Source organism: Sorangium sp. So ce185 (assembly GCF_051526825.1).
Classification (GTDB): Bacteria; Myxococcota_A; Polyangia; order Polyangiales; family Polyangiaceae; genus Sorangium; species Sorangium cellulosum_D.
This window is the reverse complement of the sequence record NZ_CP150316.1, coordinates 7,293,807-7,351,477: the sequence shown is the minus strand read 5'-3', so window position 1 is coordinate 7,351,477 and position 57,671 is coordinate 7,293,807. Positions and strand designations below refer to the sequence as shown.

Annotated in this window: 36 protein-coding genes (2 of these 36 cut by a window edge); 23 read left to right on the top strand and 13 right to left on the bottom strand. The window is 72.3% G+C overall.

Annotated features, from left to right (window positions below):
* The 13 genes from WMF26_RS26675 to WMF26_RS26615 all read left to right on the top strand — a co-directional run.
* Window positions 1–2,550 carry the 3' portion of a baseplate J/gp47 family protein gene (locus WMF26_RS26675; protein ID WP_437994971.1) on the top strand. Its footprint begins 1,665 nt before the window's first position, so only the last 2,550 of its 4,215 coding nucleotides appear in the window; the start codon falls outside the window, past its left edge; its stop codon occupies window positions 2,548–2,550.
* Between the two features lie 70 nt (window positions 2,551–2,620).
* Window positions 2,621–3,835, top strand: a complete 1,215-nt coding sequence (locus WMF26_RS26670) for a hypothetical protein (RefSeq protein ID WP_437994970.1) — start codon at window positions 2,621–2,623, stop codon at window positions 3,833–3,835.
* 65 nt (window positions 3,836–3,900) lie between these two features.
* Entirely contained in the window at window positions 3,901–5,892 is a 1,992-nt protein-coding gene (locus tag WMF26_RS26665) for a hypothetical protein (protein WP_437994969.1), read from the top strand.
* Window positions 5,893–5,896: 4 nt separating this feature from the next.
* Window positions 5,897–7,489 carry a hypothetical protein gene (locus WMF26_RS26660; protein WP_437994968.1) on the top strand — a complete coding sequence of 531 codons (1,593 nt, stop codon included), beginning with the start codon at window positions 5,897–5,899 and terminating at the stop codon, window positions 7,487–7,489.
* Window positions 7,486–8,961 (top strand): contractile injection system tape measure protein, encoded by a 1,476-nt coding sequence (locus tag WMF26_RS26655; RefSeq protein WP_437994967.1) that lies wholly within the window; start codon window positions 7,486–7,488, stop codon window positions 8,959–8,961. The genes WMF26_RS26660 and WMF26_RS26655 overlap by 4 nt, the downstream gene beginning before the upstream one ends.
* 78 nt (window positions 8,962–9,039) lie before the next feature.
* Entirely contained in the window at window positions 9,040–10,869 is a 1,830-nt protein-coding gene (locus WMF26_RS26650; protein ID WP_437994966.1) for an eCIS core domain-containing protein, read from the top strand.
* 111 nt (window positions 10,870–10,980) lie between these two features.
* The gene (locus WMF26_RS26645) at window positions 10,981–12,894 is read left to right on the top strand and encodes an eCIS core domain-containing protein (protein ID WP_437994965.1); all 1,914 of its coding nucleotides are present in this window, start codon (window positions 10,981–10,983) and stop codon (window positions 12,892–12,894) included.
* Window positions 12,895–13,179: 285 nt separating this feature from the next.
* The gene (locus tag WMF26_RS26640; RefSeq protein WP_437994964.1) at window positions 13,180–14,466 is read left to right on the top strand and encodes a hypothetical protein; all 1,287 of its coding nucleotides are present in this window, start codon (window positions 13,180–13,182) and stop codon (window positions 14,464–14,466) included.
* A gap of 98 nt (window positions 14,467–14,564) precedes the next feature.
* A complete protein-coding gene (locus tag WMF26_RS26635; RefSeq protein ID WP_437994963.1) occupies window positions 14,565–16,259 on the top strand; it encodes a peptidoglycan-binding domain-containing protein in 1,695 nt (564 codons plus the stop codon).
* Window positions 16,256–17,476: a hypothetical protein gene (locus WMF26_RS26630; RefSeq protein ID WP_437994962.1), complete on the top strand. Its 1,221-nt coding sequence runs from the start codon at window positions 16,256–16,258 to the stop codon at window positions 17,474–17,476. Before WMF26_RS26635 ends, WMF26_RS26630 begins: the two co-directional genes overlap by 4 nt.
* Window positions 17,477–17,516: 40 nt before the next feature.
* Window positions 17,517–18,872 carry a metallophosphoesterase gene (locus WMF26_RS26625; RefSeq protein ID WP_437994961.1) on the top strand — a complete coding sequence of 452 codons (1,356 nt, stop codon included), beginning with the start codon at window positions 17,517–17,519 and terminating at the stop codon, window positions 18,870–18,872.
* Window positions 18,872–20,563, top strand: a complete 1,692-nt coding sequence (locus WMF26_RS26620; RefSeq protein ID WP_437994960.1) for a hypothetical protein — start codon at window positions 18,872–18,874, stop codon at window positions 20,561–20,563. Before WMF26_RS26625 ends, WMF26_RS26620 begins: the two co-directional genes overlap by 1 nt.
* 2 nt (window positions 20,564–20,565) lie before the next feature.
* Window positions 20,566–21,141 (top strand): hypothetical protein, encoded by a 576-nt coding sequence (locus WMF26_RS26615; protein ID WP_437994959.1) that lies wholly within the window; start codon window positions 20,566–20,568, stop codon window positions 21,139–21,141.
* A 26-nt stretch (window positions 21,142–21,167) separates the two neighbouring features.
* Here the strand turns inward: WMF26_RS26615 and WMF26_RS26610 are convergent, their stop codons facing one another.
* Window positions 21,168–22,436 carry a hypothetical protein gene (locus WMF26_RS26610; protein ID WP_437994958.1) on the bottom strand — a complete coding sequence of 423 codons (1,269 nt, stop codon included), beginning with the start codon at window positions 22,434–22,436 and terminating at the stop codon, window positions 21,168–21,170.
* A 179-nt stretch (window positions 22,437–22,615) separates the two neighbouring features.
* On the opposite strand from WMF26_RS26610, the gene WMF26_RS26605 reads away from it, so the two are divergent.
* Both WMF26_RS26605 and WMF26_RS26600 read left to right on the top strand, forming a co-directional pair.
* Window positions 22,616–24,610, top strand: a complete 1,995-nt coding sequence (locus tag WMF26_RS26605) for a CHAT domain-containing protein (RefSeq protein ID WP_437994957.1) — start codon at window positions 22,616–22,618, stop codon at window positions 24,608–24,610.
* Window positions 24,611–24,632: 22 nt separating this feature from the next.
* Complete coding sequence (locus WMF26_RS26600) at window positions 24,633–26,306, top strand: hypothetical protein (protein WP_437994956.1); 1,674 nt, start codon at window positions 24,633–24,635, stop codon at window positions 26,304–26,306.
* 428 nt (window positions 26,307–26,734) lie between these two features.
* Here WMF26_RS26600 and WMF26_RS26595 read toward each other — a convergent pair whose 3' ends face one another.
* The gene (locus WMF26_RS26595; protein ID WP_061622704.1) at window positions 26,735–27,364 is read right to left on the bottom strand and encodes a response regulator transcription factor; all 630 of its coding nucleotides are present in this window, start codon (window positions 27,362–27,364) and stop codon (window positions 26,735–26,737) included.
* On the bottom strand, window positions 27,361–29,577 hold the full coding sequence (locus WMF26_RS26590; RefSeq protein ID WP_437994955.1) for an ATP-binding protein: 2,217 nt from the start codon (window positions 29,575–29,577) through the stop codon (window positions 27,361–27,363). Before WMF26_RS26590 ends, WMF26_RS26595 begins: the two co-directional genes overlap by 4 nt.
* Window positions 29,578–29,942: 365 nt before the next feature.
* Here WMF26_RS26590 and WMF26_RS26585 point away from each other — a divergent pair, with 365 nt between their 5' ends.
* Complete coding sequence (locus tag WMF26_RS26585) at window positions 29,943–35,705, top strand: MG2 domain-containing protein (RefSeq protein WP_437994954.1); 5,763 nt, start codon at window positions 29,943–29,945, stop codon at window positions 35,703–35,705.
* A 3-nt stretch (window positions 35,706–35,708) separates the two neighbouring features.
* Entirely contained in the window at window positions 35,709–38,228 is a 2,520-nt protein-coding gene (pbpC, locus tag WMF26_RS26580) for a penicillin-binding protein 1C (RefSeq protein ID WP_437994953.1), read from the top strand.
* 40 nt (window positions 38,229–38,268) lie between these two features.
* Here pbpC and WMF26_RS26575 read toward each other — a convergent pair whose 3' ends face one another.
* The gene (locus WMF26_RS26575) at window positions 38,269–39,510 is read right to left on the bottom strand and encodes a DUF1501 domain-containing protein (RefSeq protein WP_437994952.1); all 1,242 of its coding nucleotides are present in this window, start codon (window positions 39,508–39,510) and stop codon (window positions 38,269–38,271) included.
* A 41-nt stretch (window positions 39,511–39,551) separates the two neighbouring features.
* Window positions 39,552–41,897, bottom strand: a complete 2,346-nt coding sequence (locus tag WMF26_RS26570; RefSeq protein WP_437994951.1) for a DUF1588 domain-containing protein — start codon at window positions 41,895–41,897, stop codon at window positions 39,552–39,554.
* A 392-nt stretch (window positions 41,898–42,289) separates the two neighbouring features.
* Here WMF26_RS26570 and WMF26_RS26565 point away from each other — a divergent pair, with 392 nt between their 5' ends.
* The gene (locus WMF26_RS26565; RefSeq protein ID WP_020737266.1) at window positions 42,290–43,591 is read left to right on the top strand and encodes a sigma 54-interacting transcriptional regulator; all 1,302 of its coding nucleotides are present in this window, start codon (window positions 42,290–42,292) and stop codon (window positions 43,589–43,591) included.
* 420 nt (window positions 43,592–44,011) lie between these two features.
* On the opposite strand, the gene WMF26_RS26560 is transcribed toward WMF26_RS26565, so the two are convergent.
* From WMF26_RS26560 to WMF26_RS26550, 3 genes are read right to left on the bottom strand one after another with little or no spacing between them, the layout of a single operon-like run.
* The gene (locus tag WMF26_RS26560; RefSeq protein ID WP_437994950.1) at window positions 44,012–44,704 is read right to left on the bottom strand and encodes a hypothetical protein; all 693 of its coding nucleotides are present in this window, start codon (window positions 44,702–44,704) and stop codon (window positions 44,012–44,014) included.
* Window positions 44,705–44,763: 59 nt separating this feature from the next.
* Window positions 44,764–45,924, bottom strand: coding sequence for a GNAT family N-acetyltransferase (locus WMF26_RS26555; RefSeq protein WP_437994949.1), 1,161 nt, complete (start codon window positions 45,922–45,924; stop codon window positions 44,764–44,766).
* On the bottom strand, window positions 45,914–47,053 hold the full coding sequence (locus WMF26_RS26550) for a quinone-dependent dihydroorotate dehydrogenase (RefSeq protein ID WP_437994948.1): 1,140 nt from the start codon (window positions 47,051–47,053) through the stop codon (window positions 45,914–45,916). The genes WMF26_RS26555 and WMF26_RS26550 overlap by 11 nt, the downstream gene beginning before the upstream one ends.
* A gap of 242 nt (window positions 47,054–47,295) precedes the next feature.
* Here WMF26_RS26550 and WMF26_RS26545 point away from each other — a divergent pair, with 242 nt between their 5' ends.
* Window positions 47,296–48,591 carry a M18 family aminopeptidase gene (locus WMF26_RS26545; protein WP_438002447.1) on the top strand — a complete coding sequence of 432 codons (1,296 nt, stop codon included), beginning with the start codon at window positions 47,296–47,298 and terminating at the stop codon, window positions 48,589–48,591.
* Between the two features lie 121 nt (window positions 48,592–48,712).
* Here WMF26_RS26545 and WMF26_RS26540 read toward each other — a convergent pair whose 3' ends face one another.
* Window positions 48,713–49,771, bottom strand: coding sequence for an agmatinase family protein (locus tag WMF26_RS26540; RefSeq protein WP_437994947.1), 1,059 nt, complete (start codon window positions 49,769–49,771; stop codon window positions 48,713–48,715).
* A gap of 412 nt (window positions 49,772–50,183) precedes the next feature.
* Between WMF26_RS26540 and WMF26_RS26535 the strand changes: the two genes are divergently transcribed.
* A complete protein-coding gene (locus WMF26_RS26535) occupies window positions 50,184–51,128 on the top strand; it encodes a fatty acid desaturase family protein (RefSeq protein ID WP_061622340.1) in 945 nt (314 codons plus the stop codon).
* A 105-nt stretch (window positions 51,129–51,233) separates the two neighbouring features.
* Here WMF26_RS26535 and WMF26_RS26530 read toward each other — a convergent pair whose 3' ends face one another.
* Together WMF26_RS26530 and serC are read right to left on the bottom strand one after the other, a co-directional pair.
* Window positions 51,234–51,554 (bottom strand): KGG domain-containing protein, encoded by a 321-nt coding sequence (locus tag WMF26_RS26530; RefSeq protein WP_020737259.1) that lies wholly within the window; start codon window positions 51,552–51,554, stop codon window positions 51,234–51,236.
* Window positions 51,555–52,065: 511 nt separating this feature from the next.
* Window positions 52,066–53,151 carry a 3-phosphoserine/phosphohydroxythreonine transaminase gene (gene serC, locus WMF26_RS26525; RefSeq protein ID WP_437994946.1) on the bottom strand — a complete coding sequence of 362 codons (1,086 nt, stop codon included), beginning with the start codon at window positions 53,149–53,151 and terminating at the stop codon, window positions 52,066–52,068.
* Window positions 53,152–53,357: 206 nt separating this feature from the next.
* Here serC and WMF26_RS26520 point away from each other — a divergent pair, with 206 nt between their 5' ends.
* Together WMF26_RS26520 and WMF26_RS26515 are read left to right on the top strand one after the other, a co-directional pair.
* Entirely contained in the window at window positions 53,358–54,320 is a 963-nt protein-coding gene (locus WMF26_RS26520; RefSeq protein WP_437322440.1) for a ferritin-like domain-containing protein, read from the top strand.
* Between the two features lie 17 nt (window positions 54,321–54,337).
* Window positions 54,338–55,549 carry a 1-aminocyclopropane-1-carboxylate deaminase/D-cysteine desulfhydrase gene (locus tag WMF26_RS26515; protein WP_437994945.1) on the top strand — a complete coding sequence of 404 codons (1,212 nt, stop codon included), beginning with the start codon at window positions 54,338–54,340 and terminating at the stop codon, window positions 55,547–55,549.
* 97 nt (window positions 55,550–55,646) lie between these two features.
* On the opposite strand, the gene WMF26_RS26510 is transcribed toward WMF26_RS26515, so the two are convergent.
* Complete coding sequence (locus WMF26_RS26510) at window positions 55,647–56,279, bottom strand: hypothetical protein (RefSeq protein WP_437994944.1); 633 nt, start codon at window positions 56,277–56,279, stop codon at window positions 55,647–55,649.
* A 150-nt stretch (window positions 56,280–56,429) separates the two neighbouring features.
* On the opposite strand from WMF26_RS26510, the gene WMF26_RS26505 reads away from it, so the two are divergent.
* Complete coding sequence (locus tag WMF26_RS26505) at window positions 56,430–57,641, top strand: hypothetical protein (protein WP_437994943.1); 1,212 nt, start codon at window positions 56,430–56,432, stop codon at window positions 57,639–57,641.
* A 9-nt stretch (window positions 57,642–57,650) separates the two neighbouring features.
* Here WMF26_RS26505 and WMF26_RS26500 read toward each other — a convergent pair whose 3' ends face one another.
* Window positions 57,651–57,671 carry the 3' end of a rhomboid family intramembrane serine protease gene (locus WMF26_RS26500; protein WP_437322436.1) on the bottom strand. 861 nt of this gene lie beyond the right edge of the window, so the window shows 21 of its 882 coding nt (coding positions 862–882); the start codon falls outside the window, past its right edge; it ends in the stop codon at window positions 57,651–57,653.

Sequence of the window (57,671 nt, the reverse complement as noted above, 5' to 3'; positions counted from 1 at the left end):
CCGCCGGCGGAGAGGGAAGAGTGGTTCAACCTGTTACCGGCGGAGGACGCCACCGCGGTGTCCATCCGCCCGACGGTCACCGCGGGGGGCGCGCCCGCGTGGGCCACCTTCGGGGCGGCGCGGCCCTCCTCGAGCGCGGGCCCCGCTCCGCGGCCGGTCCTCGGCTGGGCCCTCTGCTCTCCGCTGCTGGTGCTCGGCGAAGGCCAGCGCGTCATCACCCTCACCCTGGGGTTCAGCGCGGCGCGCGCCCCGCTCGAGGACCTCTTCCTCAAGGGCGGAGAGCTCCCGCTGCTCTTCCAGCTCAGCACCGCCAAGGGCTGGATCGAGTGCTCCTCCGTCGGGGTGCAGATCGGTTCGTACAAGGATCTGACCGGCACGACGTCCGAGGGCGACCCGCTCGGCGCTCGATTCACGTTGACCCTCGCGCCCGGCGTCGACCCGATCGCGGCGCCGCCTGCGGGGCTCGCCGGGATGGACAGCCGGTGGCCCGTCTTGCGGCTGATGCTCCGGCCGATCTGGAGCGGGGCAGACCAGAAGTACGTGGTCCGCTACCGGGAGCTCCGCGACCTCCTGATGGTGTCCGCGCACGTCAAGGTGGAGGCCCGAGGGCTCAAGGCGATCAAGCTCCAGAACGACGAGACGACCCTGGACGCCACGAAGCCCTTCGAGCCGTTCGGCAGCGCGCCGGCCGTCGGATCGCGCCTCCTCATCGGACATCGCGAGGTCGCCGGCAAGAGGCTCGACAGCCTGGCCATGAGCTTCCAGTGGATGGGGGCGCCGGCGGACCTCGCGGCTCATTACGCCAACTATCCGTCGGCCCCCTTCGCCTTCACCGCCAGGGTCAGCTCGATCGATCGGCGCGGGGAGACGGAGCTCGCCAAAGCGGCGCCGCTCTTCGGCGCGAAGAGCTCCGATCCGACGTCGATCGCCGTCACCACCGCCCTGGCCGCGGCCGCGGCGCCCGACCCCCGGGCGCTCGTCGAGGGCTCGAGCGACGGGGATCTGTCGGCCTCGGGGCGCACCCTGCAATGGGAGCTGAACGCCCCGGATTTCCAGCACGGGAGCTACCCCGTGGTGGCCTCGAGCAAGGCGCTCGCCCTGTCGGTCGCCGTTGCCGGCAATCCGTCGACGGTCAACGCCGCGCAGTACCAGGTGAACCCGCCTTACACGCCGAAGCTGAAGAGCCTGACGCTCGACTACGCGTCTTCGCTGGAGCTCCGCTTCGACGGCGCGCCGCGCGCCGCGGGCGTGGATCGGGTGTTCCACGTTCATCCCTTCGGCGCCTGTGACGCGGAGAGAGCGCGATCGAGCGCCGGCCTTCCCTTCCTGCCCAGGTACGAGAACGACGGCGAGCTCTACCTCGGCCTGCGCGACCTCGCCCCGCCCCAGACCGTCTCCATCCTCTTCCAGATGGCGGAGGGCAGCGCCAACGTGGACGTGCCGCCGCCGACCGTCCGCTGGAGCTGCCTGAGCGGCGATCGCTGGATCCCGCTGGAGCACCATCGGATCTCGGACACGACGCGCGGCCTGATCAACTCCGGGGTCGTCGAGCTCGCCCTCGACCCGGTGGAGCCCAGCTCCTGCCTGCGCGGCGATCTCTACTGGATCCGCGCCGCCGTGGAGCGTGACACCCGGAGCCTCTGCGACACCGTCGCGGTCCACACCCAGGCGGTGACGGCCACCTTCGTCGACAACGACAACGCGCCGGATCACTTCGGCGCGCCGCTCCCCGCCGGGACCATCACCAAGCTCAGCTCGGCGATCCCGGAGATCGCGGGCGTGCGCCAGCCCTACGCGTCCTACGGGGGCCGGATTGCCGAGGGCGCGGACACCTGGGCCACGCGCGTCAGCGAGCGCCTCCGCCACAAGCAGCGCGCGCTCACGGTGTGGGACTACGAGCGGTTGGTCCTCGATCGGTTTCCGGCGATCTACCGGGCCAAGTGCGTCCCGGCGACGCTCGACGAGCCCGGGACGGTGAAGGTCGTCGTCATCCCCGATGTCCGGAACAAGCTGCCGGCGGATCCTTACAAGCCCAAGGCGCCGACGAACCTGCTCGCGGACATCCGGGAGCACCTCGCGGCGCGGGCCCCCGCCGCCGCCTCGATCGCGGTCGTGAACGCCCACTACGTGGACGTCCGCGTCCGCCTCGGCGTGCGCTTCCGGGCCGACGGCGATGACGCTTACTACACCCAGCGGCTCAACGAGGATCTCAATCGATTCCTCGCCCCCTGGGCCTACGCCGAGGGCACCGACCTCGCCATCGGCGGGAGGATCTACGCCAACAGCATCGTCGATTTCGTCGAGCGCCGCCCTTATGTGGACTTCGTTGCTGGCATCAAACTCTTTCGCAGCGATGATGGAGAGAGGTTCCAGCTGGTGCCGCCCCCGGCCGACGGGAGCGGGGCCTTCGTTGGGACGATGAGGCCTGACGAGGTCCTCACCTCGGCCCGAGAGCACGAGATCGATATCCTCCGCGAAGGTTTGTACGAAGAGACGCGAATGACGGGCATCAACTTCATGAAGCTCGAGCTCGATTTCTTCATCTACTGAAAGCCTGGGATCGCGCTCGGGCGCCCGAGGCGACGTGTCGACCACTCGGTGAGAAAGGCAATCGCACACCATGGAAATCAACAAGAAGAGCCGTGCTGAGCTGAAGGCGTATTTCGTGAAGAACGCCCTGCCGACGGAGAGCAACTTCAGGGACCTCATCGACGCGGGGCTGAACCAGAAGGACGACGGCCTCGTCAAGTCGGCCGATCAGCCGGTGCAGATCGCGGCGTCGACGGCCGGCGACAAGCCGGCGATCCACCTCTATGAGAGCTTCGCGACGGACACCAAGCCCGCCTGGGTGCTGAGCCTGCAAGCCGACGGCAAGAAGGGCTTCGGCATCGGCGACGGTGACGGCAAAAAGCGCCTCTTCATTGAGGGCGCGACCGGAGACATCGGCATCAACGGCGCCCTGACCATCACGGGCGGGGCCACGATCACCGGCGTGATGAGCGGGGTGCCGAACGACTACGCCAAGGCCCAGTACACGCTGAGCGGGGGCGGCACCGTGACCTGGGGCGGCCGCGGTCAGAAGCTGAAATGGACCAAGCGGTTCATCGCCATGTGCGCAGAGCAAGGAGAGACGTTCAGCGACGGGCACGTGGCCATCAGTGCGTCGTCCGCCAGCCCGTCCATCGTCCAGGACTGGGACGACGCGGTTCGCGCCTGCGACGCGGACGGTGTTGTCTTGAACGACTGGGAAGCCCTGTACGCGGTCCACCGGCCCGGGGGGGACAGCACCGCGGTGACGTTCCGGATCGTGAATTACGGCCACAAGTTCAAGGCGCCGAGCAACTGGATCCTGGTGGCGACCGTCAACGGCGAGGACAACACCGTGAAGCTGGGGACGGGCGAGATCCTCGCCGCGAAGAGCGCCATCTTCAAGGGCGCCCTGGTCCCGACCGGGACGATCGTCATGTGGTCCGGGGCCGCCGCGACCATCCCGGATGGGTGGGCGATCTGCGACGGCGCCAACGGCACCCCTGATCTGAGGGACCGCTTCATCGTCGGGGCCGGCAACGCCTATTCCCTCGGCGCCAAGGGCGGCGAGGCGACCCACGTGCTGACCATCGACGAGATGCCGAGCCACCACCACACCGCGCTGGCAGGCATGGGCAAAGATGACCAGAACTTCGGCGGTAATATCGCGGCCAGCGGCGAGCGGATCCCCTTTGCCATGGCGGACACCCCGAACGCATACGAGGAGAAGACCCGCGCTACCGGTGGATCGAAGGCACACGAGAACAGACCTCCTTATCACGCGCTCTTCTACATCATGAAGCTGTGAGGCGATACGAGGTCGCCGGCCGGGCGGGCGCGGGGTGAACGCGCAGAGAGGACTGGAGTCGCACGATGGACTATGAATTCTTGCGCCAAGAGGGGATCCGCCAGATCGAGCGGATGACGGGCGGTCAATGGACGGACTTCAACGCTCACGATCCGGGGATCACCCTCCTGGAGCAGCTCTGCTATGCGCTCTCGGATCTCGGCTACCGCGCCGGGTACGAGATCCCGGATCTGCTCGCCGACGGCGGGGATGATCCGTACCGGAGCCTCCACCGGCCGGCGGAGATCCTCACCTCTCACCCGGTGACGCCGGCCGACCTCAGGCGGCTCGTCCTCGACGTGGAAGGCGTCAAGAACGCCTGGGTCGAGCCGGCCACGGCGGGCGCGCTCCAGCTCTACTATCATCCCGCGCAGCGGGAGATACGCCTCGCGTCCAAGGACGTCGCCTCCGAGCCGGTCCGCCTGCGCGGCCTCTACCGCGTCCTCATCGAGGCGTCGGAGCCCAGCCAGAGCACCCAGGTCAGGGCCAGGGTCGCGCGAAGGCTCCACCAGAACCGCCCTCTGTGCGAGGACTTCGCCGAGATCACGGTGCTCGAGCCGCAGCTCATCCAGGTCGAGGCCACCGTGGAGATCACGCCGGTGGACGACCCCGCGGCGCTGCTGAACGAGATCGGCCGCGCGATCGCCGACGAGATCGCGCCGCCCGTCCGCTTCGCGACGCTCTCGCAGAGGCTCGGCGCCGGCGCCAGCGTCGAGGCGATGTTCGAGGGGCCCCGGCTCGAGCGCGGGTTCCTCTCCGAGGAGGTGCTGGCGAACGCGACGCGGCGGGCCGTGATCCATACCTCCGATCTGATGCGCGCGATCACGGACATCGCGGCGGTGCGGGCGGTGAGCCGGATCCGCGTCTCGACCGGCGGCGCCAAGGAAGAGTGGTCCCTGCCGGTCGACCTGGACCGGGTCCCGACGATGAACTTCGATGCATCCGTCATCACCCTGATGAGCGCCGGGAGGGTGATCGCCCAGGCGAAGCCGGTGAGGGCGCCGGACGCGCCCTGGGGCGCGGGCGACAGCGCGCTCGCGGTGCCCGTGGGGCGCAACCGGAACGTCGGCGCGTACACCTCGGTACGGCAGCACCTCCCGATGCTCTACGGGGTCGGCGAGGCGGGGCTACCGGACTCGGCGACGCCCGCGCGCAAGGCGCAGGCGCGGCAGCTCGCGGCATACCTGATGTTCTTCGATCAGCTCCTCGCCAACGCGTTCGCCCAGCTCGCCCACGCCAAGGATCTGTTCTCCCACGGCGGCGGCACGCGGACGTACTTCACGCAGGCGCTGGATCAGCCCGGCCTCCGGCTCGAGGAGATCTGCGCGCTCGACGAAGCGCACCGGACCCGGCTCGGCGACCTCGTGGAGACCGCGGACGAGGTCGACTCCCTGGAGCGGAAGAACCGCTTCTTGAATCACCTCCTCGCCCGCTTCGCGGAGCCGATCGCCGGTCACGACGCGGCCTCCGCGCCGATCCCTCCGACGGAGCGCGTGCGGCGCAAGCAGCGCCTCTTGCAGCGATACCCGCGGATCAGCAGCGCGCGGGGGACGGGGGTCGACGGCCTCGCGCCCGCTGGCCCCGCCAACATGTCGGGGCTGGAGGAGCGGCTCCGCATCACGCTCGGGCTCGCCGCAGGCGAGGAGATCGCCGTCGTCGAGCACATCCTGCTCCGGCCGATGCCGGGCGACGAGACGCAGGAGCGCCCCGGGCCGACGGACGCGCCCACGGACAGGCCGCCCGCGCTGCTCTCGGCCGCGCGGGAGAAGGACCCCTACTCGCTGCGATTGACGTTCGTCCTCCCCGACGGGGTGGGGCGATTCAGCGATCCAGCGTTCAAGCAGCTCGTCGAGAACACCCTCCGCGCGGAGACGCCGGCGCACCTGACACCGTATGTGCTCTGGATGGCGGCCGACGCCTGGGCGGCATTCCGGACGGCTCACGAGCAGTGGGCGCAGAAGCGGCGGGAGGTCCTCGCCGCGACGTTGGGCGTACACCTGGAGGAGCGGAGCTCGTAGAACCATGTCCACCGCGAGACCTATCGACGTGCGATGCGCCCGGGACCGGCTCATCGATCTCCTCGGGCTCGGGGAGACCACCCCGATCCGGGACGTGAACGTTCAAGAAGCGCAGCTTACCGTCAACGTCGGCGCCCCCTGCGAGATCACCATCGATCCCGCCCAGTCCGGCGTCAGGTACGAGTTGTTCGACGGAGACGCGGCGGTGGTGCCCGCCTGCTCCGTGGACGGCGCCGGGGAGAAGGCGGTCCTCAAGGGGCCGATCATCGACAGGGTGGACAAGACCTTCCGGATCCGCGCGACAAAGCTCGATCCCCTGACGCGCCAGACCTTCCTGCTCCAGACCGCGACGGTGAAGGTCGGGTTGGCCACAGATCTCCCTGTCTCGACGCCCGAGATCGCCGAGGTGCCTCGCCTCGTCGACCACGGGAGCCGCGTGGTGGTGAGCGTCTCGGGCAGCCAGGCGGGCGCGACATATGGGCTGATCGACGGCGCGGGGCGCCCGATCCCCATGACGCCCCCCGAGCGCGTGAGCGGGAACAAGGACGGCGCCATCACGCTGACGGCCAGCCGGGTGACCGAAGACACGGTGATCCGCGTCGATGTCCAGAGGACGTTCGACGAGAGCGAAGGGCGCGCCCCGCTCCACGCGGTGCTCGCCGCGGAGCTGCCGATCGCGGTCCGCGCCGATCGGGAGCTCGCGGTGTCGGCCGTCGGATCACCGGTCCTGCCGCAGGGCAGCGCCACCATCACCATCGCCGCGAGCCAGCCGAGCGCGCTTTACAGCGCCCACGTCCGCGCGCTCTCCACGGTCGATTTCGTGCCCGACGCGGGGTCTGCCCTCGTGGCGATCGCCGTCCCCGGCACGTCCGGCGTCGAGGTGTACACCCCGCGGCCTCCCGCAGTCTGGCAGGCGCCGGCCGGCTCCGCGCAGCACGGGGACGCGGCGCCGGGCAACGGCGGCGTCCTCGAGCTCGGCGTGGGGCCGCTCCTGGACGACAGCATCGTCGTGGTGCAGGCGCGCAAGATCCACGCGGCGGCCGGCGCGCCGCTCGAGTCGGCGGTGCAGCTCGAGCAGGCGGCGGTCGTCCTGGTGAGGCCGGAGCCGGCGCCCCCGCTCGCGCTGCAGATCGCGGCGAACGCCGACGGCGCGAGCGGCACGCTGCTCGTCTCGGGCGGCCAACCCGGCGTCTTCTACCACTTCTACCCGAGCAACGAGGCCGGTGAGCTCGGCCTGCCGGCGTATTTCCACCGGCGCGACGAGCGGGACCCGTCGAGGAACAAGGGCATCGCGGCGACCGAGCCGGAGGGGTCGGACAAGGTTCCTCGCCGGGGGCTCCGGGTCGAGATGGATCTCGTGATCACGCGGGATCCGTCGGCGCCTCCGGCCCTGGAGCCGGCGTACGCGCGCCCGCTCGATCCCGTGGTGGACATCGCGCCGCTGCCCCTCGGCGGCGCGGTGGACGTGATGGCCATCAAGGCCCGGACCGGGATCGGGTGGGTCGCCAAGCGATCGGTGGCGATCACCCAGGTCACCGATGGGAGCTCGCCCAGCGAGCAGGGCGCTGCCCCCGAACCCGCGGCGACGGAGCCGTGACCGCGCCGCGGCATCGGATCCGCCGGCAGGTCCTGGAGGTGACCGTCCAGGATCACGAGGCGGCGTGGCGGCTGCAAGCCGAGCTGGGCCGCGTCCATGCCCGGCGCCTCGAGGCGGTCGTCGATCGGTGTTGCGCCGAGCTCGGCGCTCCAGACCGCCTCCAGCGGGTCGCGCTCGTCGAGGTGGATCTCGGGCGGATCGACCCGGACCACCTCGAGCGCGATCTGGTCGACAAGCTCGGTCCGCTGCTGCGCGAGGGCCTGGCCGCTCGGCTCCGCGAGGCGGACGAGGAGACCGCGCTCCGGGGCGGAGATCCCGAGGTGATCTCCCGGCTGGAGCTCGTGGCGTCCTTCGCCCGCACCGGCGCGCTCCCCTGGTGGGCGGACAGCACGCGACCGCGGCTCTTGGACGAGACCCTGGGGCTGCTCCTCAAGCGCGCGGCGCGCCCGCTCGTGGCGTTGATCAGGGCGCTCGAGCGCGAAGGCGGCGCGCTGACGAGGATCGTCCGCCATAGCCGCGACGCGCAGCTCTGGGCGCTGTTCGACGCTCTCGTGGCGTCCTCGCGAGCCGACCTCCCTTCGGTCCCGGTGGAGCTCGTCGCCTTGCTGCGCGCGCACCGGGCGGTCGCTGGGGCCACTCCGGACGGCTTCCGGGCGTGCGTCTGGACGGGCGCGCTGCGGACTGCGTGCCTCGAGGAGAGCCCGAGCGACGGGCGGGTGGGCTTCTTTCGCGACGCGCTGGCCCGGATCGCGCTGGAGGCCGGCGTGTCCCTCCGGTCTCTCCTCTCGGGGCTGCACGCGCCTCTGGGGCCGAGTCCATCGGCCTGGCCGGGCGCGCTGGGGATGGTCGGGCAGAGTCCCGGCGCGGTCGTAGAGAGGCCGGTCCGCGAGGCGCGGGGAGAGCATCGGTCGAGCGATCCGGGGGCCGCGGCCGCGGACCAGGGGCTGTCCGTCGATCCAGCGTACGGCGACGCCGACGAGGTCTACGTGGACAACGCCGGGCTGGTGGTCCTCTGGCCCTTCCTCGGGCACCTGTTCGAGCGCCTGGGTCTCTTTGCCGACACGCAGTTCAAGGATCGACGCGCCCTCCACCGCGCGGCCGGCCTGCTCCAGCACCTCTGCACAGGGGATCTCGAGCCGGCCGAGTACCAGCTTCCCCTGGCCCGAACGCTCACTGGCATGGCGATGACCGAGGTCTTCGACTTCGGTCCTCCGGTCAGCGAGGCGGAGGCCGAGGAGTGCCTCAACCTGCTCACGGCGGCGATCGCGAGCGCGCCGATCCTGGGGGAGATGTCGATCGCCGGATTCCGTGGCTCGTTCTTGATTCGCAAGGGCGCGCTCTCTGCCCGTGACGGCGCGTGGCTCCTCCGCGTGGAGCGGGCCTCGTACGACGTGGTGCTGGATCGGTTTCCCTGGGGGATGAGCTGGGTGAAGCAGCCCTGGATGGAGGCGCCGCTCTCTGTGGAGTGGTGACCGCGGCTTCGTTGATCGCACGATTGGCGGTGACGCGCGGGGCCGCCTCGTTTCTCCGCCCGCGCCGAGGAGAGTCTCATGCAAATCGCTCTTGACCGGTCCACTCCGAAGACCTCGCAGAGCGCCGCTCGCACGTCGCGGGCCCGCCCTCTGGCGCCGCCGCTCGTGCAGCGGAGAACGACGCCGCCCGCACGACCGCCGGCCGAGTCGACCCGAGCGGCGCTGGAGCAGGCGTTCGGGGCTGAGCTCTTTGCGGCTGCGGGCCGCGGCGTCAATTCCACGGGGATCCCGTCGCCGGTGAAGGCCAAGATGGAGGCGGCGTTCCGGGCTGATTTCTCCGGCGTGCGGGTGCATCAAGGCTCGACGCGGGCGGCGGCGCTGGGGGCGGTGGCGTACACGCAGGGGAGCGACATCCACGTAGCGCCGGGGCACTGGTCGCCCGAGACGCGGGCGGGGCAGGCGCTGCTCGGGCACGAGCTCGCGCACGTGGTCCAGCAGCGAGAAGGGCGCGTACAGGCGACGGCCCAGTACAAGGGGGTGGCGCTCAACGATGATCCGGCGCTGGAGGCGGAGGCGGACACGCTGGGAGCCAGGGCGGCCGCAGCAGGGGAGCGCGCCGTCCAGCAAGACCGGAGCCGCGCGGAGCTGCAGCCCGGACCATCGCGCGGCACAACCGCGCCGCTCGTCCAGAGGGCCATCACGGGAGTCATCCAGCGCGTGAAGAGGAAACCGGAAGTAGAGGGTCTGAAAGAAAAGATGGACGAGCTCCTCGAATCGATCGAGGAGCAGTTGAAAAAGATCACCGCGCACACCGAGCAGGTTAGCCCGACCCTCGACAGCGATGACGATAAGGATGATCTCGAACAGCTCAATGAGTGGGTCGAGGCTGCCAAGGACGGCTTCGATGACGCGAAGAAGCTTCGCGACGACGCCGCGAACGTAGCTGAGCGCCCTCAGGGCCAAAGGCCCTCCCGCCACGTGAATCAAGCGAGCGCTCAGGGTCAGAGCTCGCACATGTACAAGGAAGACTACTGGGACGAGATGCAGGAAAAGGCACGAAAAGTCAATCGTCTGCTCGTTAACATCAAAACGAGTTTTCCCGTCAACGCCGGTGGTTTCAGCGCCGCCGGTCGCGCCCACGCCATGGATGTCGAGGTGCTCAACGCTGGCACCGCGAGCGCAGGGAAGCAGCAAGACAACAGCTTCATCGAGGACATCGAGATCGACACCGAGCGACTGACCGACGCCAAGGCGGTGTTCAAGGCCGACTCGAGAGTCAGGACCGAGGCCGCGGGGAGCAGGGTCGTCTTGGGCAACAAACAGGCCGGACCTCCCCCTGGGCCTGGGTTGCTCACCCAGGTGGAAAACATCTTGAAGCCGCTCGGCGCTACCAACTGGCGCGCGGATTTCAAGGACACGCCGGTGCCGAAGGACCGGGGACAAGGTCAATACGCCAACATGGCGAACACCAACGCCACGGGCTACGCCTGGCTGGCCGGAGTGCCACGGTACCAACAGCAACGCTGGGAGTGGCTCCACGTCCGCGGCGCAGGGCTCGGCGGCGCCACCGACGGCACCAACCTGGTGGTCGGCACCCGCGACGCCAATACCCATATGATCCCTTTCGAGTCTAACGTCCGAATCTTGGCCACCGAGGCCGGCAAAAACGATAACTACGACCATCTCCAGGTACACTGGTCGGTCGGAAATCCCGACCGCGATGCAAAGCACAAGGTCGAAACGATCCAGATGGAATGGAAGCTCGTCAAGTCCGCGGGTAAGAACGTCCCGGAGCCCCAGGGGAAAGCCACGTTCAAACCCCTGGAGACAGGCGCCAACATCTCCAAGAAGGAGGTGCAGTACATCGAGGAAGCGATCAAGAGATCCCGCGACACTATCCAGCCGTAGCAAGCGCGTGCACGTGGAGAAGACGCCGCCCCTCGACAAGTTCAAGGTCATCAGGAACGGCGGTGACGCGCGGGGCCGCCTCGTCTCAGTGCCCGCGCCGAGGAGAGTCTCATGCAAATCGCCGTTGACCGGTCCAGCCCGAAGACCTCGGGGAACGCCACCCGCACGTCGGGGGCCCGCGCTCCGGCGCCGCTGCTCGTGCGGGGGAGGGCGATGCCGCTGCTGCCCCGACCGCCGGCCGCGTCGACCCGAGCGGCGCTGGAGCAGGCGTTCGGGGCTGAGTTCTTTGCGGCTGCGGCGAAGGCGGCTGGGCCCGGCGTGGGGACCGGGAGCGGACCGGGCCGCGGCGTCAATTCCACGGGGATCCCGTCGCCGGTGAAGGCCAAGATGGAGGCGGCGTTCGGGGCTGATTTCTCCGGCGTGCGGGTGCATCAGGGCTCGACGCGGGCGGCGGCCCTGCGGGCGGTGGCGTACACGCAGGGGAGCGAGATCCACGTGGCGCCGGGGCGCTGGGCGCCGGAGACGCGGGCGGGGCAGGCGCTGCTCGGGCACGAGCTCGCGCACGTCATGCAGCAACGGGCCGGGAGGGTCAGGCCCACCACGACGATCGCGGGGGTGGCGATCAATGATGACCCGGCGCTCGAGACAGAGGCCGATGCGCTGGGGGCCAAGGCGGCGCGGGGGGACCAAGTCCCTGCATCGGGCACGCGCGCCCCGCAAAGCAGCCTGGCCTGTAGCCCTCTGCAGCGCTCGCCGCTGGTCGCGCAACGAACTCCGGACGAAGCCACCGGCCCCAGGGAGCCAGGCAATTACCACATCAACGGAAGGCAGCGGAGGTTTTACCGCGATTACGGCAAAGTGGCCTGGGGGCGCACGGATCCCGAGAAATGGCCTCAGGACCCGAAGAAGCAGCGAGCGATCTTGTACGAAGCCATTGCGATCCCGGGGCAGGGGTTCAACGATCTCGTTGTGCGCTTCGGCGGCACCGAGGCGGACCCTCACGACCTCGGCCTCACGGTCATGCTCAACAAGCCGTATGAGGGGAACAGGCACGAACCGGTCGAGAAGGATCTGGACAGGATCCGCGCCAACGTCTTCAACGGGTGGCGCGGGCCGCCCGTCAGCATCGGGACCCTGGTGTGGGATCGAGGGACAGAGGGGAACATCCGAGAGGCGGTGCCGTTCGCCACCTTGCGGAAGGAGGCCGCGGCGAGCCCCGAGGCTGGCAGGATCAGAGATCAGCTGGAGAGGAATCACAACTTTGTATGGCGAAAATTGGGAGACGACGACATGCGGTTCGTGGACCCGAACGATGCGAATAGCGCGGCCATGGAGGCGCTGGGCGAGGAGGAGTCGAAGCCCGAATATGAGGGGATCGAGGCGCATTTCGTGACCTTCGGCTACAACCTGACGACCGGCGGTGTGACGGACCTGATGCGCAGAGTCCTGAAAGCCGTCTACGGAGCAGAGATGCAGCTGCGCGACGAGATCGCCGAGGACCCGCAGATCCTCACGAGCTATCCCATCGAGCCAAATACATTTTACCGCCTCCCGCGGGACACGGAAGGCACGATCTACAACGAGATGGTCGGCACCCTTGAGGGGGTCGGCGGCGGCGGACAGATCAAGGAGGGCCTTCGCCTGCTGGCTGCCGCGCGAAGGACATTGGGCCCCGTCCCGCACTCGGGCCGCCACACGACATCAGAGAACACCGCGGCCGGAGGTCGGAACGATGAATTGATCAATGTGCTGACGCCGCTCGTCAATGACGCGAACGCGGGCAACGCCCCTCCCGTCGACCGCAAGACCGAGGTAAGGGCGCGGATCGAGCGGCTGGATCAGAGTTACTTCGGTGCCGGTGTCTGGCAGCGAAACGTGAGAGAGATCACGGGTAAGGATGTCGATCCTGGCACCGTTCAAAGGATCAATGCGCTCGTGGAGAAAAAACTGGTTGCCATCGTCAATTTGATCTTCCGATTCCTGAATCAAGAGGCAGCGACGCACAGGGAGGGTGTACCAGCCTGATGAAACCACGCCTCGCCCCTCCCGAGCACAGCCGAGCGTCCGCCCCACCGGCCCGCGTGAACGCCCCCGCGCCCCGGCGGCGCAGGAACGCGATCTGACCCCCGTGCGGCCGGGGCGTGCTCGACGCGCGGCCATGAAAAAATCGACGCTGACCTGTGAGCATCCGGCTGCGCTCCGGGCGCTCGTCCTCGATCCGCAGAGGCGCGACCGCGGCTTCGTTGATCGCAGGATTGGCGGTGACGCGCGGGGCCGCCTCGTTTCTCCGCCCGCGCCGAGGAGAGTCTCATGCACATCGTCGTTGACCGGTCCGCTCCGAAGACCTCGGGGAACGCCGCCCGCACGTCGCGGGCGCGCCCTCCGGCGCCGATGCACCTGCCGCGGAGGGCGCCGCCGCCGACACGACCGCCGGCCGAGCCGGTGCGCGCATCTCTGGAGCGGGCGTTCGGGGCTGATCTGTTCGCGGATCGGGCGGGCGCCGCGCGGGCGGCGCGCTCGAGCGCGCCGCCGGCCGGAGCGCCGCGGGTCGACACGGCCGCGTCCGAGGCGCTGGCGCAAAAGCCGGCGGAGGGGGCCGAGCGGCTGCTCGAGGCGGCCTCCGCCCTCGCGGCCGCGCTGCCGGGCGCCGCCGGGAACGCTGCGCCGCCGAAGCTCGACTGGGAGACCCACCCGGCCCACCTTCGCCTCTCGGAGCGGGTCGCCGTCCTGGAGGAGCGCTATCCGGGCCTGAAGCTCAGCTGGGTCGTCGACTGGGCGCGCCGGTTCATCGAGCAGGTGGTCGCCAAGGCGGACGCCACGCCAGCGGACAAGGGCGTCTTCGACGATCGCCTGGAGCAGATGGCCAAGGAGCTCGCGGCGAGGATCGACGCCACGAACCCGCAGCTGCGGGCCGGGGGCGGGGCCCCGCAGAGGGGGATCTCGGGCGGCGCGGGCACCCACCTGTGGACGGGCGGGGTCGACTACAAGGCCGCTCAGGCCGCCGCCCGGCGGGCCGCCGAGTCCGAGAGCCAGGCTGGCAATCTGGACGCGGCTTCGGTGGAGATGACCATCGCCGGGGAGCTCCTCGACAGCATCAATTTCTCGGGGAACGGGATCGACTACGCGCCCGAGGCGGACAAGCTGTGGAACGAGCTGTCACGCGCCTTTGCCGGAAACGCTCGTGGGACGGTCCGCGTCCACACGTTGTACGGCGTCCGGAGCCCGAGCATCTTTTACTCGGTGGAGAGCCTGGCGCTGCTCCTCGTGCTCAAGGCCCAGGAGGAGCGCGAGAAGGTCGGCAAGAAGCAGGACGGCCCCGTGGTCGACGAGATCCGGATGCTGATCTACTTCCGCAAGGGCGAGATCGATCCGGAGACGGGGCAGCTCTCGGTCCCGAAGGACGAGAGCGGCAGGATGAAGGAGGAGCTCGTGAAGCAGCGGGAGGACCGCGTGACCACCTCCTACCAGCTCGAACGGGCGCGGGCGAACGCGTGGGACAAGTCGCTCGCCTGGGAGCCGACCTTCGCTGTCGCCGGCTCGGTGAAGCACCGCGCCGCGCTCCTCGACGCGCGCCGCGCGGCGGGCTCGCCGGGCTGACGGAGCATGAAGGAACACCCCGTTTAATTTCTCTTAAGATGACGACGCTCGGTCTCGTCGGTTTCATACGGAGACGTCACCGCCGAAAGGGACCTGCCATGTCACGGAACGTCTTCCTGTTCGAGCTCGCCGCCACGCGGGGCGACGCGGAGGAGGTCGAGCGAGACCTGCTCTCGCGCGCCTCGGCGTTCGCGCTAGGAGCCTTTCCCACGCTCGATCCAGCGCTCTTCGCGCACCGGATCCTGCGCGGGGAGGGCGCGTCGTACACCTGGGAGATCGGGCTCGACGAGATCGAGGAGGCCCGGCGCGCGGAGCTCCACGCCGCGCTGCTGGAGCAGGTCCAGACGTCGCTCGTGGGCGTGGCCGAGCTCCGATCCTCCGCCGCGTACGCCGACCTGACGCTCCCCGCGCCCCGCCTCGATCCCGCCCAGAGCAGGGGGGGCGGGGGCGGGGCCCTCTCGTTCGCGGACGGCGATCTCCCGGCCTGGGAGGACCACGCGCGCGGCTCGGGCGCGGTGGAGGCGGGGAGCGCGCTGCCCGAGGATCTCACCGCCGAGATCGCGCAGTTCCGCGCCGCCGTGCCGGTCGAGCCGGGGCTCAAGCCCTGGGGCGCAGGGCACGTCTACACAGGCAGCGCGGACAAGGCGCACCTCGCCTACCTGCACGGGTATCTCGACGCCCGGGCGGCGAAGGCGAGCCCCGCCGACCGGCGGAAGATCACGGCCTTTCAGGCGTTCCAGGCGCGCGAGGGCAGCACGGCCGCGATCAACACCTACGATAACCAGATCGTCACCTGGGGGACGGGCTGGGGCGGCCTCGGCTGGCTGGGCAAGGTGATGGCGCGGGCGACCGCGAACGACGCCGTGCGCGAGGCGCTGGGCGCCGCCGGCGTCCGCTACCGCGGCAGCAACGTTTACGACGTCGTCGATCTCGACTCCGGCATGGTCGTCACCGGAGGCAAGGAAGCGCTCGAGATCCTGCGCCGCTCCGTCCCGCTCCTCCACCTGCTGATCGACCTGGCCAGGAACCCAGCCACGCGCGACGCGGTGACCGAGGCCCAGCTCCGCACGTTCATGGATGGCTCGGGCAACATCTGCGGCGCCGACGCGATCGCGACGCAGGCGCTGTTCAACCTGATCGCGCACCTCAAGCACTGGGCGCCCGGGTACGTGATCGGGTGTCTCGAGTGGGCCGTACCGCAGCTCGGCCCCGGGTCGCCGTCGGAGGAGCGCGACCGGCGCCTCGCCGCGCTCGTGGGCCGCTACTTCTACGGCAAGGCGCGCAAGCACAGGTGGATCCCGGACTTCAGGCAGTTCCGGCTCTACTTCCGGCACATGAAGGACGACGGGCTCGATTGCCTGGACGAGCCCTTCATCCATGCCGCGGGGCCTCCGGCGGATGACCCGTTCGCCGCCGCGACGGGCGCGCCCGCGGCGTCCCCGCCGAAGAAGCCGCGCCTCACGCGCGCGCCCCTCGCCGCGCAGCCCGATCTGGAGAGCGTCGCCTCGGGTCGGGGCGCGCTCCGGAGAGGGGCGAGGGGACCCGGGGTGAAGGCATTGCAGGAGGCGTTGCTCGCGCTGGGCGAGAGCGCGCCTGGCGGCGCCGACGGCGCGTTCGGTCCGGGCCTCGAGGCGGCCGTGAAGCGGTTCCAGGCCGAGCGCGGCCTCGCCGCCGACGGCGTGGTCGGCGCGGCGACGCTCGCGGCCCTCGACGCGGCCCTCGCCGCGGGCGCGGCGACCCGGGCGACAGGCGCGGAGACATCGAATCGAAGAGGAGAGGAGGAGCACCGATGACCGCAGAGAAGAGCGATGACGGCGCCCCGCCGCGGGCGAGCGTCCCCGCGTGGGTGGACATGGACCCGGCGCCCGCCGAGCCGCCCGAGGAGTGGCTGGCTCGCCCGGTCGCGTTCGCCGACGACGAGCCGCCACCGCAGCTCGTCCGCACCGTGAACCTGCTGGACCCGCCCGAGCACGGCCTGCGCGGGCCCGAGGACGCCGAGGGCCTCGCCGAGCTCATCCTCTCCCGCGCCAGGGAGGGGATCGGCGACGTCTTCTCGCACCCCGATTACGACACCGCCTCCGGCGACCGCGAGGACTGGGCGCGGGCCATCGCCGAGCACCAGACCGGCATTCCGTACACGATGCCTGCCTTCTTCTACGGCGCGCAAAGAGGGGTCGCGAAGGCGATCGCAGGCAGCGGGCGGTACCCGATCGTGGGGCAGTGCCAGCAGTCGGTGACCACCGCGCTGTGCATCGGCGGCTGGGACGGCGGCCCGTATGGCGACATCGGCTGCGGGACCGACGCGCTGCCGGCTGCAGCAAGGCTGGGCGACGGCTGGACCTCCGTCCCGAAGGTGCTCGCCGACTGGCCCGACGATCTCTGGGAGAAGGTCACGGTCGGCTCGTGCCTCTTCTGGTCGGCGTCCGGAGCCGCGGGCGCCGGGAGCGGCCACGTGGCGATGGTGATCCGCAAGCACCCGGTCGAGCGCAAATGGCAGCTCTGGGACACCACCACGTCGTTCAACGACCCCGCGGTGCACGCCGCCGCCGGGAGGGGCGCGCGCATGCTCTGGGAGTCGCACTGGTGGCCGTTCATCCCGCCGGCGCTCTGCGGCGGTCGGTGGTCGTTCCGCGGGATCGCCCGGATCGACGGCCTCGGAGAGATCAAGAGCGATCTGAAGCCGCGCGGGCGCGCCCGCCTGCTCCTCCGGCGCCGCGGCGACGGCGCGCTGCTCTATCGCTCGGAGTGGATGTCGATGGAGGACGAGGGCCTCCCCATCTCCTGGCTGCTCCGTTCGCTGCGCGGCGCGCCCTTCCACGACCGCATCGAGCCCACGTGGTGCGTCAACTCGAAGTCCGACGCGCCGACCAAGCTCGCCCCGGACAACCGGCCGCTGCTCGACGTCTTCTGCGATGCAAAGGGCAACGCGAAGATGTCGTGGAGCCCGGCCCAGGGCCTGCACAACCGCCCTCACCAGGCGATCTGGGCGCCGCCCGCGGCGCTCCGCTGAGCCGCGGCAGCGGGCGCCCAGCAACCGGGAGACAACCTTCATGCGTACCCTCATCATCAGTGATCTGCACCTCGGCAACGGGGGTGACTACGACGTCTTCGCCGGGGGCGAGGCGCTGCCCGCCCTCCTCGACCGGATCGCGGGCGAGCCCGCGCGGGTCGTGGTCAACGGCGATGGCGTCGACTTCCTCATGAACGAAGACCCGCTGGAGCTCGATCCGGCGCGCGCCGCCGCGCAGGCCCGCGCGATCGCCGCCGCGCCCGCGAGCGCCGCCGTGCTGGAGGCGTTCGGGCGCGTCCTCGCGCGCGGCGGCGAGGTCATCGTCCGCCTCGGCAACCACGACGTGGAGCTCGCCGTCCCGGAGGTGCAGGAGATCCTGCGCGCGGCGATGGATCAGCCGCCCGAGGTCGCAGCGCGCCTCACGTTCCAGCTCGGCGACGCCCCCGCGATCCTCGACGTCGGCGGCGCCCGGATCCTCGTCACCCACGGCGAGCACAACGACAACTGGAACAAGGTCGACTATGGGCGCCTGGCCCGGCTCGACCGGTTCAGGTACGCGGCCGGCTCGGTCCTCGTGAAGCAGCTCATGAACCCCATCGCGCGCCGGCACGGCATGCGCTTCGTGAGCCTGCTCAAGCCCGATTTCCAGGGCGCGGCGCTCGCCGCGCTCGCGGTCGCGCCAGGGATCGTGAAGCAGCTCTTCAGCGCGGCCTCGCTCGACATCGCCTGGCAGCTCTTCAAGAAGGCGGGGTCGGCGGCCTCCTTCGCCGAGGAGGAGGAGGAGCTCGGGCTCGCCGAGCGGTTCGCCGACGCGGGCCTCGAGGCCGAGGAGGCGGCGGCGCTCGAGGCCACGCTCGGCGACGGGCCCGCGGCGTTCGCCGATGAAGAGACGATGTCGACCGCGAGCCTCAAGCTCGCGCGCGCCGGCATGAAGCTCTACGCGGGCATGCAGAAGAGGCTCGCCGGCACCCTCGGTGACGAATACTTCCGCCTCGAGCCCGACGAGGCCGAGTGGGCCGACGCGCGGCGCCTGGCGAAGAAGTTCGACGCCGGCGCGGTGGTGCTCGGCCACACCCACGCGGCCCGCTGGAAGGTGGCCGACGGCATCGCCTTCGCCAATACGGGCACGTGGATCTGGCTGATGCAGCTGCCGCGCTCGGACGCAGGAGACGAGGCGTGGGCCGAGTTCCTCGAAGAGCTGCGGAACAACCCGAGGCTCCTGCCCGAGCGGCAGCGGGCGGCGAAGACCGTCCGGCGCCTCACCGCCGTGCTCCTCGACGCGCACCCGGACGGCGGCGCGACGATGCGGCTCGTGCAATGGGACGATGGAGAGCTCCGCTCCCTGGAGGCCGCGCGCGTGCCCCCGGGGGGCGCGGCACCTGGGAGGGAGGCGTGATGTCCGACATCGAGCTGCTCCTCTGCCACGCCGACGATCAACGACCCGTCCTCGAAGAGGGGTTGCCGCTCGAGTCCGCCGCGGACGAGCCGCAGCCCGGCGGAGAGGAGCTGATCCACGATTTCGCCGATTTCTCCGACGATCCCAACGACCTCTCGCTCCAGCGCTGGTCCGTCATCGCGCCCGAGGGGCCGGCGGGCGACGCCCTGCTCGCGCTCGTCGAGCCCCTGATCCGGAAGCGGGAGCAGGACCAGGGCGCGCCCGTCGTGCCCTACCGCGTCCCCGCCGGCATGGACGCGGACGCGGCGATCCGGTGGAGCAAGAGCGTCTATCATGACGAGTCGGTCGCGCTCGAGGATCTGCCGCGGTATCTGCTCGTGCTGGGCGACCTCGACGAGGTCTCGCTCGAGCTCCAGCAGGCCATGGCGGGCGAGGCGCTCGTCGGTCGCCTGGTGTCCCGATCCGCCGCGGGCTACGCGGCGTACGTGGACAAGCTCCTCTCCTCGGAGCGCGCCCCTCCGAGGGAGGCGCGGGCGCGGGCGCTCTTCTTCACCGCGCAGGACGGCACCGCGGCGACCACCATCGGCCACAGGGCGCTCGTCGCGCCCAGCGTGGCGCGGTGCCGCGACACCCGGCAGAGGGGCGGCTTCAAGGCGAGGGACATCGAGGAGATCGGGTTTGACGGCGCCGAGGCGGCGAGGAGCGCGCTCCTCGAGCAGCTCGGGCGGCCGGAGCCGTCGATGCTGTTCACCATGAGCCACGGCCTGGGCGCGCCCCGCAGGGGATGGACGTCGGCGGACGAGCAGCGCGCCGTGCAAGGGGCGATGAGCCTGGGCTCCGGCGTGCGCATCGCGGCCGAGGACCTCGGCGACAGGCCCTTTCTGCCCGGCGGGATCTGGTTCTTCCTCGCGTGTTATGGCGGCGGGACGCCGGCGGCGAGCGCCTATCACCACTGGCTCGCCCGCCTGCGCGACGCGGGCGGCTTCGGCGGCCGGGTCGACGGCGTGCTCGCCGGCCTCCCCAGGCCGGGCGATCGGCCCTTCATCGCCGCGCTGCCGCAGGCCGCGCTGGCGAGCCCGCGCGGCCCGCTCGCGGTCATGGCCCACATCGATCTGGCCTGGACCTACAGCTTCCAGGACATGGGGCCCGACGGCAAGGACAGGGCGTCGCGGTTCGAGGGCGTCTTCAGCTCGCTGGTCAAGGGCGCCCGCGTGGGCAACTCGTACAACGAGCTCCTCCGTTACCTGGGGAACGCCAACCACGAGCTCGCCGCGATGTACAACCAGGAGGCGAGGGCCGAGACGGCGGGCAAGCCCCTCGCCCCCGACCAGGGTCGCGCGAAGCGGCGGGCGAACCTGTGGATGCTGCGCGAGGATCTCGCGGGGTACGTCCTCCTGGGGGATCCGGCGGCGCGGCTCGCGATCGACCGCGACGGGGGAGCCGTCAAGGCCACGCCCGCGCCGGCGGAGGTGCGCTCGCCCCTCCCGCAGCTGCCTACCGCGCCGCCGGCCCCGGCGGCGGGGCGCGCGCGGGACGCGGCGCGCATGCAGCGCGCCGTCCACGAGAAGATCCTCGGAGAGGAGGGCGACAGGAAGATCGCCGAGAGATACGGTATCACGCGCGAAGAGCTCCAGCGCTGGTACGACGCCTATTGCGAGGCCGGGCTCGCGGCGCTGGGCGAGCTGCCGTAGCGGTGCGCGCGCCCGAAGAGGAGCCCGACGCCCCGCCGGCGCGCCCCCCCGCCGAGGCCGTGGGCGAGGCGCCGCCACGCAGGGCCCGGCGGCGCCTCGCCCTGCGGTCGCGCCGCCGCGATCGCGTCGACAGCGTCAACACCAGCAGCCGGGTCCTCAGGGAGCAGCTCTGGACGCTCGCGCTGCTCGCCCTCCTCGTCCTGATGCTCCTCGTGGCGCTCACGGCCACGGCGCGAGCTCCCGTCCAGCAATGGCCTGCCTGGGGAGTTCGGACCCTCCTCGGCGTCTTCTCCTTTGGCGCCCTGGGAGCCACCTTCAGCGCTGCTCGATCGCTCAAGGGCTCTTCCCTTCGGGCCAGGGCTCACGCGCAGGCGTCGGACGCGCGGGTCACCCTCTCGCGCGCCGTCCTCGGGGCGCTGCCGGGGCTCGCCGCGTACGCGTTCCTCCAGTCGAGGGTGCTGAACCTCGGGGACGCCGACAACAGCAAGGCGTTCGCGATCGCGTTCATCGCCGGCTTCAGCGAGCGGCTCGTGCTCAAGGTGGCAGAGACGTTCGCCGGGGAGCAGAAGGCGAGATAGCGGCGCCGGCGGGCGCGCCGCGCCCGTCACGGGGCAGAGCGCGTGTCCTGAGGTCGCGCGTGGTCGGTCCGAGGCGAGACGAACCGGACGACGGCGCGCGGCGCGAGGCGATAACCGTGCTCATTGCGCTCGATGACCTCCCTGAGCCCCATGCGGCGGAGCTGGGTCAGGGCCACGTAGACGCGGTTGGCCCCCGCGCCCGCCACCGGCCGCTCGCCGGGCCAGCCGGCCTCGAACAGGTCCTGGAGCGAGAGCGAGGCGTCCGGCGCCTCGTCGTGCCGATCGACGAGGGCGGTCACGATGCGGCTGAGCGCGTGCCCGAGCGTGTGCTTCTCGCCGTCCTCCGCCGCGATCCAGCGCACCTCGCAGCCGAGGACCAGCGTGGGCGGGCAGGCCGGCGGCGCCTCCGCGGCGAGCGGCAGCGGCCGCCCGGCGAGCAAGCTGGCCACGAGCGACGCGAACCCCTCCGGATCCGGCGCCTCGTTGCAGGGCGCGAGGTGGTGGCGGAGGTCCGCCTCCTCGGCGCGCCTCCGCGCGTGCGCCGGCGCGAAAGGGGCGCGCCGCTCCAGCTGCCCGGGCGGCTCGAGGTCCATCGCGCGGAGGTTCCGGTCGGCGCCGCGCGCGCTCGCCGCGCTGCCCTGGACCGCGTGGCGGAGCGACCGCGCGAGGAGCGACAGCGCGAGCTCGTCGCCCGCCGGGGTCGGCTCGCCGCCCGCCGCCACCTCGGGCGCCTGGAACTCCAGGACCCTGTCGATCGGCTGTCCTCCGGCCCTCTCGAGCGGGGCATCCCTGCCGTAGCCGACGAGATAAAAGCGCCCTTCGCGTGAGAAGAGGACGTCAGCGCACGAGACGCGACCGATGCAGACGGGCCGCCCGTGCTTCGGATCGATCACCGCGTGGGCCGCCCGCATCGCCTTGCGGAGGCTCGCGACGAGGCCGGCCGCGCTCCCGGGCGGCACCGTCCAGCCGGCGTCGTTCAGGAGGTTCGTGAGGTCGACGCCGTCGATCACGGCGTCACAGGCGAGCTCGATGTACGGCATGCCGTCGGCGACGCCGCGCGCCGCGACCTTCGGGATGAGCGGGTGATCGAGGAGCGCGTGGACGCGCTCCATCTCGGCGAATACGGCCTTCGCCCGCGCCGCGCTGACGGCCGGGCCGGGCACGATGACCACGCAGGGCTCCGCGTCCCCGGCGCGCGTCGCCGCGACGACGTGGAAGCCGTCGCGACGGCGGATGGAGCGCGGGGCCTCATATCTGCCGAGCCATCGTGAGCGAGAATCGTCCGTGAGTTCCATGATCGTGTCCGTTCCTCAGTCGCGCACGCCTGCCGGCACACATCATTAATCACGCCCCAAGGACGTTTCCGCCGATGCGTTCTTAATAGTTTTTAAGGTGAGAAATCCTCCTCCTGCGGTCTACAAAGCCACGGAGTCAGACATGGCAGGGAGCACAACGTAGCGAGGCTTGTCTTTCGATGTGGTTGGAGATCGAGCTCGACATCAGCGGTGACGAGGTGCGCGTCAACGCGCGTGGCAGCCGGGGAGAGCGCCCCGCGGGGCACGCGATATCCTCCGAGCAGGGCCTCGGTGCCCTGCAGACCTTCGCCAACAAGATCGGGAGGGCGGTCCGCGGCGGTAAATCGCTCGATCCAGCGGCGGTGAGCGACTCGCAGGCGCTCCACGAGGAGGTCTTCAAAGGGGAGCTGCGCGACGTCCTCGTGCGGCTCGGCGAGGCGTCGAAGGGCGGTCCGCTCCTCTTGCGGCTCTTCGCCCGCGATCACGCGCTCCAGGCCATCCCCTGGGAGGCGCTCTGCAGGCCGGGGACGTCCGAAGGGTTTCTGGGGACCGACCCCCGGGTGCTCTTCGCGCGCGGCGTCACCTCGTCGGAGCCGTGGGAGCCGCGCGAGGTCAAGGGCGCCGTCCGGGTGCTCGGGATCGCGCCGGGCACCGGCGAGCGCGCCCTCGACGTGCTGCGCGAGGCGCTCGCCCCGTCGATCGACGCCGGCGAGGTGGAGTGGCTCGAGCCGATCGCCGGGCCGGAGATCAGCGCGCGGGCCCTCTTCGATCGGCTCCGTCGCGGCAAGAGCCCGCACGTCGTGCACTGGCTCGGCCACGGCGGCGTGGATCTCTCGGGCAAGCCCGTCCTGCGCGTCTCGGACGACGAGGACGGCGAGGAGGCCTGGATCACCGCCGAGGCGCTGGGGCGCGAGCTCTCCGCCGCCTTCTGCGAGGAGCTGCGCCTCGTGATCCTCGAGGCCTGCGAGGGCGCCAGGGCGGGCGCGCTCGGCAGCGCGGCGGAGATCCTGGCCAGGGCGGGCGCGGACGCCGTGGTGGCGCACCTCTGGCCGGTGAAGGCCGACGTGGCGCGCGCGTGCTCGACCGAGCTCTACCGCGCGCTCACGGGCGCCTCGCTGGGCCAGGGCGACATCGGCGCGAGCGTGGCGGCGGCGCGGCGGACGCTGCTGTCCCAGAGCGCCGAGGCGTTCTCGCCGATCCTGTACCTCCGCGGCTCGGACTCGGTGGTCTTCAACTTCCAGGGCCGCCGGGTGACGAAGCCGGGGAAGAAGGGCCGATCGAGGGCGCTCGCGCCCGCGCTCCAGGGCCTGCTCGAGCGGCCGTTCACGATGGTGCTCGGCGATCTCGAGGACGATCGCGCCGCGCTCCAGCGGGAGCTCGAGCAGTTCATGCAGGAGAGCGGCGAGCCGGCGGCGCAGGGGATGTCGCTGAGCGCGCTCACCCAGCGCTGCGTGCTCCGGTTCGGGCAGGAGGTGCTGCACTCCCTCTTCCAGCAGGCGCTGACCGCTTCGCCCGCCGCGACGGCCCCGCCGCTCGTCGAGGCGCTCGCGCGCTTCGTCCGGCCGGGGGTCCACGTCACGCTGCTCTGGCGGCCCTGCCTCGAGCACGCGATCGCGCAGAGGCTGCCGCAGCGGACCGTGTACGCCATCCAGCCGTCCCTCCTGGGCGCTTCCGGCAAGCCGCGCGTCGTCAAGCGCGCCGCGGGGGCGACGACGTGGAAGATGGATCCCGTCATGCCCAGGCGCTTCGATCTCGACAGCGAGATCGTCGTGCTCCGCCTGTACGGCGGCTACTCGGCCGAGCCGCGCCCTATCTTCTCGCCGCCGCTGCTCACCGAGGACGATCACATCCACGGCCCCCTCGGCGCGGACGGCGCCCGGCCGCCGCTATGGATGGAGGAGCTCCTGGCGCGGCCGCGCGTGCAGCCCGGCCTCTTCGTCGCGCTCTCGAGCCTCGACTTCCGCCACCGCATGCTGCTGCGCTGGCTCTACGATCAACGCCCGGCGCCCCCGGACAGCCTGGCCGTCCTCGCGCCTGGGGTCGAAGGGAGCGAGATCGAGATCTGGGGCAACGGCGGCGGGCTGCCCGGCACGGGCCACATCGCGGCCACCACCGGAGATCTGGTGGAGCTCGCGGAGCAGCTCGACGCCTTCGCGCTCGAGGACGCCTCGTGACACACCCGGGGAGCCATTGACCATGATCCCCCGCGAGGACCGGCTGGACCTCCTGCTCGCCGACGCCGACGAGCGCCGCCCCGTGCTCGACGAGGGGCTGCCCGACGACACCCCCCAGCGCGCGCCGAGGCCCAGGAAGGCCCGCGACGCCAACCACTGGCGACGCACCGACGCCGATCGCAACGACCTCACCCTCCAGCGATGGGCGGTGATCGCGCCGGAGGGCCGGGAGGGCGACCGGATGCTCGAGGCCATCCAGCCGCTCGTCGCGCTGCGCGAGGCCGAGCAGGGCTCTCCCGCGCGCGTGTACCGCGTGCCGCACGGGATGGACGCCAAGCGATCTGCGGACTTCCGGAGAGACATCTACTGGTCCGAGGAGGTGGCGGAGGAGGACAGGCCCCTTTACCTGATGATGCTCGGCGATCTCCATCACACCTCGGTGGAGCTCCAGCACGCGCTCGCCAATGACGCGCTCGCGGGGCGCGTCCACTTCGCGGACGGCGCGGGAGAGACGGATCTCGCCGGCTATGCCGCCTACGCCGAGAAGGTCGTCCGCTACGCGCAGCGCGGCACGCCCGAGACCTCGCCGGAGCTGCTCTTCTACGCCGCGCCCGACGGCTCGGCGGCCACGGTCGCGGGCAAGCTCAGGCTCGTCGACCCGAGCCTGGCCACGTCGATGGAAGCGCACGCCAGGGGCAAGCTCCCCGCGGCCTCGGTGCGAGAGATCTCCGCCGGCAGCGTGGACGATCTGCTCGCCGGGGGCGGCGGCGCGCGCCCCTCGGTGCTGCTCTCGGTGAGCCACGGCCTGGGCGCGCCCCGGCGCGGCTGGCGCAGAGAGGAGGACGCGTGGCGGCGCCAGGGGGCGCTCGTGATCGCCCACGACGAGATCCTCGACGCCGAGCGGCTGCGGGGACAGGCGTTCTTGCCGGGAGGCATGTGGTTCTATCTGGCCTGCCTCGGCGCGGGCACGCCGGCGGAGAGCGTCTATTACGCCTGGCTCTCGCAGCTCGCGCAGGAGGATCGTTATGGCGGCAGCCTGAGGGCCGTGCTGCACAGCCTCCCCGCGTCCGGCAACCGCCCCTTCGTCGCGGCCCTGCCGCAGGCCGCGCTGGCCAACCCGGCGGGGCCGCTCGCCGTCATCGGCCACGTCGACCTCGCGTGGACGTACGGCTTCTCGGGGACGAAGAGCCTGTCGGAGAGCAAGAAGTCCCGTATCTATCGCCCGCTCGAGGTGCTGGTCCGCGGCAGTCGCGCGGGGATCGCGCTGGAGGCGCTGATGGAGTTCTACCGCGGCGCGAACGACGATCTCGCGCAGAGCTACCAGCGCGAGGCCGACGCGCGCGCGGCGGGCCGCGCCGACCCCACGGATCGCGCCGATCGCGCTCACCTGTGGATGCTGCGCAACGATCTCCGCGGCTACGTGCTGCTCGGCGATCCGGCGGCGCGGCTGCCGCTCCAGCAGCTCGCGCTGCGCGCCGAGGCGCCCGCGCCTGACGAGGTGGGGTGTCCCCCGCCGGAGGCGCCGGCCGGAGGCGCTGCGCCCGGGGCGCAGGCGCGGGAGGCGGCCGTGCTGGCGATGATCCGCGGAGACGAGGCGCCGCGCGCGATCGCGGCGCGCGCGCGGGTGTCGCTGGAGACGTTGTGGAGCTGGGTCGACGCCTATCGCGCGGGCGGCCGCGAGCGACTCGGGCGGTGAGGGAGCTTCGCGGCGTCGTGCAACCCACATCGTCGATCAGGCGGCGTTCGCCGGCATCTGCACATCAAGAACGTGTGCGAACCGCACGAGCCGGCGCGACGCAGCAGCCCCGGCGCCATGAGACGCGAAGTACATGAGGTCTCTCCGGTGTCTGGAGCGCTCTTGCCGAGACGAGCCATCACCGCTCAGGAGCGTGCGGCCACGTACCTAACGCCGGCGCAGGCGCGCGCGCCATCGTCCTTTCGGACAGCTTGACGCGCGACGGGACCCGTGATGTCGCCCTGCGTTTGGGCTCAGGAAAGCGGGCTGTTCGTCACGCCCGGATCCAGCGCCCGCCGACATCGTCGATCCCGAGGCCGTATCCGCTCTCCAGGCGTCCGGTCCTCGGCCAGACCTCGCAGATCGAGAGACCCTCCCCGTCGCGGCGCTCACCCGTCTCGCCCGCCGCTCCGCTCCAGCAGCGCCGCGAGCTCCGCCGCCGACGCCACCCCGAGCTTCGCCGTCGCGCTCGCCCGGTGCTGCTTCACGGTCGACTCGGCGAGCCCCAGCTCCGCCGCGATCTGCTTGTTCAGCCGCCCGCGCGCGATCCGGTCGCACACCTGCCGCTCGCGCGGCGTGAGCGCGTCGAGCCGCGCCGCGAGCGCCTCCCGTTCCTCCCGCGCCGCCCGCGCCCGCGCGTCGAGGTCCATCGCGCGCCTCACGGCCGCGAGCACCTCGTCCGCCTCGAGCGGCTTCAGCAGGAAGTCCACCGCGCCCTCCTTCATCGCCTGCACCGACGCGCGCACGTCCCCGTGTCCGGTGATGAAGATGAGCGGCAGCCGGCACCCGGACGCCCTGAGCGCCGCCTGGAGGTCGAGCCCGCCGAGCTCCGGCATCGCCAGGTCCACGATCACGCAGCCGGCCCGCGCGTCCGGCGCCGCCGCCGCGGACGCCAGGAACGCGCGCGCCCCCTCGAACAGCTCCACCTCGTAGCCCGAGGCGCCGAGCAACCGGCCCACGCTCCGCAGCACCGCGCCGTCGTCGTCGATCACCACGACCTTCGCCGTCACGCCCGTCATCGTTCCTCCTGCGCCGCCTCGCCCGGCAGCTCGAGGCGCGCAGCCACGCCGCCCGCGGGCGCGCGCTCGGCCCACAGCCGACCGCCGTGCGCGTCCGCGATCGACCGGCTGATGCAGAGCCCGAGGCCGAGGCCCTCCGACTTCGTCGTGAAGAACGGCTCGAAGAACCGCTCGAGATCATCCATCGCGCCCCCCTCGCCCGAGTCCTCCACCACGAGCGCCACGCGCCCGTCGGCGCGCGCCGTCCTCACGATCACCCGGCGGTCGCCGTACGGCCGTCCGGAGACGGCGTCGAGCGCGTTCGAGATCAGGTTCAGCGCCACCTGCTGGAGCTGGACCGCATCGCCCCGCACCGCGGGCAGGTCGGGCGCGAGCTCCAGCGCGATCGTCGCCCCGCGCAGGAGCGCGTCGTTGCCCACGAGCCGCGCCACCTCGCGCGCCGCCTCGTTCAGGTCGCACCGTTCCCTCTGCGCCTCGCCCTTCTTCAGCAGTACGCGCATCCGCCGGATCACCTGGCCGGCCCGCCGGGCGCCGGCGACGATCTCCTCGAGGGCGGCGCCCACCTCCGCGACGTCCGGCGCCGCGCGGCGCAGCAGGATCTCCGCCGCCTGCGCGCTCGTGAGCACCGCGGAGAGCGGCTGGTTGATCTCGTGCGCGATCGAGGACGCGAGCTCGCCCATCGCCGCGACGCGGTTGAGGTGCGAGAGCGCGCTGAGCGACTCGCGCGCCTGGCTCTCGGCGCGCTTCCGGCCGGTCACGTCGAAGTGGGAGACGACCGCCCCCCCGTCCTTCCACGAGAGCCGCCGCGCCCGCACCTCGGTCCAGCGCTCGGCGCCGTCGTGACGGTACTCGACCGTGCCCTCGACGTCGCGCCCGGCGAGCACCCCCTCCACGAGCTCCACGACCCGCCCGGCGCCGGCGTCGCCGGCCGCCGCGGCCCGCCGGAACGCGCCGAGGTAGCTCTCCCCCTCGGCGACGCGGTCGAGCGGGCCCGGCGCGCCCTCGCGCGACGCGCGCGCCCACGTCCGGTTCGTGCGGTGCATCACCCCGGTCCTGTCCACGACCGCCACGAAGCCGACCATCGAGGCGAGCACGGCGTCGCTCATCGCCTGAGCGCGCCCGCGCCGCCGCCGCTCGACGACGAGCGCGGCGATCAGGGCGGTCTGGAGCGTGACCGCGACCGCGGCGCCCACCGCCCACCGGCGGTAAAGATCCCAGAAGGACGGCACCCGGAAGTGGACCTCGGCGCCGGGCGGCAAGCGTTCCTCGGGGATCCGGAAGAGGGCGAGCTCGCGCGCGTCGAAGGCGAGCGCGTTCGCGTCCGCGGCGCGGATCGGGATCGACGCCGCGGGCTCGCCGCCGAGGAGCCGCAGCGTGATCCCGCCCAGGTCGCGCCCGACCCGCCCGTAGTCGACGATCTCCCCGCCGACGATCCCTTTGCCGAGCCCGACGCCGTGGACGGAGAAGAACGGGCGCTGGGTCTGCGCTCGGATCCGCTCGAAGGCCTGTAGCCCGACGAAGCGGTCCCCGGCGCCATCCATGTAGAACGTGTCGAACAGGACGATGGCGTTCTCCGGGAGCGCGGCGAGGCGCCGATCGAGCTCGGCGAGCGGCAGGCTCGCGAGGTCCAGGAGCGCGACGCGGCCGGCGAGGGGGCCGAGATCGCGGGCGATCCCGTCGTGGCGCGCGCGTTCCCAGGGGCTCGCGCCCATGACGAGCGCGACCTCTCGCGTGTCGGGGAGGAGGCGCAGCGCGCCCTCCGCCGTCCGGAGCCACGCGTAGTCGAGCCAGATCCCGGTGACGTCCGGCGCGGCGGGCACCGCGAGGGCGGCGCTCCGGTCCTCGCTCAGGAAGAGCACGGGCACGCCGGACCACAGCTCGCGCCGCAGATCGAGCACGACCCGGAGCACGTCGAGCCGGAGCGCGACGATCACGCCGGGGTGATAGCTGCTGTATTTCGCCCGATAGAAGCGGCGGAGCTCGCGCGTGTAATCGGGGGTGTCGAACCACGACAGGTCGAGGAACTCGAGCTTGAAGGTGACCGGCCCGCCCCACCCGACCCGCACCGATTCCCGGAGCTCGCCGTTGATCGAGGACATGGCCGGCGCGGTCGGGTCATCCGACTGGAAGACCAGGACCTGCGCCGGCGCCTGGTCCGCCAGCGCCGGCGCGGGCGCGCCGAACGCGATCGCGAAGGTCGCGATCGGGAGCACGAGCGCCGAACAGGAATTCCGTGGATGCCTCGACGGCGCCGCGGATCGCTCCCGCTCCCTTCTTCGCGCTGGTGTCGTCAACAAGAGAGATGAACTTATCACGGCTGTTTCGGCGTTCTCATCATGTCCAAAGGGGGTTGCCGAGGCGCGCAGACGACATGCGCCGAGCTGGCCAACGCGCGCCTCGACCTCCACGGCCGCCTGGCCGCGCAGCCCGGATGATGGGCACGTTCGAGGACGCCGGGGCGGGGGGCCGCGCGTCACCGCCGCTCGTCGGGTGTGTCTCGCCTGCCACATCGCGCTCCGGCTTCCGCTGCCGACATGCCCCTTGCGCCCGCGGCACCACCATTGCTGAGTCGCGGGCCATGTCCGCCGCTTCGCGCCTCCGGTTCGCGCCCGCCGCCCTTGCGGCCATCGCCCTCAGCCTGGCGTGCGTTCAGGGCGCGCGCGCCCCCAACGTCCCGCCCCGCGGGACCCTGGCCCCCGGCGCGCTCGACCCCGGCGGAAGGCCCGCGGAAGGCCCCTTCGCGGTGGTGTTCGGCGCGCCCCGCGGGCAGACGACGAGCCCTGCCGAGATCAGCCTCGTCTTCAACCGGCCGATGCGGCCGCTCGACCTCGCCGGCGGCGAGGCCGCCGCGCCCGCGATCCTCAAGCCGCCCGCGCCGGGGCGCTGGCGCTGGGTCGGCACGAGCGGCCTCACGTTCGCCCCCGACGGGCACCTGCCGCGCGGCACCGCGTTCACCGTCGAGGTCCCGGCCGGCACCCGCGCGCTCGACGGCAGCGCGCTCGAGAAGCCGTACGTGCTCTCTTTTCGCACCGAGCTGCCCAAGGTCGCGCGCGTCGAGCCGTGGTCGGGCAAGGACGACCTCCGGCCGGACGCTCGGTTCGAGCTCCGGTTCAACCAGCCGGTCGACACCGCCGAGGTCGCGCGGAGCGTGTCCCTCACGGCCGGCGGCCGCGCGGCCAAGGTGGCGTTCGACGTCCGGCGCCCCGACCCGAAGAACGAGCTGCTCGCCGAGGTCGTCCCGCGCGCGCCGCTGCCGCGCGACAGCGAGATCGAGCTCGCCGTGGCCGCGAGCCTCCGCGGCCGCGAAGGGCCGCTGCCGGCCGGCGAGGAGCAGCGGTTCTCGTACCGCACCTACGGGCCGCTCCGGGTGGTGCGCACCGACTGCGATCGCGACACGCCGCAGGGGGCGTGCGCGACCGAAGGCGGCTTCTCGCTCGCCCTCTCGAACCCCGTCCGCCTCGCCGACGCCAAGCGGGCGATCTCGGTGGAGCCCGCCGTCAAGCTGAGGTGGCCCGGGTGGCTGGAGGACGACGCGTTCACGAGCCACATCCACCTCGGCGGCGCCTTCGCGCCGGGGCGCAGCTACCAGGTGCGCGTCGCCGCCGGCCTGCGCGACGAGCACGGCCAGGCGCTCGCCGGCGCCGCCACCCGGGAGGTCGCGTTCGGCGACCGCTGGCCCGAGGCGCAGATCGGCCTCACCGGGAGCGTGTTCGAGCCGGCGCAGCGGCGCGAGATCCCGGTCGTGTCCGTGAACGTGCGCGAGCTGTCGCTCGCGGTCGGCGCCATGACCGAGGAGGCGGTGCTCGCGCTGGAGGCCGATCCGCACAGCCCGGGGCGGAGCCCCAAGATGGACGAGATCGCGGCGCTGCCCGCCGGCAAGCGGTCGGTCCTGCGCCCGGCCGCCGCGACGAACACGCCGTCGACGCACCTCGTGCGGGCCAGCGAGGTGCTGGGCGGCGAGGGCAAGCGCGGGCCGCTCGCGATCGGGATCAGCTACACCGCCCGGCCCGGCACGCGGCACGCGCGCGCCGCGTCCGAGGCGGCGATCGCGCAGGTGACCGACCTCGGGATCAGCGCGAAGGTGTCGCCGAACGGCTCGCTCGTGTGGGTGACGCGCCTGTCGACCGGCGCGCCGGTGCCCGGCGCCAGCGTGTGGATCCGGACCCCGGACGCGCGGTCGCCCGCGGCGGTGGTCACCGACGCGGACGGGTTCGCGGTCGTCCCCGCGGCGGCGTACCGCCCGTCGGCCTCGTCGGGGCCGGAGCGCGGCGTGATCTTCGCGCGCTCGGGCGACGACTGGACGTACCGCCGCGTGGCCGACGCGCTCAGCGGGTGGCGGTTCGGCGCGCCGTCCGACTTCGGCGAGGCGCGCCCGTTCGGGATGGTGTTCTCCGACCGCGGCATCTACCGGCCGGGCGACACCGTGCGCGTGAAGGGGATCTTCCGCGAGGAGGCGGCGCGCGGGACGAGGACGCCGGCGGGCAGGCGCGTCGCGTTCAAGGTCGAGGGGCCCGACGGCGAGGCGCTCGTCACGCTGTCGCCGTCGCTCAGCGCCTTCGGCACCTTCTCGGCCGACGTGAAGATCCCGGAGACCGCGCGGCTCGGCACGTACAGCCTCGCCGCCACGGTCCAGGGGGGCGACGCGGGGTGGCCGGACGTGACCGGCAGCGTCGAGGTCGCCGAGTACCGCCCCGCCGAGTTCAAGGTGAGCGTCGAGAGCGACCGGCCGAGCTACGTGCGCGGCGACAAGGCGCGCTGGATCGCGCGCGGCGACTACCTGTTCGGGGCGCCGATGACGAACGCGGAGGCCCGGCTCTCGGTGACCCGCGCGCCGGCCGCGTTCTCTCCGCCGGGGATCGAGGGGTTCACGGTCCGCGAGGACGAGCTCACCGACGCGCTGCCGGACCGGGCCCCGCGCCAGTTCGAGGTGCAGAGCGGGCGCGAGAAGCTCGACGCGGCCGGCCAGGCGGCGATCGGCGCGGCGCTCGCCATGCCCGGGCAGCGCGGCACCGAGTCCGTGACGTGCGAGGCGGAGATCACGGACGTGTCGCGGCAGGCGATCGCCGGGAGCTCGACGGCGCTCGTGCACCCGGCCGAGTTCTACGTCGCCCTCAAGGAGCCCGATCGCTTCGCGAAGGCGGGCGACGTGCTCCGGCCGGAGATCCTCGCCGTCGATCCGAAGGGGGCGCGCGTCGCGCAGGTCGCCGTCCGGGTCGAGCTCGTGCAGCGGACGTGGACGCTCGCCCGCGAGGAGAGCGGCAGCGCGTACCGCAGCGTGAGCGCGCCGGTCGACAAGGTCGTCGCGCGCTGCGGCGTCACGACGGCGGCGGCGCCGCGCAGCTGCGAGCTCACGGTGCCGTCCGGCGGCTACTACCTCCTGCACGCGACGGCCAAGGACCGCCGCGGCAACCCGGTCGGCGCCGCCGCCGGGGTCTACGCGCTGGGCGAGGGCGGCGGCGGCTTCGGCGACAGCGACCAGCTCCAGGTCGAGCTCGTGCCCGACCGCGACAGCTACGAGGTCGGGCAGACGGCGCGCGTGATCGTGAAGTCGCCGTTCGCGTCCGCCGACGCGCTGGTCACGGTCGAGCGCGCCGGGATCGCCTCGCACCGGCGGGTGAAGCTGTCGGGCGCCATGCCGGTGATCGACGTGCCGATCACCGACGACCTCCGGCCGAACGCGTTCGTCTCGGTGCTGCTCCTGCGCGGGCGCACGAAGCCGCCGCCCGCGCCCGGGAAGGGCGGGGCGCCGGGGCCCGACGTCGGCGCGCCGGCGTTCCGCCTCGGCTACGCGCCGCTGCGCGTGAACCCGGAGGCGCAACGGCTCGCGGTGCGCGTCGTCCCGGACAAGGTGGACGCGCGCCCCGGCGATCCGATCCGCGTCGACGTCGACGTCCGCGATCGCGCCGGCCGGCCCGCCCGCGCGGAGGTCGCGCTCTACGCCGTCGACGAGGGCGTGCTGTCGCTGACCGGCTACGAGACGCCGGATCCGGTCCCCGTCTTCGGGGCGCCGCGCAGCCTGCGGGTGGCGACCGTCGAGACGCGCGAGGCGCTCGCCCGCGTGCGCAACCCGTTCGCCGACCTCGGCGCCGACAAGGGGCGCGCGGGCGGCGGCGGCGCGCAGGGCGGCACGGGCGTGCGCCGCGACTTCCGGCAGAGCGCGTACTACCACCCCGCGATCGTCACCGACGCCGCCGGGAAGGTGAGCGCGAGCTTCAAGCTGCCGGACTCGCTCACGACCTACCGGGTGATGGCGGTGGTGGCCGCCGAGGACGATCGGTTCGGCTACGGCGAGTCGCGCGTGACGGCGAGCCAGCCGCTCATGGCCCGGCCGGCGCTGCCCCGCTTCCTCCGCGCCGGCGACGCGATCGACGCGGGCGTGGTCGTCACCTCGAAGGGGCTCGGCAAGCCGGCGACGGTCGAGGTGGAGGTCGCCGCGTCGGGGCTCACGCTCCAGGGCGCCGCGAAGCGCGCCGTGGAGCTCGCCCCCGGCGCTTCGGCCGAGGTCCGCTTCGCGCTGTCGGCGCCGCGGGCCGGCCCGGCGACGCTGCGCTTCCGCGCGAGCGGCGGCGGCGCGTCGGACGTCGTCGAGGTGACCCGCGAGATCAGGGCGCCCATGTCGCCGGAGGCCGTCGCGCTCTACGGCGACACGACCACCGCGAGCGCGGAGAAGCTCGGGGATCTGTCGGCGATCCGCGACGACACCGGCGGGCTCACGGTGAGCCTCGCGCCGACGGCGCTCGTGGGCCTCGGCGGCGGCGTGGAGCAGCTCCTCGAGTACCCGTACGGGTGCACCGAGCAGCTGACGAGCCGCATGGTGCCGCTCCTGTCGCTGCGCGATCTCGCGAAGGCCTACGGGATCGCGCTGCCGAAGGACCTCACCGCCGTGATCGGCAAGACGGTGCGGGAGATCCTCTCGCACCAGCGCGGGGACGGGGGCTTCGGCTTCTTCGCCGAGTCGGACAGGGCCGACCTGTGGACCACCGCGTACGCGCTGTGGGGCCTCGGCGAGGCGAAGCGCCACGGGGTGGCGGTGCCGGCCGACGCGATGGAGCGCGCGACCTCGTTCGTGCGGGCGCGGCTCAACGAGGCCGGCGACGATCCGCTGCTCCGGGCGACGGCGCCGTTCATCCTCGACGTGCTCGCGGAGATCGGCGCCCCGGATCCGGGGCGCGCGAGCCGGCTGTTCGACGAGCGCGAGAAGCTGCCGCTCTTCTCGAAGGCGCTGCTCGCGCACGCGATGGTGCTCGGCAAGAGCGACCGGGCGGCCGTCGACCAGCTCGTGGGCGAGCTCGAGGGCGCGCTGCGCCTCGACGGCCCGATCGCGCGGGCCGTCCACAACCACGGCGACGCGTACGCGGTCCTCATGGACTCCGAGGCCCGCACCTCGGCGCTCGTGCTGCGCGCGCTGCTCGCGGCCCGCCCCGCGCACCCGCTCGCCGCGCGGCTCGCGGCCGGCCTGCTCGCGGATCGCCGCGGCGGCACGTGGCGCAGCACGCAGGAGACGGCGTGGGCGCTGATCGCGCTCGATGAGTACCGGAGGGCGCAGGAGAAGGCGGCGCCCGACTTCGAGGCGCGGGTGTTCCTTGGCCAGGCCGAGCTGTTCTCCGCGCCGTTCCACGGCCCCACGACCGAGCAGGTCAAGACGTCGATCCCCGCGGCGCGGCTCGCGAGCGCCGGCGGCGCGCCGCTCGCGTTCACCGTCGACGGGCGCGGCCGGCTCTTCTACGAGGCGCGGCTCCGCTACGCGCGCAAGCAGCTCCCGACGGCGGGGCTCGACCGCGGCTTCTATATCGAGAAGTCGCTGCGCGCGCTCGCGCCCGAGGACCTCGCCGCGGCGCTCGGCGGCGCGCCGCCCGCCGCCGCGTCGGGCGCGGCGCCCGCGTCGCTCGCCTTCGCCGGCGGCGACCTCGTGCTCGGCGAGATCCTCGTGGTGGCGCCCTCGCCGCGCGACTTCGTGGTCATCGACGACCCGCTGCCGGCCGGCCTCGAGGCGATCGACGCCCGCCTCGCGACGTCCGCGCGCTCGCTCGACGTCGACGCGGCGGAGGCCCAGGCCGACGCCGACGCCGACGTCGACCAGGACGACCTGCGCGCGACCGGCCGCGCGTACGAGCCGAGCCGGTTCGTCCGCGAGGTCCGCGACGACCGGGTCCTGTTCTTCGTCGACCACATGGCCGCCGGGATGTACCGCTACCGGTACCTCGCGCGCGCCACGACGCTCGGCGCGTTCGTGGTCCCGCCCGCGCGCGCCGAGGAGATGTACAGCCCCGAGGTCTTCGGCCGCACGGGCGCCCTCGCGGTCAAGGTCGGCAGCCGGGACGCGGCGCCGCGCCCGCGCTGAGCCGTGGGCGCGCTCTCCTCGCCCGGGCCCGGTCGCGCGCGGCGCTGGCTCGCGGCCGCCCGCCCGCGCCTGCCGCTCCTCCTGCGCCGCGCGGCGCGGGTCGCGCTCGCGCTCGCCGTCGCGCCGTGGCTCCTGCTCGCCGTCGCCGCGGCCCTCACGAAGCTCCCGCCGGAGCTCGCCGCTCCCGAGGAGCGCGCCGTCTCCACGGTGCTGCTCGACCGCCACGGCACGGTGCTCCGCGAGCTCCGCGCCGGCGACGGCGCCCGCGCGCGCTGGCTTCCGCTCGCCGAGGCCGGCGACCGCATCCAGCGCGCGCTCCTGGCCGCGGAGGACCGGCGGTTCGCGGTCCACCCGGGGGTCGACCCGCTCGCGATCGCGCGCGCGCTCGGCCAGCTCGCGGCGGAGCGGCGCGTCGTCTCGGGCGCGTCCACGATCACGCAGCAGCTCGCGCGCGCGCTCGTGCCGCGCCCCCGCACCGTGCGCGGCAAGCTCGGCGAGATGGCGCTCGCGCTGCGCATCGAGGCGTCGCTCTCGAAGCGCGAGATCCTCGAGCAGTACCTGAACCGCGTCGCGTTCGGCCCGGGCCTGCGCGGCGTGGAGGCCGCGAGCCGCTTCTACTTCGACAAGCCTACGGCCGACCTGTCGCTCGCCGAGGCCGCCGCGCTCGCCAGCATGCCGCGCGGCCCCGCGCTCTACGATCCGCGCCGCGGCGCCGGCCCGCTCGAGCGCCGCCGGAACCGCGTCCTCGACCGCATGCTCGCGGCCGGCCTCGCTGGCGAGGCCGAGGTCGCCCGCGCCCGCGCCGAGCCGATCGCGCTCGCCCCGAAGGGCAGCGGCCTCGGCGCGCCGCACCTCGTCCGCGCCGTGCTCGGCGGCGCGCTGGGCCCGGGCGCCGGCGCCGAGGCGGGCGGCGCCGGCGCGGCGCCGCTGCGCGGCCGGGCGAGCTCGATCACCCTGACGATCGACCGCGGCCTCCAGCGCGAGATCGAGGTCCTCGCGCAGCAGACCGTCCGCGGCCTCTCGGACCGCGACGTCGGCGCTGCGGCCGTGGTGGTGCTCGAGAACGCGACCGGCGAGATCCTCGCGTACGTCGGCTCGCACGACATCGAGGACGCCGCCGGGCTCGGCCACAACGACGGCGTCCTCGCGCTGCGCCAGCCCGGCTCCGCCCTCAAGCCGTTCGTCTACGAGCTCGCCATGGAGCAGCTCGGGTTCACGGCCGCGACCGTCCTGCCCGACGTCGAGCTCTCGTTCCCGACGGCGGACGGCAGCTACGCGCCGCGCAACTACGACGGGCGCTTCCACGGCCCGGTCCGCCTGCGGGACGCGCTCGCCAGCTCGTACAACGTCCCGGCGGTCTGGACGGCGGCCGCGCTCGGCCCCGAGCGCGTCCTCGCGCGGCTCCGCGAGCTCGGCCTCGGCTCGCTCGATCGCGAGCCGTCGCGCTACGGCGTCGCGATCGCGCTCGGCGACGGCGAGGTCCGCCTGCTCGATCTCGCGAACGCCTACGCCACGCTCGCGCGCGGCGGCGTCTACCTACCGGTGCGCGCCGTGCGCGCGCTCTCGCTCGCGTCGCCCGCGGGCGGCCCGGTGTCCGACGTGGCGCCCGCGCGCGGCGCGCGCGTCCTCGACGCCGCGCGCGCCCGGGTGATCGTCGACATCCTCGCCGACGACAAGGCGCGCATCGCCTCGTTCGGCGAGGGCAATGCGCTCGACCTGCCGTTCCCCGTGGCCGCGAAGACGGGCACCTCCAAGGGGTTCCGCGACAACCTCGCGGTCGGCTTCACGCCCGACGTCACGGTCGCCGTCTGGGTCGGCAACTTCGACGGCGCGCCCATGGGCGGCGTCAGCGGCATCACCGGCGCGGGCCCGCTCTTCCGCGACGCCATGCTCGCCGCCGCGCGCGTCCGGCCGCCGCGCCCCTTCGATCCGCCGGATCCCGAGCTCCTCGCCGAGGTCGAGGTGTGCGGCCTGTCCGGCATGAAGCCGACCGCCGTCTGCCCGCACCGCCGCCGGGAGCTCCTCCCGCGCGCCGACGCCGCGGCGCTCGCGCCGTGCGACATGCACGAGGCCGTGCGCGTCGATCGCAGGAACGGCCTGCGCGCCGGCGCCTGCCCGGGCGCCGCGGTCGAGGAGCGCGTCTTCGAGCGCTACGACGCGGAGCTCACTGCCTGGGCGCGCGCCGCCGGCCGCCCCGTCGCGCCCGAGGAGGCTTCACCCCTCTGCGGCCCGCTCCTCGGCGGCGACGGCGTCCCTCCGGCCGGCGCGCGCGTCCGCGTCGCGTACCCGCCGGACGGCGCCCGGTTCGTCCTCGACCCCTCGGTCAACTCGCAGCAGGCCATCCGGCTCCGCGCCGACGTCCCGCCGGGCGTGCGCCGCGCGCGCTTCGTGCTCGACGGCCGCCCGATCGAGGTCGGCCCGCCGTTCTCGCTCGACTGGCCGCTCGTCGCCGGCGCGCACCGGCTCCGCGTCGAGGCGGACGGCGCGTCCGCCGGCGAGGAGATCGCGTTCTCGGTGGAGTGAGCGGCGGGCGAGGGGAGCGGCCCTCCGCCCGCGGCGCGCGTCAGCCGAAGATCGGCAGGTCCTCTTCCTCGGAGAGCGGGAACCGCTGCGCGAGCGGGTCGTCCGCGACCTTCGCGAGCTTGCGCAGCGCCTTGTGGATGTGCCCCGGCTTGATCCGCACGCCGCCCTCCCTGGGCTCGAGCGTCACCGGATCGACCTCGAGCGGGTTGTGCCGCTCGTCCGTCGCGCCGATCACCCGGTTCCCCGGGATGCCCGCGCCGACCATCATCATGCTCGTGATGTTCCAGTGGTCCTTGCCGTTGCCCTCGTTGTAGCCCGGCGTCCGCCCGAAGTCCGAGCCCACCACGATGACGATCCGGTCGGCGATGCCCTGCTCCTCCGCGGCGGTCAGGAGGAAGTCGACCCCGTCGCAGATGTCGGTGAGCCGCGGGATGTGGTTGTCGTCGTGGTTGCCGTGGGTGTCGAACCCGCCGATCGACAGGTTCGCGCTCACGCAGATGCCGGCCTGGTAGGCCGCGAGCGCGACCTGCGCCTGCCGCCGCAGCGACGCCCGCTCGAACTCCGCGGGCAGGAACTGGATGAGCTGCTTGAGCTCGTTCTGCCCGACGCGCGAGGTGAAGAGCGTGCTCATCGCCTGCTTCACGTGGGGCAGGCGCTGCTGCTCGAGCTTCGCCATGTGCCGCGCCTGCCGCGCCTCGAGGATCCGCGTCATCGTGGCGTCGGTGTGGTACTGCTCGCGGTTCTCGCTGTTCGACGGATCGGTCCTGTTCGGGTAGGCGAGCCGCTGCAGGAGGCCGGTGTCGGGCACGCGGGTGACGGCCACGACGTTCGCCGTCGTGTCGTAGCCGCCGTTGCTGATGAACCCCATCGGCAGCGCGCCGCCGTGGACGCCGGCCACGAGCGCCGCGAAGCCCGGCTTGCCCTCGCGGAGCGTCCCGGACCACGTGTTGCGCACGCCCGCGTCATGGCTGTTCGTCGACGTGTCGATGCCGTTGACGATGAGCAGCCGGCTGTAATGCTTCTTGAAGAAATCGGCGTTGCCGCCGACCGGCGCGAACTTGATGTTGCCGGCGGTCCCGATCTCCTCGCGCAGGTAGCTGCGGTTCATCGCGTCCCGCGTCTTCTGCTCCTCGACGCTCGCCGCGCCCTTCGGGTCGCAGAGGCTCGTCGGGTCCCAGCCGCCGCTCGCGTGGATGTTGATCCAGAGGGGGCCCTCGTAGGGGCCGGCCGCCGCGGCGTCCCGCGACAGCGCGCCCGCCGCGACGACGCCCAGGCCCGTCATAGATGCCAATTTGAGGAAGTCTCGACGTTCCATGGCTGCTCCTACTGGTAAAGAAACCTGAAGTCCGACAGGAGATAGGTCATGACGCTCATCCACGCGCGGATCGTGTAGTTCTCGTCCCGCTGGAGCTTCTCCTCGTTGGGCAGCGCGTCGCGGGTCCAGTAGTCGTTCTCCACCTCGCAGGGGCCCGGCAGCCACGTCGAGATCCGGCCCTCCTCGCCCTCCGGCTTCTTCATGCCCGCCTTGCCCTCCTCCCACGTCTCGACGAAGAGCTTGTAGGTCCGCTCGATCTCCGGATCTCCGATCTCGAGCGACTCGCCCAGCACCCGCTTGTGCAGGTACTGGATGTTCTTCTTGATCGCCTCGACCGCCGGCAGCACGTCGAAATCGTTCGTGTCCCGCGGCTCGAACGTCGTCTCGACGAACGGGAAGAGCAGCCGCTCCTCCTGCGGGAGCCAGAGATCGCGCGGCACCGAGATGCACGCCATCTCGTTCGCCATCCGGTCGGCGACGTTGGCCATGATCCCGTTCGGCTCGGTGATCCGCTGGATCACCTCCTCCGAGTCGATGCCGCCGTACAGCAGGCGGTAGGCGTCGCGCCGGAGCAGGTAGTCATAGCGGTTGCCGTCGTCCTCGAACGCCCTCGGCCGCCACGGATACCCGGTCACCGCCCAGATCTTCCGGTGCAGCTGCTCGGGCCCGAGGAACCGCGTGCCGCCGAGCTGCGCGAGCGGATCGCCCTGGGACGACGCCTGCGCGACGTTGCGCGCGCGGAAATAGGGGCTCTTGACGATGGCCTTCACGACCGTCTTCAGGTTGTAATCGCTGTCGGCGAAGTCGTGCGCCATCGCGTTGAACGCGTGGTACTGGGCGAGGTACGCCCGGAACTTGGCGCTGAACTCCGGATCGTCGTTCGTCGGCGCGACGAGCGGCTTTTGCCCGGTGAGGCCCGTGTACATCGTGTAGACGGCCGCGAGCGCGAAGCGCGGGTCGTCGGCGACGCGCTGCGCCACCCACGAGAGCGCGCTCGGGAACTCGCTGAACGGCACCGACTCGGCGCCGAAGCCCGGCGGCCGCATGTCCTCGTACCAGGTGTCGTCCGCCTTGTAGCGGCCCGAGGAGTCGAAGCTGTGGAACCCGCCGGACAGCGGGTCCAGGGCGGCGTGGCACACGGTGCACGCCGCGTTGTTCATCGTCGGGTTGAAGTCGGTGATCTTCGTCTGATCGAGCGGCTGCTCGGCGGTCTTCAGGATGTCGGTGCCGAGGAAGAACTGATAGACCATCCTCGCCCGGTGGCGGTTCCTGTTGGTGCTCGTCGTCGGGTGCCTGTTGAGGAAGACCGGCGAGGTGAGCACGCCCGCGAGCGGGATCGGGTCGCGCTTCACCGGGACGAACTCCTCCGGATCCGCGTCGTTCTGGAACTCGGCCGTCACGCCGTACGCCTTCGCGGAGAACGGGTTCACGACCGTGTAATCGGCCGTGAGGACCTCCTTGAACGACCGGTCGTTGCGCACGATGTAGGCGATGAGCTCGAGCGGCTCCCGCCCGACGCCCCGGTTCGTCCAGCTCTTCACCTTGTTGATGGCGTCCTCCAGGTCGCGCGCGCCGTATTTCTCGACCAGCGCGGGATCCTGCGGGAGGCTGTTGTACCACTTGGCGTCGTACGCGTCGCTCTTCAGCAGATCGACGGCCGCCTCGCCGTTCAGGTAGCGATCGGTGAGGAAGAGATCGTTGTAGATCTCCTTCAGCCTCACGTAAAACGCCTCCTCCGTGAGCATCTGGTCCAGGATCGGGTCCAGCGCGTCCATGCCGCTCTGCGCGACGGCCTGCGCCTCGGCCTCGGTGGGCAGGCGGCCGGCGATCTCGAGGGCCGCGGAGCGGAGCGTGTCCTCCGGCCCGCTCATCACCACGCCGGCGAAGGACGCGTTGACGTCCGTCTCGCAGGACGACGGCTCCTTCGTGCGGTCGACCATCTCCCGGAGCGCCTCGTAGTCGGCGCCGTCCGCGTCGATGACGTGGCCGCCGCCGTGGTCGACCTTCTTCGTCGGCTTGAGGAGCACGTACGACTCGCCGCTCAGCTCGAGCCCGGCGAGCGATTTGAACGTCGCGAGGTTCTTGTCGAGGAAGCCCGCCTCGCTGCTCCCGGCGAGGATCAGCTTCGATTTCGCGGCCTGCCCCTGCGGGTTATGGCAGCCGATGCACTTCGTCGAGAGGATGGGGACCCACACCTTCTCGGCGAAGAACTGCTCGTCGGAGATACACGGGCCGCCGGCGTCGCCGGTGCAGCCGCTCGACCCGGCCGCGAGCGCGCCCGCGCCCGCGGTGAGCCCGAGGAGCCCCAGGGCCGTCGCGGCGCGCTTCCGGAGGTACCATCCTGTTCTCGGCATAAGCATCCTCGCCGGGGGCGCCTGCGCGCGCCCCCGCGTTGAAGGGACCAGGGGTGCGGACCCCCGGAGCCTCGTTGATCGACAACCCGTCGAAGCAGCCAAGGTGGGCTGTCGTTCAACGACGCCCGATGGAGCGGACTGGACAATCGTCCGCTTCATCTCCTGCGTAGCCCCGTAGTCTAACCCCTCTAGGGGTTCTCCCGCCATGCGCTCCGTACATCGCTTGATGTGAATTTTTTCCTGATATCTCTCGTGATTGTGAAGTTTTTTGACGCGACGCTGCGGCTCCTCCGGAATGCGCGTACCCGGTGCGCCCAGGTAGGCGTGGCCATGTGGTGGCGGGGTCGTACGTGGATGTGGTCAAGTTCGGGGAAATCGAATAACCGTTGGATATGAGCTCGACGAGGGATGCGACCCGCGCTCGCGCGGTGCAGTGGTTCGTTCGCGGCGGCACGCTGCGGGCGGCGGGCCGGGATCCGGTCAAGATCGGCATCGCGCCGGTCGTGGTGGGGCGCGATCCCAGCTGCGATGTGGTCGTCGACGATCCGGAGGTCAGCTCGACGCATTGCGAGCTGCGGGCCGAGGGGCCCGGCGTCCTCGTCCGCGACCTCGGCAGCAAGAATGGGACGTTCGTGTCGACGGTGCGCATCCGCGAGGCGATCCTGACGGCCGCGTGCGCCATCCAGGTCGGCGGCTCGGTGCTGGGCTTCGAGCCGCTCGACAAGGAGCGCGTCGACGTCGGCTTCGACGAGAGCTTCGGCCCGCTGATCGGCGCCTCGCCGCGGATGCGCCACCTGTTCCGCCTGCTGCGCGAGGTGGCCGCGACGGAGCTGTCGCTGCTCATCACCGGCGAGACCGGCACGGGCAAGGAGCTCGCGGCGCAGGCGATCCACGACAGCTCGAGCCGGCGCGGGGGTCCGTTCGTCGTCGTCGACTGCGCCTCGCTGCCCGGCGCGCTGGCGGAGAGCTTCCTGTTCGGGCATGAGCGGGACGCCTTCCCCGGGGCGACCGAGCGCAAGGGCGGCGCCTTCCACGAGGCGAACGGCGGGACGATCTTCCTCGATGAGCTCGGCGAGCTGCCGCCCGAGCTCCAGCCGAAGCTGCTCCGCGTGCTTTCCGAGCGGAAGCTCAAGCGCGTCGGGTCGCGGGTCTACGAGCCCGTCGACGTGCGGATCATCGCGGCGACGCGGCGCGATCTCGGCCGCAGCATGAACACCGGGCGCTTCCGGAGCGATCTCTTCTTCCGGATCGCCCAGATGCGCATCGAGCTGCCGCCGCTGCGGGAGCGGCGCGAGGACATCCCGCTGCTCGTCGAGAGCGTCTGCGCGCGCCTCGGCTGCCCGGAGCGCTCGGTGGAGATGGTCAATCTCATCACCACGACGCTCGGCCAGCACGATTTCCCGGGCAATGTCCGCGAGCTCATGAACGTCACCAGCGTGGCCGCGAGCCTGCCGCCGGGGGCCGAGGCGATCGCGGCGATCCTCCCGCTCGAGGGCGGCGGCGACGTCGTCGCGCCGACGTCGGCCTTCGGCGAGGCGAAGCGGAGCGCCGTGGCGGCGTTCGAGCAGCGCTACTTCAGCGAGCTGATCCGCGCCACGGGCGGCAACGTCAGCGAGATGGCGCGCCGCGCCGGCATGGAGCGCCACCACGTGCGGATGTTTTTGAGGAAGCACGGCCTGACCGCGAAGCCGTGAGACAGCACACGTCTTCCGGCTGCGGCCTCTCTGTTCTTTCTAGAGCGGTTTTCAGCTACGGCTGAACCACCGTGCGTCGGTTCTCGTCCCCGTCTTCCGTCTTCCGTCTTCCGTCTCCCGTCTCCGGTCTCCGGTCTCCGGTCTCCGGTCTCCGGTCTCCCGTCTTCCGTCTTCCGTCTTCCGTCTCCCGTCTCCGGTCTCCCGTCTTCCGTGCTCGTCCCTCGTGCGCGTGCGCGTGCGCGATTCCCCGGCGTCAGCGCGCACGCGCACGCGCACGCAGACGGTCACGGGGACGAGAGACGGGGACGAGAGACGGGGACGGAGACGGAGACGGGGACGGAGACGGAGACGGAGACGAGAGGACGGAGACGAGAACCGACGCACGGAAGACGCCTGCATCGAACCCGAGCGAAACCCGCTCTAAGCGCCGCCCGCGCCGCCCGTCCCGGGGGCCCCGCCGCTGCCGCCGGCCCCGCCGCTCCCGGCCGGGCCGCCGCCCTCGCCGCTGCCGCCGGTGCCGGCCGGGCCGCCGCCCGCGCCGCCGCCGCCGCCCTCGCCGCCGCCCGTCGTGGCCGTGGTGGTCGTGGCCGGGTTGCCGCCGCAGCGCTCCGCGGAGCGGCAATCGGCGCAGGAGCAACCCTCGAAGTACGGCGCGCACGAGCCGTTGTCCGTGCAATGGTCCGTGCACCGCGGCGTGTCCGTGCAATCGGGGCAGGTGCAATCCTCGTTGGCGTTGCACCCCATGTTGCTGTTGCACCCGCGCGACGGGCTGCACTCGGCGACGCTGTTGGCGCAGTCCTGGCAGGTACAATCCTCGCCGTCCGGCGCGTCGGGCCGCAGATCGCAGGCGCCGTCGTCCTTGCAGAAGCCGAGGCAGCTCGCCGAGTCCGCGCAATCGGGGCAGCCGCAGTCCTCGGAGACCTGGGCGAGGATCGTGCACCGCCCGTCCGGGCTGCCGCCGAAGCAGCCGAAGCCGAGCGAGCCGCCGGCGCCGGCGACCGTCGCCGCCGCGGCCGTCGAGGTCGCGTCGGCCGCCGGGCTGCTCGAGCAGCCGCCGCTCGCGGCGAGCCCGACGACGATGGAGGAGGTGAGGAGGGCAAGAAAGGCACGCATGCCCGACAGCATCTCTCCCGGGAGCGCGTCACGTCAACACCGCGCGTCGAGAGGCGCGCTCAGCGGAATGCCACGCTCGCGTCCGCCGTCTTCGCGCGCACGACGGCGCGCTCGCGCACCAGGAAATCGCGCACGGCCGCGTCGAGGCGCGGGTGCGCGAGGTGGTGGGCGCTGTGGGTGATCCTCGGAGCGAACCCGCGTACGAGCTTGTGCGACCCGCCCGCGCCCGGCTCGAAGCGGCGCAGTCCGCGGGCGATGCAGTCCTCGACCGGGTGGTAGTAGCAGACGTTGAAATGCAGGAACGGGCGCTCCTCCGAGGCGCCCCAGTAACGGCCATAGAGGGTCGTCGGCCCGGCGAGGTTGAACGCGCCCGCGATGGGCCGTTTGCCGTCGCGCGCGAGGACGACCTCGACGCCGCCCTCGCCCCCGGCGCGCTCCCCGGACGAGCGGAGCCGGGCCGTGATCTCCTCGAAGAAGGCGCGGTTCAGGTACTGCCGGCCCCAGGCGAACTTCTCCACCGTGGAGACGTAGTAGCCGAACATCACGTCCACGATCTCGGGCGTGATGTCCGCGCCGCGCAGCGTCTCGATCGACAGGCCCTGCTTCGCGACCTCGCGCATCTCGCGCCGGATCTGGTGCCGCCGCTTCGCGTTGAAGCGCGCGAGGAAGTCGTCGAGCGACCCGTACCCCTCGTTCTCGAACTGGAACTGGATGCCGCAGCGGTGGGCCATCGCCGCCTCCGACAGGGCGGCGGCCTCGTCCTCGGTCGGGAACAGGACGTGGGCGCCCGAGATGCGGCTCCGCGCCACCAGCGCGCGGAGCGTCTCGGCGAACACCCCGAGGAGCGCCGCGCGATCCTCGGGCCGGCGCACGAGCAGGCGCGGCGTCGTGGCGGGCGTGAACGGCACCGCCACGACGAGCTTCGGGTAGTACGGCGCGCCGAGCTGGTGGGACGCCGACGCCCAGCCGTGATCGAAGACGAACTCCCCCTCGCTGTTGTCCTTCAGGTACGCGGGCGCGGCGGCGAGCAGGACCCCCTCGGCCCGGAGCGTGATGTGGTGCGGCAGCCAGCCCGCCTCCTCGCCCACGCACCCCGTCCGCTCGAGCGCGTCGAACCACGCCCACGAGAGGAACGGCGCCTCGCTCGCGCCGTGGAGCGCGTTCCACTCGCTCTCCGGGATCTCGCGGATGGTGCCGTGGACGTGCGCTTCAAGCTCCATGGCCGATCATAGCAGCGCGCGCAGCGCTGCCCGTCCGGCCTCCGACGAGATCCTGGATCGATCGCGCGCCCGCGCGCGCCACGAGCTCCGACAGCCCGCGCGCGATCGCGGCGGGGAGGAGGGGACCGCCGTAGACGAAGCCCGTGTAGAGCTGCACGAGGTCGGCGCCCGCCTCGATCTGGTCCATCGCGTGCTCCGCCGACTCGACGCCGCCGGCGCCGATCACCGTGACGCCGCCCCCGAGGCGCGCGCGGATCCGCCGCACCATCGCGAGCGAGCGCTGCCGCAGGGGCGGGCCGCTGAGCCCGCCGGCGCCCATCGCCTCGACGGCGGCCGCGCTCGTCGCGAGCCCGTCGCGGCGCACGGTCGTGTTCGTCGCGATGACGCCGGCGAGGCCGACCTCCTCCACGACGGCGAGCAGCGCCTCGAGCTCCTCGTCGCCGAGGTCCGGGGCGACCTTGACGAGCAGCGGCAGCGGCCTCCCGGCGCCGCGGTTCTCCCGCATGATCGCCGAGAGTAGCGCCCGCGCGATCGTCGGCCCCTGCATGGCCCGGAGGTCCTTCGTGTTCGGCGACGAGACGTTGATCACGACGAAGTCGGCCGCGCGCCGCACCTCCCGGAAGCTCGCGAGGTAGTCCTCGATCGCGGGCTCGATCGGATCGAGCGGCGCGACGCGGGACTTGCCGATCGACATGCCGACGGGCACGCCGACCGCCGCGGCGCCGCCGCGGCCCAAGAGCCGCTCGGTGACGCGCGCCGCGCCCTGGTTCGGGAAGCCGAGCCGGTTGATGAGCGCCCGGTCGGCCGGCAGGCGGAAGAGGTTCGGCGGCGGGTTCTCGGCCTGGGGCTGCGCCGTGACGGTCCCGAGCTCGACGAAGCCGAAGCCCAGGGCGGCGAGCGCGCGGGCCCGGCGGGCGTCCTTGTCGAAGCCGCCGGCCACGCCGAGCGGGGAGGGGAAGTCGAGCCCCATGGCGCGCACCGCGATGCGCCCGTCCCGGGGCGCGAGGCGGGCGCGCACGAGGGCGCGGAGCGGGGCGGCGTGCTCGAGCGGGGCGAGCGCGAGCATGCCGAGCTCGTGCGCCAGGCGGGGCGGCAGCGCGAAGAGGAGCGGTCGGACGAGGCGGTACATCGGGGCGCGTCTCCGTTGCGGCGCGGGGCCGGAGGGTCCGGCGCGGCGCGGCGGTGGGCGATACCATGGCGCAAAGGCCGCGTGGGTCGCCATGTCGGCGCGAGGGCGCCGGGCGGGGCGCGCGGAGGCTCTGCTAGACTCGGCGCCCCCACCTCATGACGACCCCCGAGATCCTCGATCGCCCAGGCGATCCCAAGCCTTCGACCGACCTTGGCGAGCGCTTCGCGAAGAGCGCCGACGAGATGTCGGCGCTGCGCGAGCGCGGCGCCCTGGCCGCGCGCGACCTCTGCGCCTTCATCGATCGTTCCCCGACGCCCTACCACGCCGTCCGCGAGGTCGCCTCGCGGCTCGCGGCGGCGGGCTTCTCGGAGCTCGGGGAGCGCGACGCGTGGGCGATCGCGCCGGGCGCTCGCCGCTACGTCATCCGGGGCGGGTCGACGATCGTCGCGTTCGTCGCCGGGGCCGAGCACCCGGCGGTCGGCGGCTTCCGCGTCATCGGCGCGCACACCGACTCGCCGAACCTCCGGGTGAAGCCGAGCGCCGAGCTCTCGCGGAGCGGCTACCAGCAGCTCGGGGTCGAGGTCTACGGCGGCGTGCTGTACTCGACCTGGCTCGACCGCGACCTCAGCGTGGCCGGCCGCGTCCACATCCGCAGGGACGGCCGGGTCGAGCGCCACCTCGTCGACCTCGGCCGCCCCGTCGCGCGCGTCCCGAACCTCGCGATCCACCTGAACCGTGGGGTCAACTCCGAGGGGCTCGTGCTGAACGCGCAGAAGCACCTCGCCCCCGTGATCGGCCTCGGCCGCGAGGCCGACCTGAACGCCCTGCTCGCGCGCGCGGTCGACGCGCCGCGCGACGCCGTCCTCGGCTTCGATCTCTGCCTGTACGACACGCTCAAGGCGTCGATCGGCGGGCTCGCCGACGAGTTCATCTTCGCATCCCGCCTGGACAACCTCGCGAGCTGCCACGCCGCGACGGCCGCGCTGATCGGCGCGGGCGCTCCCGGCGCGGCGACGCGGGTCATCGCGCTCTACGACCACGAGGAGTGCGGCAGCCGGAGCGCGGTGGGCGCGGCGGGCAGCGTGCTGCGCGACGTGCTCGCGCGGATCGTCGACACGTACCCGGCGCGCGAGCCGCAGGCGTTCGCCCGGGCGATGGCGGGCTCGCTGCTCGTCTCGGCGGACATGGCCCACGCGGTGCACCCGAACTACGCGGACCAGCACGAGCCGCGCCACGCCCCGCAGGTCAACCGCGGGCTCGTGATCAAGTCGAACGCGAACCAGTCCTACGCGACCGACGGCGCGACGGCGGCGGAGCTCGAGGCGCTCTGCCACGACGCGGGCTACGCCCCGCAGCGCTTCGTCGTGCGCAGCGACCTCCCGTGCGGCAGCACGATCGGCCCGATCACCGCGGCCGCGCTCGGCATCGCCACGGTCGACGTCGGCGCGCCGATGCTGAGCATGCACTCCTGCCGCGAGATGGCCGGCACGCTCGACGTGCACCTCGCGATAGAGACCTACCGCCGCGCGCTCGCCTGAGTGGCGGTCACCCGCTGCGGAGACGGGCCCACCTCGACGTTTTCGGTGCTCAGCGTACAGGAGTACGCTTGCGCGCCGAAAACGCCGATCTGGGCCCGTCTCCTGTGCGGGTGACCGCCGGCTAGCGAGTATTTGGGGCGTTGTCCTGCGAGAGGAGCGTGAAGCCGATCAGCTTGTAGAGGAGGCGGGCGCCGACGTTGCCGTCCCACTCGTCGTGGTCGTCCTTGGGGGCGACCTCGTTCAGGTCGAAGCCGACGATGCGGCGGCCGCTCCTGTGGATACGGCCGATCAGCGCGACGGCCTGCTGGAACGACAGGCCCCCGGGCACGGGCGTGCCGGTGCTCGGGCACAGCGTCGGATCGAGCCCGTCGATGTCGAAGGTCACGTAGACGTCGTCCGGGAGGTCCTCCACGATCGCGTCGGCGATCAGGTGGAACGGCTCGCCCTCGAAGAGCCGATCGGCGATCGCGGCATCGACGTGCGCGACCACCCGGCCGTTCGACTCGCGGATGAACCGGAGCTCGTCCTCGCTCATGTCGCGCAGCCCGACCTGGACGATCCGCGAGATCTTCGGGTGCCGGGTCGCGACGTTGCGCATGATCGAAGCGTGGGAGTCGGTGAACCCCTCGTACGCGTCGCGCAGGTCGGCGTGCGCGTCGACGTGGAGGATCCCCATCCCGGGGTAGCGCTCGGCGTGCGCCGCGATCGTGCCGTAGGGCGCGGAGTGGTCGCCGCCCACCAGCCCGACCAGCTTGCCCCGCTCCATCCACCGCTTCGCGATCTCGGCGACGCGCTCGTTCAGCCGCCGCGACAGCGCGTTCACCGCCGCGAGCCGCGCCTCCAGGTCCCGGTCGCCGGCGACCTCGCCCTGCGCCGCGATCACCGGCTCGGCCGCCGCGCACGCCTCCGCGTTCCAGCGGACGATGTCCGGGTCGACGTCGAGCATCGCGATGCCCTGCTCGTACGGCCGGCCCGTGTGCAGGTCGAAGAGGTCGATCTGCCGGCTGGCCCGCAGGATCGCCGCCGGCCCCTTGGCGGCGCCGCGACGGTAGGACACCGTCGGCTCCCAGGGCACCGGGATGAGGACCACCCGAGCGTCCTCGGCGGTGTGCGGCAGCCCGTAGATCCCGTGGCCGACCGCGGGGCCGTTCGGATCGAAACCGAGAGGGGATGAGCTCACGCGGCCACGTTGGCGGTTCGCGCAGAGATCGTCAAGCGCGAGCCGTGCCCGCCGAACGCGCGCAGAAGCGCGGTGGAGCGCGCCGGAGCGCTCTGCGGAGCGCGCCAGCGCGCCGGCGCGCTCCGCAGAGCGCCCGCGGAACCACGTCCGCGCCCGGGGCGATCTCCGGCGCGAGGTGCGTAGAGACGATCGCACCGCGCGCGGGACATCGTCGTGAAACACGGATGTCCCGCGCGATGGCGCGCAGCGCCCGTCGGAATCCAACTTCGGGGCTTCCAGCTGTGACGAAATGCGGTACGAAGGGGGCCGAGACGATGGATGACGGGCCGCCGCGCCCGTTCGGACTGGCCAGCGCCCGGCGCGCTGCCGGTATGTCCGGCGCGCGGGGCCCTCGCACCCGTGAAGAACAGCCATGCTCCGCTACCGCGCCGACATCAAGACGCTCCTCTTCGTCGCGACCTATTTCGCCCTCGTGGCGGTGCAATGGGTCTACGCGCCGCGCGCGCTCTGGCTCGCGATTCCGCTCCTCGCGATGACCTGCGTGTTCTCGTTCCTCGGGGCCGTCGCGACCCACAACTCGGTCCATTGCCCGGTCTTCCGGCGGCGGTGGATGAACCGCGCGTTCCAGGTCGTGCTCACGCTCACGTACGGGCACCCGGTCAGCGCCTACGTGCCCGGCCACAACCTCAGCCATCACAAGTACACGCAGTCGCGGCGCGACGTGATGCGCACGACGAAGGTGCGCTATCGCTGGAACCTCTTGAACGGGCTCCTCTTCATGAGCCGCGTGGTCCGGGACATCCTGCCCGCCGACATGCGCTACTTCAAGGCGATGTACCGGCGCAACCCGCCGTGGTTCCGGCAGATGCTCCTCGAGTCGGCGGTGTTCCTCGGCGCGATGGGCGCCCTGCTCGCGCTCGACTGGAAGAAGTTCCTCCTCTACGTGCTGATCCCGCACCAGTACGCCGCGTGGGGGATCGTCACGATGAACTACCTCCAGCACGACGGCTGCGACGAGGACAGCGAGCACAACCACTCGCGCAACTTCGTCGGCCGGCTGGTCAACTGGTGGACGTACAACAACGGCTTCCACTCCATCCACCACATGGAGCCCGGCCTCCACTGGAGCCTCTTGCCGGCCGAGCACGCGAGGCGCGTGGCGCCGTTCATCCACCCGAACCTCGATCAGCCCTCGCTCCTCGCCTACCTGTTCCGCAGCTTCGTCTGGCCCGGCAAGCGCCTGCGCTACGACGGCGCCCCGGTCGTGCTCCCGCGGGAAGAGCCGGACGAGGAGTGGATCCCCGGCCCGAAGGAGACGCCGAGCGACGTCTCGCTGGGCGCGATCGCGCCGAGCTGACGAAGGCGCACCTTGCGGCCACGGCCGGGAGCCCCGGGCCGTGGACCGCGCAAGCGTGCAGAGAGCTGGCCCGGTGCCTCGGCGCCGGGCCGCTCGCCCCCTCGATCAACGCGGCTGATTCTCCCGCGGCTGATCTCCCCGCGACTCGCCACCCCGGCGACCGATCTCGGCCATGTGCTGGCGGTCGCCGCTCACGGCCTCGCCGCCCTTGCGGCCGATCTCGGCCATGTGAGCCCGGTCCTGGCTCACGCGCTCGCCGCCCCGGCGACCGATCTCGGCCATGTGCTTGCGGTTCTGGCTGACGACCTCACCGCCCTTCTTGCCGGCGGCGCGGGCCTCGTCGCGCGTGAACTCGTGGGCCGTGCCTTTCTCGTGGGCTGCCTTCCCACCCTTGCTGGCGATCTTGCGCTGACGCTCCTCATCCATGGCGGCGAACCCACGCTGCTGCCGCTCATTTGCCTGCCTCTGCGTCGCTGACGAAGGCGGGGGCTCGCTCGGCGAGGCCCCTCTCTCCTCCTGGTCCTCCTCACTCCTGGAAATCATCCCACGATCATCCATGCTCGCCATCATCCTCTCCTTACGGTTGGCTCGCTCGATTCAGGTCTCCGAACGGGGCCTCTGAGCCGGGAGGGGGCGGCGCTCGCCGTCCCCTCCCGGGCGGGTCCGAGGCCGGCATGGCCGTCCCCTCCCAGGTTCGGTCGGGGATTCAGCGTTCGCCATCCCCTCCCGGCGCCGAGCGGGAAGCGGCGTTCACCGCCTCCCTCCCAGCTGCGGAAAGGCCGACAGGCCCTTTCCGCGGGGGCCTGTTGTACCGGGCGGAACAACGTCAAGCGGGCTGAAGGTTGGGACGCGACGAATTGGGGGGAGGTTCACCGGAGACGCAGGTGGAAACCTGGGCGAACCTGGAAATACAGAGAATGTCGTGTTCCCAGCGCGATCAGGCCCTCTTGACGAAGTCCCGCATGAACGCCGTAAGGCGCTCCACCGATTCAACGGATACTGCGTTGTAGATCGAAACCCGGATACCCCCGGTCGACCTGTGCCCGGCGAGCCCCACCATACCCTCCTTTGCCGCCTCCGCGACAAAGCGTTTTTCCATCTCCTCGCTGGCAAGCCGGAACACCACGTTCATGAACGAGCGGCTCTCTTTCTCGACCGGGGCCCGGAACACATCCGGGTGCGCGTCGAGGGTTTCGTACAGCAGCTCACCCTTCTTGCGATTCCGTCGCTCGACCTCCTCGAGCCCACCGATCTCAAGCGTATACGCGAGTACGTTGCGCATGAGGTAGATTGCGAATGTCGGAGGTGTGTTGTAGAGCGAGTTGTTGGCAGCGTAAGTGGCATAACGGAAAATGACGGGAATGTCTTTTCGCCCGCTGTCAACGATGTCCTTGCGGGCGATCACGACCGTGATCCCGCTCGGCCCGATGTTCTTCTGGGCGCCCGCGTAAATCAGGGCAAACCTGGAGATATCCATCTTCCGCCACAGGATGTCGGACGACATATCGGCGACGAGCGGCACGTTGCCCGTCTCGGGCAGCCAGTGCCATTGCGTCCCGAACAGCGTGTTGTTCGTCGTCATGTGGACGTACGCGGCGTTCGGGTCGAGCGAGAGCTCGCTCTGGTGGGGGATGCGGGTGTAGCGCTTGTCGACCGCGGTGCTCGCGGCGACGCGGACGGTGCCGACGCGCTTCGCCTCCTCGAGGGCCTTCTCGGACCAGCCGCCCGTGAGGATGTAGTCGGCGCTCCTGCCGGGCGGCAGGAGGTTCATCGGCACGACGGCGAACTGCATGGCCGCGCCGCCCTGCATGAACAGCACGTGGTAGTCGTCCGAGAGGCCGAGCAGCTGCCGGAGCAGCGCGATCGCCTCGTTGTGCACCGCATCGAACGCCTTGCCGCGGTGGCTGTGCTCCATGATCGACATGCCCGTCCCCTCGAAGTCGATGAGCTCGCGCTGAGCGCGCTCGAGGGCGGGGAGGGGGAGCCCGGCTGGGCCGGCGTTGAAGTTGTGGACGCGCGCCATGGTGCTTCTCCTGAGGTTCGAGTCGGCGGCTCCTGATGCCGCCGCCGCGGCCGTATACCACGGGGGGCGCCGGCTCCGCCCGGGCGGGCCGAGCCGGAGCCCGGGCGCGGCGGGCGCTCGGCGGGCGCTCGGGCACAGGGCCCGCGCGCCTCGGGCCTGCCCGCGGGCGCGATCTGGGCTAAATTCACCGCTCTGGAGGCCGATCGATGCTGGTGACCCGCGAAGAGATGGCGTTCGATTTCCAGGGCGCCAAGCTCGATCCCGTCAAGGACAAGGACGTCATCGTCTGGGCCGTCCAGCAGTTCCTCTACGGCGAGATCACCGGCGTCCAGATCGGCCACTGGCTCTACAACGCGCCGGATCTCGAGTCCGCGCGCTTCCTCGCGCGCCAGGCCGTCGAGGAGTTCCAGCACGTCGGCAACTTCCTCCGCATCCTCGAGATCCTCGGCGCGCCGCCGGAGAAGGCCGCCTGGAGCGTGCGCTTCCTCGCCACCGGCCTCATGGGCGGCGACTGGTCCGAGCACGTCGCCCTCGAGATGGCCCTCGGCGAGGGCCTCGTCCTCCAGGCGTTCTACGCGATGATCGACACCGTGGACGAGCCGGAGATCGTCGCGATCCTGAAGCGCGGCGTGCGGCAGGAGGAGCGCCACGTCGACTTCGGCGAGCAGCAGACGAGGAAGGCGATCGCGGGGCGGCCCGCGCTCCGGCGGCGGCTGCTCGGCCTCGCGCTGGTGTCGCTCTGGGGCGTGTCGCGGCTCGAGGCGTTCATGAAGAAGCGCCTGCCGATGGACCACCCGGCGCTCCGGCGCCTGCCCGACCTGGTGCGCCACTCCGTGCGGATCGCGGAGCTCCGGCTGATGCGCATCGGCCTGACCGACGCGCCGATCTCGTCGATGTCGGCCGCCCGCAAGCTCGCGCTCGTGGCGGAGGCGTACGCGGGCAAGCTCGCGCTCGGCCTCGCGTCGTGGGTGCTCTCGGTGCTCCTCTTGCCGCTCCGGCTGCTCGGCCTCGCGGGGCCGAAGCGGCTGACCGACACGTACCTCCGCGATCCGCTGGTCGTGCGCGGCGGCCGGCTCGGCGCCGGGGCGGAGGACGATCCCGGCGACGCCGGCGAGCAGGCGGGGCCGGGCGGCCCTCCGGCGGGGCACGGCGCGGCGGCGCGCGCCTGAGCGCGAGGGGCGAAAGGGTGGCGAGCGACGAGGAGGGGCGGGCCGACCGCGCCGGGGCGGCCGGCGCGGCGGGCGTCGCTGGCGCGGCGGGCGTCGCTGGCGCGGCGGGGGGCGTCGCCGGCGCGGCGGGCGTCGCCGGCGCGGCCCCGGGCTTCCTGCCCGCGTCGCGCGAGCTGCCGCTCTTCGCCGAGCTGCCCGAGCTCGCGGGGCAGATCCCCTGGCGCCCGCTCGCGCACGCGCCGACGCCGGTCGTCCCCTGCGCGGCGATCGAGGGCTACCTCGGCCGCGGCGGCGTCTGGGTCAAGCGCGACGACCGGATCTCGCCGCTCTACGGCGGCAACAAGGTGCGGCGCTTCGAGTTCTTGCTCGCGGACGCGGAGCGGCGCGGGGCGAGGACGCTCGTCACGGTCGGCGGGCTGGCGTCGACGCAGGTCACGGCCACGGCCCTCTTCGGCCGGGCGCTCGGCTTCGCCGTCACCGCGGTCCTGTTCGACCAGCCGATCACCCGCTTCGGCCGCGACGCGCTGCTCGCCGGCGCGGCCAGCGGCGCCGAGCTCGTCCACGGCGGCGGGTACGCGGCCACCGCGGTGCGGGCGATCCGGGCGCTGCGCCGGGCCGATCGGCCCTACTTCATCCTGCCCGGCGCCTCGGCCGCGCTGCCGTGCCTCGGCTACGTCGACGCGATGCTCGAGCTCGCCGAGCAGGTCCGGCGCGGCGAGGCGCCGCGCCCCGATCGCATCGTCGTCCCCTCGGGGACGGGCGGGACGCTGGCGGGGCTCGCGCTCGGCGCGGCGATGCTCGGCTGGCCGACCACGATCGTCGGCGTGCGCATCACCGAGCGCGTCGCCTCGAACCGCGTCGTCGTCCGCTACGAGGTCGGCAGCATGAAGCGCCTGCTCGCCCGGCGCGCGCCGCGCTTCACCCGGCGGCGGCTCCCGCCCGTCCGTTTCGCGATCGATCACCGCGCGATCGGCCCCGGGTACGGCGCGCCGACCCCCGCGTCGATCGCCGCGATCCCCGAGGTGGAGCGGCTGATCGGCGTCCCGGGGGAGATCACGTACAGCGCCAAGGCGCTCGCCGCGCTGCGCGAGATCGGGCGGGATCACCCGGGGGAGACGATCCTCCTCTGGCAGACGCTCTCGAGCGCGCGCCCGCCGCTCGCCGAGGGCGGCGCCGCGGCGCTTCCGCCCGCGTTCGCGCGGTTCTTCGAGGGCGACGTCGCGTGCTGAGGGCGCGGCGCGCGCGGCCGAGCCCGCTCGCGCGGGGGCGCGGCGCGCGGCCGAGCGCCCGCTGCGGGGGCTCGGCGCGCGGCGGCCGCGCGGCCGATCACTTCAGCCGCAGGCTGTTCAGGAGCTTGTCGAAGTCGGCGCGCGCCCCGGTGACCGTCTTCTCGGGGCCGGTCATCTTGAAGAACCAGAGGTCGCCGGAGGGCGTCTCGGCGATCGCGCCGAGCATGGCGTAGCTCGACTTCGGCTCCCCGGCGGGCATGCCGGGCATCCCGGAGCCGGCGAACGTCCCCTTGATCTCGACGACCGCGACCTTGATGTCGTTGACCTTGAGGTCGGTCCGCTTCGGGGAGTCGTCGCTCTTCTGGGAGAACTGGCCGACCCAGCGCGTGATGTTCGCGTCCACGCTGCCGCCGGCCTGGCTCACGCTGAGCTCGGCGTCCTCGTTGTCGCCCGCGGCGCGCTTGATCTTGTAGGTCGCCTTGCGCATCGCGTTGGGGTTCGGCGCGCTCTCGAAGCTCGCGGGCGCGTCCCAGGCGAGCTCCGCCCCGGCCGCCTGCTGGCCGCCGGGGTGCGCCGGCTTCGGGGCCTCGGTCGTCGGGGCGGGGGCGGCGCCCTTGTTCGTCGCGGGCGGCTCGGGTGCCGTCGTGGCCGTCGGCTCGGGCGTCTTCGAGCACGCCGCGGCGAGCGCGGCGACCAGCGGCAGGACCATGGCAGAGCGGAGCTTGATCATCGTGGGTGCCTCGGCGTGGGTTCGCCGCGACTGTAGTCGCCGCGCCCGGAGCCTCAAGCCGGATCGGATCGGCGCGGGCGGTTCCCGCGCTGCGGCCGGCGGCGCGTCCGTCGTGCAGCCGCGCGCGCCGCCGTGATACCACCAAAATTCATGGAGCCCACCTTCCGGCGCGCCTTCAACGCGGCCTTCGGCCCGTCGACCTACGCGGAGATCCTGAGCCGCCTCGAGCGGCGGCTCGGCTGCGCGATCCCGTTCCGCGTCGCCGAGACGCCGCTGTTCCTGCCGGCTCGCCTGCGCGAGCGCCTCGAGCGCTCCGCGAAGGAGATCGTGCAGCAGATCTCGAGCCCCGCGCTCATCGCGCAGATGAAGCGCGCCATCCCCGCGCACCTCGACGCCCCCGGCATGGACGCGCTCCCGAACTGCGCGCAGGTGGACTTCGCGATCGTGCGCGGCCCGGACGGCGAGCTCGACGCCAAGGTGGTCGAGCTGCAGGCGTTCCCGTCGCTCTACGCGCTCATGCTCGTGCAGACCGAGATCGTGGCCGAGGTGCTGGCCGGCATGCCGGGGCTCGACCGGCGCTGGACGTGCTGCTTCGGGGGCCGGAGCCGCGACGATGTCGTCGCGCACCTGCGCCGCGCGATCCTCGCGGGCGAGCCCGAGGAGTCGGTGGTGCTCCTCGACCTCTCGCCGGAGAAGCAGAAGACCTACCCGGACTTCGCGGCGACGAAGCTCCTCGTCGGCGTCGACGCGGTCTGCCCGACGGCGCTCGTGCGGGAGAAGGACCGCCTGTTCCGCCGCGTGGGCGGGCGGCTCGTCCCCGTCCGCCGGCTGTACAACCGCGTCGTGTTCGACGAGCTCGAGGCGAAGCGGGTCGAGCTCCCGTTCCGGTACGACGAGCCGCTCGACGTCACGTGGTGCTCGCACCCGAACTGGTACTGGACCTGGTCGAAGTACACGCTCCCTTACCTCGATCACCCGGCGGTCCCGCGGGCGCGGCTCCTCAGCGCGCTCGACGAGGCGCCGCCGGATCTCGAGCGCTACGTGCTCAAGCCGCTGTTCTCGTTCGCGGGCTCGGGGGTGAAGGTCGACGTCACGCGCGAGGACATCGCCGCGATCCCGGAGGGCGAGCGCTCGAGGTGGCTGCTCCAGGAGAAGGTCGCGTACGAGCCGGCGCTCCTGATGCCGGACGGGGGCGGGGTGAAGGCCGAGGTCCGGATGATGTTCCTGCGCGCGCCGGGCGAGGCCGAGCTCTCGCTCGCGCTCAACCTGGTGCGGCTGTCGCGCGGGAAGATGCTCGGGGTCGATCAGAACCGCGATCTGACCTGGGTGGGCGGGACGGTGGGGATCTGGCCGGCCGACTGAGCGCGCGCGTCAGGCGCGGAGGGCGAGCTG

Excerpts from the sequence above, each read along its gene's own strand:
- WMF26_RS26670 (WP_437994970.1), top strand. The coding sequence starts at position 2,621 with ATGGAAATCAACAAGAAGAGCCGTGCTGAGCTGAAGGCGTATTTCGTG.
- WMF26_RS26665 (WP_437994969.1), top strand. The coding sequence starts at position 3,901 with ATGGACTATGAATTCTTGCGCCAAGAGGGGATCCGCCAGATCGAGCGG.
- WMF26_RS26660 (WP_437994968.1), top strand. The coding sequence starts at position 5,897 with ATGTCCACCGCGAGACCTATCGACGTGCGATGCGCCCGGGACCGGCTC.
- WMF26_RS26650 (WP_437994966.1), top strand. The coding sequence starts at position 9,040 with ATGCAAATCGCTCTTGACCGGTCCACTCCGAAGACCTCGCAGAGCGCC.
- WMF26_RS26645 (WP_437994965.1), top strand. The coding sequence starts at position 10,981 with ATGCAAATCGCCGTTGACCGGTCCAGCCCGAAGACCTCGGGGAACGCC.
- WMF26_RS26640 (WP_437994964.1), top strand. The coding sequence starts at position 13,180 with ATGCACATCGTCGTTGACCGGTCCGCTCCGAAGACCTCGGGGAACGCC.
- WMF26_RS26635 (WP_437994963.1), top strand. The coding sequence starts at position 14,565 with ATGTCACGGAACGTCTTCCTGTTCGAGCTCGCCGCCACGCGGGGCGAC.
- WMF26_RS26630 (WP_437994962.1), top strand. The coding sequence starts at position 16,256 with ATGACCGCAGAGAAGAGCGATGACGGCGCCCCGCCGCGGGCGAGCGTC.
- WMF26_RS26625 (WP_437994961.1), top strand. The coding sequence starts at position 17,517 with ATGCGTACCCTCATCATCAGTGATCTGCACCTCGGCAACGGGGGTGAC.
- WMF26_RS26620 (WP_437994960.1), top strand. The coding sequence starts at position 18,872 with ATGTCCGACATCGAGCTGCTCCTCTGCCACGCCGACGATCAACGACCC.
- WMF26_RS26610 (WP_437994958.1), bottom strand. The coding sequence starts at position 22,436 with ATGGAACTCACGGACGATTCTCGCTCACGATGGCTCGGCAGATATGAG.
- WMF26_RS26605 (WP_437994957.1), top strand. The coding sequence starts at position 22,616 with ATGTGGTTGGAGATCGAGCTCGACATCAGCGGTGACGAGGTGCGCGTC.
- WMF26_RS26600 (WP_437994956.1), top strand. The coding sequence starts at position 24,633 with ATGATCCCCCGCGAGGACCGGCTGGACCTCCTGCTCGCCGACGCCGAC.
- WMF26_RS26595 (WP_061622704.1), bottom strand. The coding sequence starts at position 27,364 with ATGACGGGCGTGACGGCGAAGGTCGTGGTGATCGACGACGACGGCGCG.
- WMF26_RS26585 (WP_437994954.1), top strand. The coding sequence starts at position 29,943 with ATGTCCGCCGCTTCGCGCCTCCGGTTCGCGCCCGCCGCCCTTGCGGCC.
- WMF26_RS26575 (WP_437994952.1), bottom strand. The coding sequence starts at position 39,510 with ATGACGGGCCTGGGCGTCGTCGCGGCGGGCGCGCTGTCGCGGGACGCC.
- WMF26_RS26570 (WP_437994951.1), bottom strand. The coding sequence starts at position 41,897 with ATGCCGAGAACAGGATGGTACCTCCGGAAGCGCGCCGCGACGGCCCTG.
- WMF26_RS26565 (WP_020737266.1), top strand. The coding sequence starts at position 42,290 with ATGAGCTCGACGAGGGATGCGACCCGCGCTCGCGCGGTGCAGTGGTTC.
- WMF26_RS26560 (WP_437994950.1), bottom strand. The coding sequence starts at position 44,704 with ATGCGTGCCTTTCTTGCCCTCCTCACCTCCTCCATCGTCGTCGGGCTC.
- WMF26_RS26555 (WP_437994949.1), bottom strand. The coding sequence starts at position 45,924 with ATGGAGCTTGAAGCGCACGTCCACGGCACCATCCGCGAGATCCCGGAG.
- WMF26_RS26550 (WP_437994948.1), bottom strand. The coding sequence starts at position 47,053 with ATGTACCGCCTCGTCCGACCGCTCCTCTTCGCGCTGCCGCCCCGCCTG.
- WMF26_RS26545 (WP_438002447.1), top strand. The coding sequence starts at position 47,296 with ATGTCGGCGCTGCGCGAGCGCGGCGCCCTGGCCGCGCGCGACCTCTGC.
- WMF26_RS26535 (WP_061622340.1), top strand. The coding sequence starts at position 50,184 with ATGCTCCGCTACCGCGCCGACATCAAGACGCTCCTCTTCGTCGCGACC.
- WMF26_RS26530 (WP_020737259.1), bottom strand. The coding sequence starts at position 51,554 with ATGGATGAGGAGCGTCAGCGCAAGATCGCCAGCAAGGGTGGGAAGGCA.
- serC (WP_437994946.1), bottom strand. The coding sequence starts at position 53,151 with ATGGCGCGCGTCCACAACTTCAACGCCGGCCCAGCCGGGCTCCCCCTC.
- WMF26_RS26520 (WP_437322440.1), top strand. The coding sequence starts at position 53,358 with ATGCTGGTGACCCGCGAAGAGATGGCGTTCGATTTCCAGGGCGCCAAG.
- WMF26_RS26510 (WP_437994944.1), bottom strand. The coding sequence starts at position 56,279 with ATGATCAAGCTCCGCTCTGCCATGGTCCTGCCGCTGGTCGCCGCGCTC.
- WMF26_RS26505 (WP_437994943.1), top strand. The coding sequence starts at position 56,430 with ATGGAGCCCACCTTCCGGCGCGCCTTCAACGCGGCCTTCGGCCCGTCG.